Source organism: Chryseobacterium sp. AG844 (assembly GCF_003182335.1).
Classification (GTDB): Bacteria; Bacteroidota; Bacteroidia; order Flavobacteriales; family Weeksellaceae; genus Chryseobacterium; species Chryseobacterium cupriresistens.
Genome location: NZ_QGTV01000028.1, coordinates 1 through 57,671, shown reverse-complemented (window position 1 = coordinate 57,671; position 57,671 = coordinate 1). Strand labels below are relative to the sequence as shown.

Genomic DNA, 57,671 nt, shown 5'->3' with positions numbered 1-57,671 from the left:
AGATAATAAGCCGCTTTATCGAAAACTTTTTCAGATTTGGCAGGCTCAAAATCTGTGAATACCTTTTTGAACAACTGTCTTTTTCCATTGTCCTGATTAGAATTGAAAAGAAGAATTTCTTTTTTATCATCAGCGAAAACAGCTGGATCATCCTGGTATCCATATCGGTCGGTAACCAGTTCAATTCTGTCAAGAGTGTCATCAGGATTAACCTTCAATTCCTTGATTACCGGCTCTTTTTCTTCCTTTTTATCCTTGTCTTCCTCTTTCTTATCCTTCTTGTCTTTTTCTTTATCTGAAGATTTTTCCTCCTTCTTTTCTTCAGTGAAGAGATTGTCGAATTTTTCAGACTTAAATGGCTCGTCAAACCAATCCAAAGCCATACGGTAAATGTTGGATTTCTGCATGCCTAAAGGATAAGACGGATTGGTCCTGTCGCTGGCGAAATAAATATATTTTCCGTTTGGAGACCACACAGGATCTTCTTCAGAAACGCCGGTATTGGTAAGGTTTAAAGTCTGTCCTTTTTTGATGTGATAGATGAAAATATCGAGCTCGAAGTTTCTTTTTGCCGAGAATAATACATATTCGTTATTAGGGGAGAAAGAAGGCCTTGAGTTTTGGAATGCCCAAATCTCGTCTTTTACAATAGTTGTAGATGTAAAACTTTTTAAATCCAATAATCGTACTTCATCTCTTCCGCTTAAATAAACAGCTTTTGAAAGATCACTATTGAGTGTGATGCTGCGGTTATTTCTTGAATCTTCCGTTAATTGCTTCGGCTTGCCTTTTCCATCGGCCGGAATAGTAAACCAGTTCTGATAGCCGTTATAAGTCTGGTTGTAAAGAAGAGTACGGTTATCTTTCAGCCATTTCACTTCCATGGCGCGTTCTTTTCCATCAGAGACCTGCTGGGCAAATTTTCCTTCAATATCAGAAACGAATATGATTCCACGGCTTATGAATGCCATTTTTTTTCCGTCCGGAGATACGTCATAATAGGAAATATTATTTTCCACATTGAAATTCTGAGCTTTTTCCAGGGTTTTGTTGGTATTCAGGCTGATGTTGAGAGGAGTTGTGTTTTTTGAGGCGACATCATAAGTATAAAGCTGGTAATCCTTTTCAAAAATAACTTTAGATCCGTCTGCTGAGACAAAAGGCTTTTTAATAGAAGTATCAAATTGCGTTAAAGCAGTTTTTTTACCATTTTCGATTTTATAAAGATTGTATTCTCCATTATTCTCATCAGAAATAAAATAGATAATACCATTTTTATCTACACTTGGGTTGAAATCTTTCCCTTCATAGTTGGTGTACTGTTTGAAAGAATTGTTTTTTGGGTTGTACCCCAGAATATCAGGATTATTTTCTCCTTTATAACGCTTACGCTGTACCTGATGGGCGCTTTCCGAAGAACTTGTGAAAAGATATTCTCCTGAAGGAGTTTCGACAAGACCATTGGTGTTGTTAAAATAATTGTTGAAAAGCTTTTGTGGGGTTTTTCCCTCAATTGTAGTTTTAAAGCTGCCGAAATTATTATTTCTGTTGGAAGTAAAATAAATCGTTTTGCTGTCCCACGCCCAGCTTTCCATTTCATCCCTTCCGGTATGGAAGGTTAACTGCTTGATGGTTCCACCTCCTGCAGGCATTACATACACATCATAATTTCCATATTGATTAGAACTGAATGCAAGCCATTTTCCATCCGGGGAAAGACGGGGATTGATCTCTTCTCCATCCAGGGCGGTAATTCTTGAAGCATTTCCTCCATTAGAGTCTGCTTTCCAGATATCGCCGTCATATGCAAAATAAGCTGTTTTTCCATCCGGACTTAATGAGGGACCTGATAAAAAATAAGACTTTTCCTGTGCCGAAATCCCTGCAATAGAAAATGCTGTTAATAACGAAATAATAGTTTTCTTCATGGTAGAATGGGGTATTTATGCAATACGATATATTGATTTTATTATTCTTTGTTGTTGCAGAGAAATACTCATCTGAAGAAAATTTTCTCAGTTTGAATAACTCTTCCAATAATAGTCGAATTATTACGGAAATAGTTACATGAAACATCTGGAAAACTGAATAATATTCGTTGAAACAGAAAGTAAGTTGCACATGGTTATTGTATAGTACAGTTGTACAATTCGTCAGATTAAGGCATAAAAAAAGACTCACATTTCTGTAAGTCTTTTTTGCTCCTCCTGCTGGGCTCGAACCAGCGACCCTCTGATTAACAGTCAGATGCTCTAACCAACTGAGCTAAGGAGGAATGTCCTTTGTTTTAAGTGGTGCAAATATAGGACGAATATTTATACCCTACAAATATTTTTAAGAAAAATTTAAAAAAAATTATAATTTACCCATAAATACTTTGAAGATGTCGCTTCCAAAGATCAGTAACATCAAACCTAACAGGAAGATAACTCCGATCATCTGGGCGTTTTCCAAAACTTTCTGAGGAACAGGTTTTCCTACAATAATTTCATATAAAGTAAATAAAACGTGCCCACCATCAAGTCCAGGAATAGGAATAAGGTTCAGGAATGCCAGCCATACAGAGAACATCGCTGTAAAGCTCCAGAAAGCCACCCAGTTGATTTTAACGCTTCCATCCGCATCTTTATCCACAGGCATATTTTTTACAATAGCAATAGGCCCTCCGACGTTCTTATACCCCTGAACTTTAGAATTGAACATGATTTTGAACTGCTTTACCTGAGTCGTTAATGCTTCAATAGTTCTTGTGAATCCTCTTGGAATAGCTTCTCCGAAAGAATACTTTTTATTCGTTACAATATCTTTTGCTATGCTTTTGGTATCGATGGCGATCCCCAGTTTTCCGTTTTTGTCCACAGAAACAGCAGGTAATGTCTCTACAGCTCCGTTTCTTTCAACATCCACAGAAACTGTTTTTCCTTTATTTTCACTTAAAAGAGTGCTTACTTCATCAAAGAATGCCGCTTTCTTACCGTTGATTCCTACAATTTTATCACCTTTTGCCAGTCCGGATGCCTGGGAAGAAGGAGTAGCCAACGAATCAATAACCATAGATACCCTTGGAGAGATGTATAGTTTTGCTTCTTTCTGCTTAAGAACATCTGCAACACCGTCTGCATTGACAGGGAAAGTAACTTCCTGTCCGTTTCTGTTTACGGTAACATGATCTCCCAAAAGAATATTGATGGAAGTATTTTCAAGTCTTTCTGCCGGTTTTCCGTCTACACTAATGATTTTGTCACCATTCTGGAAACCCATTTTCTTTCCTGCAGAAGTGGCTTCAATACCATTTTTAAATTTTGTAATATCTGTATAAGTTTCTCCGTTGAAGAATGATAAACAGCTGTAGATTAACCACGCAAGAAAAAAGTTAACGGTAACTCCCCCCAGCATAATGATAAGCCTCTGCCACGCTGGTTTTGATCTGAACTCCCAAGGTTCTGCCGGTTTTTTCATCTGGGCAGTATCCATACTTTCGTCCACCATTCCTGCAATCTTCACGTATCCTCCAAAAGGAAGCCAGCCGATTCCGTATTTTGTTTGTTCAGGGTGTTTTCTCCAGTCGTTGTCCGGAAGTTTTGATATGTCGATAGGAACTTCTTCCTTCTTTCCGTTAACCTCTATTACTTCAGAATCCGGCAGATTCTTGGATAAAAATTTATACTGCCATTTTCCGTTGATTTTCTTCATGGAGAATATGGAGAAGTAAGGATCAAAAAACAGGAAAAACTTCTCTGCTCTGGTCTTGAACCATATTGCCGGTAAAAAATGCCCAAGCTCATGAAGAAGCACAAGTATAGAGATGCTCAGAATGAACTGAAAAAGTTTGATTGCTATTTCCATTAATAAATTTTAGATTTTAATTTGCAAAGGTAACAATTATCAAAACTATGCCAAATAAAAAAGCTCCCCGAAACGAGAAGCTTTGTCATATTTAAAGACGATTTGATTATAAATTGAAAGAAACGCCAAGACTGCCATTGTTACCTACTTCTGCAAAAACCCCAATTTTCTCTGTGAAGAAATAACGTGCTCCGATGTGAGCGCCTACTCCAAAGTCTCTTCCAAGCACTCCAAGGTCTACACCTGGGTAAATATCCCATTTTGAAGGAAGATTCAGGGCTTCCTGCAAATGAAAGTTCAGTCTTCCGAAAACAAAAACACGATTATCCTTATCGTTGTCTTTGTAATTGTCAAAATACCCATTGATCCCGGCACCCACTGAAATAAGTTTGTTGAGTCCATAGTCATAAGTTCCCGTTACTCCGGTTCCATATCCCCAGGCGCTCAGCCCCAGTTGTATTTTCTGATCTCCCTTTCCCGTCCAGGCCTGAGCATTAGCCATAGCACCAAAAAAGAAGATCGCCACCATAAAAAACAATTTCTTCATAAATTTTTAATTTTAAGGATAATAATAAAAAATATTTCTATCAAAAATGAAACCGAAAGAATAGCAATAATATAAAAATGGTTGACTTTAATACATTATTAAGAAAAAGTACCCGATTTTTGTATGAAAAACTACTTTTTCAACCATTTAATTCTCCTTTTGTAAAGATAAAAGCTGTATTTTTATACTTCATATTTGAAATAATTAAAAGAATAAAAGATGAAAGTTGCAGGGCTTAATTTAGATATCATCTGGAAAAAAAAAACTGAGAATTTTGCACGTATAGAAAGTGAACTGCTGAATGTGGAGGCAGATCTGTTTCTTCTTCCTGAAATGTTTTCAACAGGTTTCTGTATGGATGCTTCCGAAGTATCAGATAGGAATAATGAATCGCTGGAATTTTTGAAAAAGATCTCAAAAGAGAAAAATGCAGCATTCTGCGGGAGTGCTCCGGTAGAACAAAACGGTAATTTCTACAACAGGATGTATTTTGTGAAGCCGGATGGCGAAATCTCCTTTTATGATAAAAGACACCTGTTCTCTTTTTCCGGAGAAGATAAGGTCTACACACCGGGAAAAGAAAGAGTAATCGTTGAATACAAAGGAATACGTTTCCTGCTTCAGGTATGTTATGATCTTCGTTTTCCTGTTTTTGCCCGCAATAATGATGATTATGATGCCATTTTATATGTTGCCAACTGGCCCGAGAAGAGAGTAGGGGCCTGGGAGCATCTGTTGAAAGCCAGAGCAATTGAAAATTTATCTTTTGTATTTGGTCTCAACAGAATAGGAACTGATGGAAATGATCTGTTGTATCAGGAAAGTTCTCACTGCTTTTTTGGTGACGGAAAAGAAATTTCTCAGAAACAGGGAAATCTCGTATTTGCAGAACTGTATCTGGAGGAATTGAAGGACTTTAGAAAACATTTCCAGTTTTTGAATGACCGTGATTCTTTTTCTATTGAATTTTAGGATTTTCCCACAGGTCTCGCATATCTTCACAGGTTTTAATTTCTATATAAAGAAAAACAAGCGTAATTATCTGTGGATGTGCGATCTGTGGGAATTATAAAAAGCAAAAAACTGTGAAAAATCACAGTTTTAAGCATATTCTTGTAAAAGTTGGGTGAGGGTATTCACATCATGAACACCACTTTCCTTCCATAGCATTTCTCCTTTTTTGAAAATGGCCAGTGTAGGAACCCCGCGCACTCCGTATTGAGCGGCCAATGCGGGATATTGATCTACATCTACCTTTATAATTCTGGCCCCTTCGCCAATGTTTTCCTTTACCGTGTTCAATACCGAAGACTGTACTTTACAGGGCTGGCACCATGTTGCGAAAAAATCTATCAGAACAGGTCTTTCGGAATCTATAATTTCCTGAAATTTTTGTGACATAGTTTTGGTTTTATTAGTTTGCTTTTTTGTTTGTTTCGTCCTGAATCGCTTTTACATTTTTCCAGGTTGTACCATCATAAGCCTCCACACCATTTTTCTTCAGAATTTCCATAGCCTGATCTGCCTGAATTCCTTTATTGCAAAATACAACAACTTTTTTTCCTTTTAAAGTTTCTATGTTGTTTTGAATCTCTGCCAAAGGAATATTGATTGCATTTTTTGCTGTTCCTGCAGCGTACTGCTCCGGAATCCTCACATCTACCAGCGTTACCTCGGAACTGTTGACTACTTCTTTAATGCTGGCAGTAGGAACTGCTGTTGTAGGTGATGTCTTACAGCTACTTAGCATAAAAGCTAACACTAAAATTAATCCGGAAAACTGAATTTTCATGATCTTACAGGGTCTTAGATTGGCATACGAAATCTGTAGTTGGCAGTTTTTCTGTTTTTTTGATCCCGTTAAAACCACCTTCTATTTCAGTGAAATTTCTGATTCCGTGTGAGTTAAGTATACTTGCTGCAATCATGCTTCTGTATCCGCCGGCACAGTGAAGGAAAAAATGTTCAGAATCATCAATAGTACGCGCCCAGTCACTGATGGTATCCAACGGTTTGTTGTATGCATTGTCAATATGCTCTGCAGAATACTCAGTCAGTTTTCTTACATCAATTACGGTAGCATCTGCTGTAAACTGCTCTGCAAATTCAGCCGGAGTAATTCTTTTGATCTCATCCGTTTCCTTGCCTGCATTTTTCCATGCTTCAAAACTTCCCTTAAGATATCCGATCACATTATCAAAGCCTACTCTGCTTAGTCTGGTGATCACTTCCTCTTCAGTACCTTCATCAGTAATTAATAATAAAGGGTGTTTTACATCTACAATAAGCGTTCCTACCCATGGGGCGAAATCTCCTTTCAGTCCTATGTTGATAGAGTTGGGAACAAATCCTTTATGGAAGTCCGCAGCTCCTCTAGTGTCTAAAATTAATGCTCCAGTTTCTTCAGCCAAAGCTTCAAAGTCCTCCGCTTCAACAGGCTGTAGTCCCTTGTTCATTACAACATCAAGGCTTTCATAGCCACCTTTATTTAAAGCGACGTTCATTCCGAAGTATTTCGGTGGAGCTGTTAAACCATCCAGAACTTCTCTGATGAAAGACTCTTTGTCCGGTTGGTTAAGAGCATAATTGGTTTTTTTCTGGTTCCCCAGAATATCAACAGTTTCCTTCTGCATATTCTTTCCACAGGCAGAACCAGCGCCGTGAGCCGGATAAACAGTGATGCTGTCATCCAATGGCATGATTTTGCTCTGAAGACTGTCATATAGAATTCCCGCAAGATCCTCCTGGGTAAGATTAGTCGCCTTTTGGGCAAGATCCGGTCTTCCTACATCTCCCAGAAACAACGTATCACCTGTGAAAATTGCAGTTTCAACACCATTTTCGTCTATTAAAAGGTAAGTACTGCTTTCCATGGTGTGTCCCGGTGTGTGCAGTACCTTTATCTTAACTTTTCCGATCTCAAAAATCTGATTATCTTCAGCAATAATAGCGTCAAATTCCGGAACAGCAGTAGGTCCGTATACAATCGGAGCACCTGTTTTCTTGCTTAAATCCAAATGTCCGGATACGAAATCAGCATGGAAATGAGTTTCAAAAATATATTTTAAAGTGACATTATCTTTTTCCAGACGATCCAGATAAGGTTTTACTTCTCTTAAAGGATCAATAATGACAGCTTCATTCTCTGATACAATATAATAGGCACCCTGAGCCAGACAGCCCGTATATATTTGTTCAATTTTCATTGGGTCTTTTTTTTAATGAGTTAAAGATACGAAGTATTAGATCAATTCTAAATGAAATGTTAAATTCCATTGATAGTTTCTTTCAATACTTTGTTAAACGTACGTTTGGTATCTGCTGTTTTTTTAGCAAAAAGAATGCCTTACATAATGTCAATTGGCAAATGCTGTTTTATATCATGTCCTGCTTCTGGAACAATGTCTTTAAAGCATTCATTTTACTCTATCTGATAATATATTTTGTACAGAATCTCATTGGTGTTTTCTGTAATGTTCTTCTCTGTTTTGAATTGGAGATATTCCTCTTTATTAGCTTCTCCCTCATCATAACGGATCAGTCTTTTGTACTTGTCATAGAGGTAATCTTTAATTTTTCCGTTGTCTGCTAATCTAATTATTTCACCAAAATATTTTTTAGTGTCTTCGTGCATCGGCCACTTTGTTTCATGAGTTTTATAGAATTCTATCATTTTGTCTATGGCATATACTTCAGACTCGATATTCATATCATTGAAGCCTGTCAGAAGTTCTTTTTTATCTGCATTTTCTCCCAGCCATTTTGTTTTTGCATACACCGAAGCAAGCACAGCATTAGTCATCATGGAATCTCTTTTGATAACAGGAGATAAGATGATATCCGGAGTATGGCTAACAGGAAGAGTTTTTTTAGCAGCGATATCCAATACACCAAAATATGTCTCAGCTTTGTTTTTGAGTTCAGACAGTTGATCATGGGTCATTTCATCGCTTGATCCTCGGATTTTAAAGCCCCATCCTCCACATTCATAAATAGAAAGGAGTGACTTCTTATCAGTATATTTTACACCTTTGAAAAAATCACGTTCACCCATTGAATGATCAAAAATTGAATAGATATAGTTTACTTTTACCTTATCATTGGATATATTTCCAAACATAGGTTTTAAGTCTACACTTTTATTGGAATTCTGATTCAGAACCGTTTCATATATGGAAAATTCATCTCTCAAAAGCTGGTTGTCAACTAATTTTTTAGGATAAATATAGAAGGTCAGGACCGTTTTACTTTTTTTACGGTGTTTTTGTACATAGCTTACCACAATGTGCTTATTCTGTAGATCATAAGATACTATTTCTTCTCTTTGAAAGCCAGACCATAAAACAGGGAAAACGGCTGATGTCGGCAAGTGGGTGTAATCGCCTTTAATCTGTAAATTAACAGGTTCATTTCTTTTCTGAGCAAGAAACAAGGTGGAGTAAAAAGCAAAAATAACGAGTAGAATTTTTTTTAATGAAATCATGTGTGGTATATATGTTGTTCTCAAGGCTAAATTAGAAAATAAATTTAGGGAACTTAGAATATAATTTAATCATTATATTATTTTATTTACTCAAATTTTTCTAAAAAATTCTATATTTATAAGTTAAAAAAGCGATCAAATGGCAGACAAAACACAATTTATTGAAGAATTAAACACGAGATACACTCCAAAAGGAGAGCATATAATATTAGGAAAAGGGATGTTGGATGGAGAAGTTGTTACGGAAGTAAACGTAACCATTCCTCTGAAAACGATTAACCGCCACGGTCTTATTGCAGGAGCTACCGGAACCGGTAAGACAAAAACGTTACAGGTGTTTGCAGAACAGCTTTCTCACGCAGGAATTCCGTCTTTGGTTCTGGATATTAAAGGAGACTTTTCCGGGATTGCAGAAGCAGGACAAATGAATCCTATTATTGAGGAAAGATATGCGAAGACACAGCTTCCTTATAATCCCCAAGGCTTTCCTGTAGAATTGATGAGTATTTCCGGAGGAAAAGGAGTGAAACTGAGAGCTACTGTTACAGAATTTGGGCCTGTTTTATTAAGTAAAATCCTTGAATTGAATGATACCCAGCAAAGTATCATGTCTATAGTCTTCAAATATTGTGATGATAAAGGTCTTCCTTTGATTGATCTTAATGACTTGAAGAAAGTATTGCAGTATGTGACCGATAATGCACAGGGAAAAGCTGAGCTTGCAGCCAATTATGGATCCATTGCATCAGCATCTTTGGGAGCTATTTTAAGATCTATTGTAGCTTTGGAGCAGCAGGGCGCAGCAGGATTTTTCGGTGAATTAAGCTTTGACGTTCATGATTTACTGGAAACAAGGGATGGAAAAGGAGTGGTTAATATTTTAAGAGTCGCAGATATTCAGAATAAACCACAGCTTTTCTCAACGTTTATGCTTTCGCTTTTTGCTGAAATTTATATGACGTTTCCGGAAGAAGGAGACAGTGGGAAACCAAAGCTGGTATTATTCATTGATGAAGCCCATCTGATTTTTGATGAAGCTTCCAAAGCGCTTCTTTCACAGATCGAAACAATGGTGAAACTGATCCGTTCCAAAGGAGTAGGAATTTATTTTATTACCCAGATTCCCGGGGATGTTCCAGAAAATGTTCTTTCCCAATTAGGGCTAAAAATACAGCATGCCCTAAGAGGATTTACGGCAAAAGATAAAAAAGAAATTACCAAAGCGGTAGAAAATTATCCTACCACAGAATATTACGAAGCTTCCAGCCTGATCCAGAATCTGGGAATTGGAGAAGCATTTGTGACAGCACTGGACGAAAAAGGGATACCAACACCATTAGTGCATACTTACCTGATTTCTCCCGAATCGAGAATGGATGTTCTGAGTGAGGCGGAAGTCTCCGATCTTACTTCCAGATCAGCAATGGTAGCAAAATATGAGCAGGCATTAGACAGAGAGTCTGCCTACGAAATGCTGACCACCAGGATGGAACAGGCAGCACAAAACCCCGCACCTGCACAGAAGGCAAAACCCGTAAAAGAAGAACCCGGAATGTTCGAACAGGTTTTACAGAGTAAGGCTGGCCGTACCTTTACCTCTACTTTAATGAGGGAAGGAGCAAAAGCTATTCTCGGAATGTTCGGGCTGGGAGGCAGAAGAAGATAATTTTGAAAGCTAACCTGCTGTGTTTTGATATATTTTTTGTTATTTTAGCAGGTTATCTTTACATAACAGTAAAAAACAGAGCCTTATTTTATTGGGGAATAAAAGCAGGTCTAAATAGTAAACTAGAAAAACAGCAGTTAACACACATTCATGTATTCAATTATAGATATAGAAAGTAATGGTGCAGGTTATAGAAATGAATGCATTATAGATATCGCCATCTACAGATATGACGGTCAGAAAATTACAGATCAGTTTATATCCCTTGTAAACCCCGAAGGTGATATTACTCCTTTTGTACAAAAGTTGACCAGTATTACCCCAAAAATGGTCAAGACTGCTCCGAAATTTCATGAAATTGCCAAAAGAGTGATAGAAATTACTCAGAATACAACTTTGGTAGGTCATAATATTGATTTTGATTACAGAATGCTTCGCCAGTCATTCAAAAGGCTTGGTTATGATTTTAAAATCAATACTTTAGATACAATTCCGTTAGCAAAAAAACTGATTCCTGATGAAGTAAGTTATTCCTTGGGAAAACTGGTAAAATCATTGGGTATTCCATTGACCAACCATCACAGGGCGGAAGGCGATGCAAGAGCTACATTAGAACTTTTCAAACTTCTGATCTCAAAAGATATTGAAAATGAGATTATTCAGAAGCAACACGATGAGTCTAATGCCAAAACGTATATCAACAAGATCAAAGAACTTACGCAGGATCTTCCTAATGACAAAGGCTTTGTGTATTTTCAGGATGAAGCGGGACGTATTATGTTTTCTGATTACGTTCAGGATATCAACAAATTTTCCAAAAAAGTTTTCAATTCGAAATCAAAAAAATGGGAGAAGATCCAGAAAGATGTTGAACAGATTAATTTTGAGCTTACAGGAACAGATATTATTGCCAAACTGATCCTTAATTCCAAAAATATTAAAAAGAAAGAGGTCTTACCTTTCGGATTATATTTCAGGAATAATAAATATGTAGTTGAGAAAAATAAGCTTAATAAAACTGAGAAGCCGGTCTTGAAATTCAGGTCATTTACCCAGGGAACAAAAGCTGTTCAATTTATTGGTTCTCAGGAAGAATTTAAAGATTTTTCTGTCTTGAAACAAAAAATTGAATTCAGAAAAAGAAATGAACTTTGGCTCGGGCCGGGAAGAAAATTAGGAGAAAAACTGTTTTTAATTATAGAAAACGGAAAAGTGGTCTCCTTTGGTTTCTATGAATTGTTTACACAGATTCAGACGCTGAGTAAGCTGGCTAAACTGAAAATTGACCTTCCGCTGTCTTCTACAGATTTGAATAACGAACTGCAGCTGGCACTTCTTCGAGCGGATTTTGAGACATTACCACTGCCGAAGTGATAGAGTGTCTTCATGTTATAAGTTTATTCTGAGGAGAATACAATTCAAATCAATTTTCCTGAAATCAAAAAATAAATAGTATTTTTGCAAAAAATAAATAGTAGCAATGCAAAATTTTAAACAAAATAAAACTGGAAAAAAGGGAACTGTAAAGTTCTCTAAGGTTTGGAATATTTAAAAGAGTTGTCTTGCATAAAAAAATAATCAATGTGGCAGGCTCTTTTTCGAAGAATCTGCCTTTTTTTATGTTAAAATGAAATTATGAATTCAAAAGAATTATTAAAGATTGCCAATGAGTTTGGCACACCGGTGTATGTTTATGATGCTGAATCCATCAAAATTCAATACGAAAAACTTACCTCTTCATTTTTAAAACATACTAAGTTCTTCTACGCAGCGAAGGCCTTGACCAATATCAATATTCTTAAGTATGTCAAGAATTTGGGTGCATCTTTGGATTGTGTATCTATCAACGAAGTTAAGCTGGGATTAAAGGCAGGATTTTCGAAAGAAAAGATATTATTTACACCCAACTGTGTTGACCTTGCTGAAATAGAGGAAGCAATGACTTTTGGAGTTCATATTAACATTGATAACATTTCTATTCTTGAGCAATTCGGGAATAAATACGGAAATACCTATCCGATTTTAGTAAGAATCAATCCGCATATTTTTGCAGGAGGTAACTATAAGATTTCAACTGGGCACATTGACAGTAAATTCGGGATTTCTATTCACCAGGTTCGTCACATCGAAAGAGTGATGAAGAGTACCAACCTTAATGTTGAAGGTCTTCACATGCATACGGGAAGTGAAATAAAAGATCCGGATGTATTCCTTCAGGCTTTGGAGATTATGCTGGAACTTTCTGAGCATTTCCCGAACCTTAAATATCTGGATATGGGAAGCGGATTCAAAATCCCTTACCAGGACAGTGAAGAAGAAACTGATGTGAAAACATTAGGTAAAAAAGTAGAGAAAGTAATTTCTGAATTTTCAAAATCTACAGGAAAAAAATTCGAATTATGGTTTGAGCCTGGAAAATTCTTAGTAGGAAAAAGCGGGTATTTATTAGTGAAAGCTAATGTGATCAAGCAGACAACAGCTACTGTTTTTGTTGGAGTTAATTCCGGATTTAATCACCTGATCCGCCCAATGTTCTATGATTCTTACCATATGATTGAAAACCTGTCCAATCCAAAAGGTGCAGAAAGAATTTATACGGTAGTAGGAAATATCTGCGAAACAGATACGTTCGCATGGGACAGAAAACTGAACGAGGTAAGAGAAGGAGATATTCTTGCTTTCCATAATGCAGGAGCTTACGGTTTTGAAATGAGTTCGAACTTCAATTCAAGATTAAAGCCTGCTGAAGTATTATTCTTAGACGGAAAAGCTCATTTGATCCGTAAAAGAGATGAATTTGAAGATTTGTTGAGAAATCAGATTGAAATAGTAATGTAAAATCCGAAACATATGATATAAGCAGCTGCCTTTTTGGTGGCTGTTTTGTTTTACATGGAAATGAAACCTCACGGGTTTTCAAAACCCGTGAGGTTTCAATAGAATCAAAATTTAAATTACAATTTTTTAACATCGAGTTAGGGATGGAGTCTCAACTTTATTAGTTAAATTTGATAGAGATAGGAAGATTTTCTTCTTCTCAAATACTATTTTCACCAAAAAATAACCACCAAAACAGACCAATTATGGCAAAAAACATAGCAGAGCAGATTGTTGAAATGCTCGAAAATGCCAATGTGAAAAGAATTTATGCAGTAACCGGCGACAGTCTCAATCATCTGAATATTGCCGTTAAAAAAAGCAGTATCCAGTGGATTCATGTAAGACACGAAGAAGTAGGGGCTTATGCCGCAGCGGCAGAGGCTGAGCTTGATGGTTTGGCAGTTTGTGCCGGAAGCTGCGGCCCCGGACACGTTCATTTGATCAATGGAGTGTATGAAGCTCATCGCTCTCATGTTCCTATGCTGGTGATTGCTTCCACCATTCCCAGTGATGAAATGGGCATGGATTACTTTCAGGAAACCAATACAATAAAGCTGTTTGATGACTGCAGCTATTATAATCAAATGATTACAAGACCTGAACAGGTACAGAGAACCGTGCAGACCGCCATTCAGCATGCTATATCCAAAAAAGGAGTTGCGGTCATAGGTCTGCCGGGAGATGTTTCTGAGCTGGATGCGGAAGAAGGCTCTACTTCCACCCAAATCTTTAAAACCAATCCTGTGATAAGACCATCGGATGATGAGCTGAAAAGTTTGTCGGAACTGGTGAATAAAAGCAAAAAAGTAACCCTGTACTGTGGGATAGGTGCTGCTGAAGCACGCGATGAAGTGATCGCTTTGTCAAAGCTGTTAAAGGCACCTGTAGGATATTCATTCCGCGGGAAAATGGCTATTCAGCCCAATAATCCAAATGAAGTGGGACTTACAGGTCTGTTAGGATTTCCTTCAGCCTATCACGCTATGCATGAAGCTGATCTCGTCATTCTTCTGGGGACGGATTTTCCTTATCAGAAATTTATGCCTTTAAAAAATAAAATCGTCCAGATTGATGAAAGTCCTGAAAGATTGGGAAGAAGAGCAAAACTCGAGCTAGGACTTGCCGGAGATGTCAAAGAAACCATCAAAGCATTATTGCCGTTACTTGACGAAAAAACGGATGTTCATTTTCTGAATGAACAGCTGGCGTTTTACGATAAAGTGAAAGAAAACCAGTTGGAGTATGTTAAAGATTCTGGAAAAGAGAATGCAATTCAGCCGGAATATGTGGCCCACACTTTAGACAAACTTGCTAAACATGATGCTATTTTTACCGTAGATACAGGAATGTGCTGCGTTTGGGGAGCAAGATTTATTACAGGAACAGGCGAAAGGAAAATGCTGGGATCGTTTAACCACGGATCAATGGCGAATGCGATGCCAATGGCTATCGGGGCAGCTTTAGCGCATCCTGAGAAACAGGTAATTGCTCTATGTGGAGACGGAGGATTGTCTATGCTTTTAGGGGATATGGCTACTATTTTTCAGTATAAATTACCAATCAAATTAATTGTTTTCAATAACAGAACCCTGGGAATGGTAAAGCTGGAGATGGAAGTTGGCGGAATGCCCGACAATGAGACAGACATGATTAATCCTGATTTTGCCATGATCGCGCATGCCATGGGATATCCGGGAAAAAATGTCCATCTTCCCGAAGATGTGGAAAGCGCTATCAAAGAATGCCTGGATTACAAAGGACCTTATCTTCTGAATATTTTTACGAATCCCAATGCGCTGGCTCTTCCTCCGAAGGTTGAATTTGATCAGATTATGGGAATGACAAAGTCTATGGCTCAGCTTATGCTTGGCGGTAAAATGGATGAGGTTTTTGAAACGGTGAAGACCAATTATAAACATATCAAAGGCCTGCTATAATAAGAAAAGAAATAATCAGACAGTTGTCTGATATTCAGAAACTATATATAAAACTTCATGCTTTGCGTGAAGTTTTTCTTTTTTATACATAAGCTAAATATTTACCTTTGTTTATTATTAGGAAACAAGCATGAGAACTATATTTTTATTTTTGGCTTTATGTGCAATGAATTTTTCACTGGCGCAGGATCAGGAAGAAAGGGATGATTCTTTTATCAGAGAGAGTAATAAAAATCTTTTAAAAATAGATATTAAAGAACCCTTTATGCAGGTTGCTGTAAAATGTAATGATTTTAAACCCGCTGCTTTTGAAGGAGGTGTTGCAGCCTACAAAGATATCCTGAACCGATATATGTATGCGTACCTGAATTCTGATTTCTATGCTTTGACTGGAGATTTTACCTTTACCTTAGTGCTTGATGAAAAGGGAAAAGTAACGGATGTGAAAGGAATGCCTAAGGTGGCTAACAGCGAAGTTTTCTTTGATGATATGCAGTACGTTGTAAGAAGGATAAAGAAAAACTGGATTCCGGCGTCTTGTAACGGGAAGCCAGTAGCCTCACAGATTAAAGTTAAAATGAACTTCTCTTCAATGTCTGCAGATATCGATTAGGATTATTAGTTTTCTTTTTCAAAATTAAAGTAATGGGAGGCTCAATGAGAGAATTCCAACACTTTTTCAATTTATGATTTTGTTAAAATAATAGCGCTGACATTCTGTCACAATATTTTGTATCTTTGCAAACTTATTCGTTCGTAATTTTAAATTACGAACCTTAAATCGATTATCGTGCAGGAAAAATATATAGACGAAACAAAACAGGGCGAAGCTTTTGCTATTGCAGAAAGACCGGAGAACTCTAAAAAACTGTTTTTAGAAAGCTATGGCTGTCAGATGAATTTCTCTGACTCTGAGATTGTTGCATCCATTCTTAATGAACAGGGCTATAATACAACGATGAAAGTTGAAGAAGCCGACCTGATTCTTTTAAATACATGCTCCATCCGCGAAAAAGCGGAACAGACCGTAAGAATGCGTCTTTCTCAGTTCAAAAATCTTAAAAAGGAAAGACCGAATATGACGGTTGGTGTTCTGGGATGTATGGCGGAGAGGCTGAAAACCAAGTTCTTGGAAGAAGAACAGTTGGTGGATCTTGTTGTAGGTCCGGATGCCTACAGAGACTTACCAAACCTTTTGAAAGAAACCGATGATGGGAGAGATGCCATCAACGTTATTCTTTCCAAAGAAGAGACGTATGCCGATATCAATCCTGTCCGTTTAGGAGGAAACGGTGTTACCGCTTTTGTTACCATTACAAGAGGTTGTGATAATATGTGTACATTCTGTGTGGTTCCATTTACCAGAGGAAGAGAAAGAAGCCGTGATCCACACTCTATTATTGAAGAATGTAAAGATCTTGCCAATAACGGATATAAAGAAATTACCCTTTTAGGACAAAACGTAGACTCTTACCTTTGGTATGGAGGAGGTCCTAAAAAAGATTTTGCCAAAGCCTCTGAAATGCAGAAAGCAACAGCCGTAAATTTTGCTCAACTTCTTGATCTAGTGGCTAAAGCTGTTCCTGGATTGAGAATCAGATTCTCTACTTCCAACCCTCAGGATATGAGTCTGGACGTATTCAGAATGATGGCAAAACATGACAACATCTGTAAATATGTACATCTTCCTGTACAAAGCGGAAGTAATAATATGCTGGAAGCAATGAACAGACAGCATACCCGTGAAGAATATCTTGATCTGATCAGAAAAGCGAAGGAAATTGTTCCGGAAGTAGCATTTTCACAGGATATGATCGTAGGATTCTGTAATGAAACAGAAGAAGATCACCAGGATACCTTGAGTCTGATGAGAGAAGTGGAATATGACTACGGTTATATGTTTGCGTACTCAGAAAGGCCGGGAACCCCTGCTCACAAGAAAATGGAAGATAATATTCCGGCTGATGTGAAGCAGAGACGTCTTGCTGAGGTTATTGCCCTTCAGGGAGAGCTTTCAAAACAAAGAATGAAATCGTATGTTGGAAGAGAGCATCAGATTCTGATTGAAGGAATTTCCAAGAAAAATAAAAACCAGTGGAAAGGAAGAAACTCTCAGAATGCCGTATGTGTCTTCGATAAACTGGAAGGACAGAAAATAGGTGACATTGTGAACGTTTTTGTGTATGACAATACGCAAGGCACACTTTTAGGGAGAACAGTTGAATAAAATTAAGTTCAGGGTTCAAAGGAATTTGGCCAGACAAGCGAAAAGATGCTATCCCTGAAAAACTTAAAAGAAAAATATATATTCTGAAAAAATCAACGGGTATATTACCGTAAGATTTTTAGTAAATTGTTACGCAGTTTACAAAATCACTCGAGGGCTGGATGCCGGGAGAGATAAAAGGTTTAAAAGTAGATGATTATCAGGATTTAACCTATAAAATTGAAAATGGAAAAGTTTCAGAGGTATTACCTTAGCTTTTTGTTACTTATCGTTTACACCAATACTATTGCACAGGTCAACTGTAATGCAGTAGAGGGTGAGAACTGCAAAAAAGCGTGTGAGTTATACAACTGGGCTTCAGATTTACAAAGTTTCGCAGAATCTCAGGAAGGTTTTAATAAAGCCGTTGAATTGTGTCCGGATTTTTCCCATGCTTATATGGAAAAAGCCGTTCCATATCTTAAAAACGGAGATTTTGTAACCTGGAAGATTTTAATTGATAAAGCCGTTGCCTTAGATCCCGGGATGCACCCTGGTTACAGAGGCTGGACAAAGTTTCAATTTCTGAGAGGCTATAGAAGTGCAATTCAGGATTTAGAAGGGTTAAAAAAATATAAGCCCGGAGGCTTAGGAAGGTCTCAAAACGGAGACTATAATGCAGATGTAGTAAGAGCGATATCCTACAGTGCTTCAGGACAGAAAGAAAAAGCGGCTGGGATTATAGAAAGGCTTCTGGCTGCCAGAGGTTATGCGAAGGGAATGTTTGATCATTATCAGCTGGGTGTTACCTATCTTGAGCTGGGAAGATATGACAAAGCCCTGGAAAATTTTGAAAAACAAAGCAAAGGGTACGACTTTGCTGAGAATACATACTTTAAAAGTAAAGTTTCTAAGATCAGAAACAAAGATTATTTGGATTTAAACATGTTAGCCCTGCAAACGTATGATGAAGAAAAGACCATGAAAGCTGTCTACACTCATCAATTTAACAAGGTCTACACACAACAGGTTGAAGTGCTGTAGAAGATTAACATTCAATCAATAATCAAAAATTTACTTATGAGCAACGAGCTACAAAACATAAAAAACCGTTTCGGAATTATCGGAAACTTTCCTGCACTCAATCGTGCCCTGGAAAAATCTATCCAGGTTGCACCCACAGATATCTCTGTACTTGTGATTGGAGAAAGTGGGGTGGGAAAAGAATTTATTCCGAAAATCATTCATTCAGAATCCAGAAGGAAACATCAGCCTTATATCGTGGTAAACTGTGGAGCCATTCCGGAAGGAACCATAGACTCTGAGCTATTCGGGCACGAAAAAGGAGCTTTTACAGGAGCTACAGCTACAAGAAAAGGATATTTTGAAGTGGCAGACGGCGGAACCATCTTTTTGGATGAGGTAGGAGAACTTCCCCTGCAGACTCAGGTACGTCTTTTAAGAGTGCTGGAAAGTGGTGAATTTATGAAAGTAGGTTCTTCACAGGTACAGAAAACCAATGTGAGAATTGTGGCCGCTACCAACGTTAATATGATGAAAGCCATCCATGACGGAAGGTTCCGTGAGGATTTGTATTACCGTTTGAATACCGTTCAGATTGATATGCCGCCTTTGAGAGAAAGAAAAGGAGATATCCATTTGTTATTCAGAAAATTTGCAATAGATTTTGCTGAAAAATACAGAATGCCGGAGCTGGAGCTGGAGCAGAGTGCTGTTCACTATATAGAAAGTTATTCTTTCCCGGGGAACGTCCGCCAGCTAAGAAACTTAGTAGAGCAGATGACCGTTGTGGAAAGAAACAGAAATATCACTGCAGAAAAACTTGCTGAGTATATTCCGATGGAAACCCATCTCCCAATGGTCGTAAATACTCAAAGTACTCCCAAGCAAAACGATTTCGGAAGCGAAAGGGAAATTATGTATAAAATCCTGTTCGATATGAGGAACGATATTAATGATTTAAAATCCTTAACTTCGGAACTGATCAAGAACAGAGGTACAGCAGATCTGAGCAATCATGAGAAAAACCTGATCAACAGAATTTACACTTCTGATAGTCAGTCACAAGTGAATTCCGGGTCGATGTTATATTTTGAAAATAATAATGATACACCGGCCGTTCAGACTCCTACGATTATTTCAAACCCTGATGACAGCTATGAAGATATTGAAGATATCGAAATTGAAGAAAACAGACCGGAATCACTTTCTCTTCAGAATAATGAAAAAGATTTGATTATCAAGGCTTTGGAAAAGCATAAGGGACGTAGAAACAGAGCTGCAGATGAACTGGGAATCTCACAAAGAACTTTATACAGAAAAATAAAACAATATAACCTGGAAGATTAGCACAACATAAATAATGAAAGTCAATTTAACACCTAAGCCGATCAATTTTAAACTCGGAGAATATATTAATAAAGGTTTCGAACTTTTAAAGAAAGATTTCGGAAATATTTTTGTAGCATTTTTAGTGTGCTTTATCATGTCGATTATTCCGTTCTGCGGATTATTAGCGATGGGTAATTTATACAAATACCTTCAAAGACTGAACAGAAACCAGCCGGCAAGTCCCGGAGATATCTTTGATTTTAAAGATTTTATGCCTTATTTTATGCTGCAGTTAATTGTTTTCGGAGGTGTTTTACTGCTTTACATTCCTTTATTTGCTGTGCTGGGTATATCAGGTGCATTATCTGAGGGTAATGAGCCTAATCCAATGGTAGCATTTTTTGTGTTTCCCTATATGTTTTTATTGATTGGCGCGATATATTACTTTGTATTAAAAGGTTTTTATATCATACCATTAATCAGTCTTAAAGGCATCAGGGAAGTAAAAGAAGCCTGGGCTATTTCAAAAATAATGACCAAAGGTAATCTATTGTCAATCTTCCTTTTCTCAGTGGTAGTAAGTATTTTGGCTCAGATTGGTATTATTGCCTGCGGGATAGGAATTTTTATTACCTTACCATTCTTATATACAGCAAATTATTTTGCTTATGAAGATGCTATTCAACAAATTGAGTATGATGAAATTACGGAAATCGGATTTAAAGATGGATTTTAAAATTAAAAATATAAGCCTGAAACAATCATTATTCACAGGAATGCTCTTTGCGTTGCTGGGAGTTTTAAATTCATGCTACAGCTTTACGGGATCGTCTCTTACAGATGAGAAAACAGTTCAGATCAATGAATTTCCCAATAATGCACCGCTGGTAAATCCTGCATTATCACAACAGTTTTCTACAGCAATACAAAACAGATTCCTTCAAAGAACAACTTTGAAGGGAACGAAAGAAAACCCGGATATCCTGATTGAAGGAGAAATTACAGACTATTCCATTACGCCTACCACCATCAGTTCCAATACCCAGACCAACCCTTCTGGTGGAGTGATTCAACAGGCACAGAATAAACTTACGATTACGGTAAAGGTACATTATGAAAATAAAATCCATCCGGATGCAAGTTTTGACAGAACGTATTCTGATGAAGCCGCTTTCAACAGTGATGTATCCTTAAGTCAGATCGAAGACCAGCAGGTAAAACTGGTAACAGATAGAATTATTAACAAGATATTTAACGACATTGTAGCGAACTGGTAAGATGAATCCGAGAGTTTTAGAATTAATAAAAAATCCGAAAAATATTCAGTCTGAAGACCTTGGTCTTTTGAAAGAAGAGATTCACGCTTTTCCTTATATTCAGAATATCAGGGCACTTCACCTGTATGGCGTGCATCTGTACGAAAAAGAAAACTATCAGAAAGAGCTTTCTACAACAGCTGCGTATACTACTGATAAGAAAATTCTGTATCAGTTGATTAACGGGAAGATCAAACAAGAGCCCAAACCGGAAATTGTTGAAGAGAAGAAACCTTCTGCAACAATCGAAAAGCCTGCTCAATTAGCTCCAAAGGCAAAATCTTTCCCTATTAAAAGAGAAGAGGATATTTCTTTGGAAAAACCATCGGAAGAAAAGGAAAACACTTGTTTATTACCAACCTCACAGGAAGCGAAGCCTATTTATGTAAAAGGTGAACGAAACAGAATTTTATTTGAAGGAGAGGAAAACTTCCTGGATGAAGTAAATTCTGAGACCATAGATATTGAATCTACCCTTGAATCAGGTACTCTGGTAACACAAAAGACAGATACTGTAGTTGAAGAACCGGTTCAAGAGGAAGCAGCATCAATACTAGCTCAGAGTGATGAAAATGGAGGAGAGAACTTTACACCGGAAACCATCATTCACGAAGAGCAGATTTCTTCAGAAAAAGAGGAAGAAAAGATTGAGGAAGAAGAAAATGTCAGCTTCCATGAAGTAGCCTCTTTGGCGCCGGAAGTACATATTGAAGAGGCAGTAGCAGAAGAACCTGTAAAAGCTGAATCAACAGCACATGAAACGGAAACTGTTTCTGAGGAAGAACCTGTTCAGCAAGAAGAAATACAAGTTGTAGCAGAAGAGAACGCCGGAGAAAACTTTACACCTGAAACCATCATTGATGAAGATCAGATTTCTCTTGAAAAAGAAGAAGAAAATGGTAATGAAGAAGCGCCTTCAGCGGAATTGTCTGGTGCGGAAGTAAGCTTCCATGGAACAGAATCTTTTATGCCGGAAGTTAAAATCCAGGCCAACAACGAGGAGATTTCTGAAATAGCTGAAGTATCTCAATCCAATGTAAATAAACATGAGGAAGAGATGAGACGCCTTATTGAGGAAGTTGAAAAGAAAATGAAGGAGGCTAAGCCTGTTGTTCAGGAAGAAAAAGTCGAGCCGGAAGCTTCTGAAGATCATGAAATTAGCTTCGCTGATACCCAAAGTTTCCATTTCTGGTCAACCAGTGAAGAAAAACCTGAAGAAATAAAAGAAGAACCTGTAAAGGTAGAAATTGTTGAAAACCAACCGTCTGTTGTCGAGGATGTTACATCAGAAATTGCAGAAGAAGAATTACAGGAAACACCTGAAGTGCAGACTGCATGGAAGCCAATGAGTGTGGAATCTCATTTACCCGATTCATTGATCAGTAAAGCAGAAAAAGCATCAACCCCTGAAATTAAAACTCAGGAAACAGAAGTTGCAACTGTTGCAGAGCCGGAAGTGACTACCGTGGAGTCAAAATCAGGTGAGACAAATGAAATTATTGAAGAAACTGCTCAGGAAGAAGCTTTACCAATAGCAGAAAATTCTGAAGTTGAAAAAGATCATTCTGCTCCGGTTGAATCAGCTCAGGAAGAAAAAACGGAAACAGAAATAGTAAAAGAAGATGTTCCTGTAATGAATGTTTCTTTCTTTGGAACCGATATTTCTACCCTTAAGGTTGAAGAAAAGAAACAGGAACCTGTAGAAAAAGTACAGGAGGTTACTATGAAAAATACCACTCAATCATCAATAGACAGTAATGTCCCAGGTTTTATCAATACATGGCAGAGCTGGCTTAAGATTGACAGAACAGAAGAAACCGTAAAGGACAAAGCCGAAATCAAAGAAAAGGCTATAGAAACCTTTATTGAGAACAATCCCAGAATCAGTCAGCTAAAGGAAGAAAGTACCTATGTTGTAAAAGAAAAGAACGATGATATCTCGCATTTGATGACGGAGACATTAGCTAATCTTTATTTTGAACAGAAACTCTATACAAAGGCAATAAAGGCGTTTGAAATATTAATCAAAAAGAGTCCTGAGAAAAAAGAATATTTTGAATCCAAAATTCAGGATATCAAGGACTTCAGAAGTAAAAACTAAAAAAGAAAAAGGTGCTGATAAAAACAGTACCTTTTTATTTTATAATTTCTGAGAAGTACTTTTACTGCTTCTTATTTTTTTCCAGGCCTTTCGTCCGAATACGAGAACAATAATTAATGTAATAATGGCAAGTATTGCGGCGATAACCGGTGCTGCCATCGCAAGAACAGACATTATACCGGCACCTGCCGTCTCCGTTGTGCCGACCATGGAATTTCCCAAACCTCCGGTAGTAGCAGTAGAAGCAGCCCTTATTCCTGCAAATCCGGAGCTGATCGTAGCAGCCGTACCTCCTCCGGCAATCAATGCCAGTGCCCATTGTGGAAAAGTCCCAAGTTCAGCAAACTGACTGGCAAATAATATGGAACCAGCAACAGTTGCCATAGGTATGGAAACAGTATCCAGTAAATGATCAACAAAAGGGATGTAGTAAGCGAGGATCTCAATAACAGTAGCTATTCCTGTTGTAATAAGCGTAGGGAGACCCGCCAGCCATTCAAAATGCTCATTCATCGGAATCCAGTTAAAATAAGAGGCAAGGCTTACAACAAACATAGGGAGGAATACCCGGAAGCCTGTTGCTGCCGCCAGTCCAATACCGATAAAAGCACTGATTATATAAGAAAAATAGGGAACATTGTCTAACATATTAATTTTCAGATTTATTGTTTTCCCTAAAAATACAAAAACTATATGATATTTGGAGCGTTATTGATTTTAGAGTTCCAGATACGGGATGCGGGGTAAGAGGTTTTGAGCTTTACTATTTGTGATTTGCCAGAAAGTAAAAAGCAGATTTTATCTGTGACAATCTGTGCGATCTGTGGGAAATAAAAAGAACTGTAAGAAAATGCCTCACAGTTCTATATTATTTCATGGGAATAGATGATTACTTTTTTTGAGCTTCACAAAGCTTGATAAACTGTGCCTCCACATCCTGGAATTTCGGTGGCATCTCAGAAGAAACCCAAAACAGCATTGCCATAGATTTTTCTCCAAAGGCCTGCCTGAAAAGATCTTTATTCAGGCGGTAACATGCTCTCAGCAGCCTCTTGATGCGATTCCTGTGCACAGCTCTTTTAAAGTATCTTTTTGAAACAGAAACTCCGAATCTTGCAGCTTCTACCGGAAGGTTAGGTTTATCTTTCAGAACAATGATCCTTAGATTTCCACTCGTTCTCCATTTGCCTTTCTCAAAAAGCAAACTGATTTCCGTGTTTTTTTTGAGCTTTTCCGCTCTTGGATATTTGAAGTTCTGCATTAATCTTTCATCTTTTTCACTAAATGATTAATCACTTCAGCGGCTGCATACAATCCGAAAATTGCAGGAATAAAGCTAATGGTGCCATAGAATGATTTTTTGAAATTGCTTCCGTCAGTCATTTTTAAGCTTTCCTCCTTTTGAATTTCATTGGAGAACACACATCTGATTCCTTTATTGATTTTTTCTTTCTTAAGCCTTTTTCTTACCTGCTTTGCAAGGAAACAGTTGTGGGTTTTACTGATATCCCTTACCATCACCATGCTCGGGTCTGTTTTTCCTCCGGCTCCCATAGAACTTACAATCTTGATCTTTCTTCTTCTGGCAGCTTTTATTAAACAGATTTTTGGCGTTACACTGTCAATACAGTCAAGTACATAATCAAACTTTCCGGAATCAAGGATTTCATCCATTCTCTCAGGATTCAGAAACTCATTGATCCTGATTAAATTAAGTTGTGGATTGATATCAAGCAGCCTTTCAGCTACAACCTCTACTTTATGTTTGCCAACAGTAGAATGTAAGGCAGGAAGCTGTCTGTTGATATTTGTAATATCTACGGTGTCTCCATCCACGATGGTCATATTTCCTACGCCGGCCCTGGCAAGAAATTCTGCGGCAAAAGAACCTACTCCTCCTAAGCCTACCACAAGCACATTGGCCTTGATGAGCTTATCCAATCCATCTTCCTTTATCAAAAGTTCAGTCCTTTCCAGCCAGTATTTATCCATTTTTTATTGTATGTAAATTTTCTAAAATTTGTTCATTAAGTTGCTCCAGAGAAATTTCTTTTATTTCCGAAACTTTAAGGTATAATTCTCCGATATTAAAGTCTTCATTGTCAGTTTCTAAAAAGAATTTGTTTAATGGAGTGTTTTTCACAATATCCTGCAAAGATAAATTATACAAAACAGCTTTTCCAAAACTCAGGTAAAAATTATTGGCAAGAAGATCTTCTGCAATTTGACGTTTTTTATTAAAACCATGAATGATCATGGGCTGTTCGGCCTTCTTCCCCAAAGAAATGACCTCATAAAATTTTCTGACACAATGAATGATCAAAGGTTTTTCGACTTCATTGGCCATCTTTATCTGTCTTAAAAAAACTTCTTCCTGGATTTTCTGATCAATAGAAACCAAAGAATCCAAACCACATTCACCGATAGCAAAACAGTTTTGAAACATCGTGTCTTCCATCCATGAAAACTGTTGTTCGAGATGGGTAACATCAATATCCTGGGGATGAATTCCGATAGAATAAGGAGAATCAGGAGGAATTTGTTCTATGTTCAGATTGTAAATTCCGTTTCTGATATATTTCTTATGATGATGAAAATCAAAAAAATCCATATTCAAAAGTAAGCAATTTCAGATTTAATCTAAAATTATTAAACGATCGTTTATAAATGTGTTAAAAATTTCTTAACTTTACTCAAAGTACACTTCATGAAAAAAAAATTTACAGAAAAACAGATTCACATACTGGATATTGCAGAAGAGCTTATCGCGAAGAAAGGATATGAGGGAACTTCTGTAAGAGATATTTGTTCTAAAGCGAATATCAACGTCGCCATGATCTCTTATTACTTCGGTTCTAAAGAGAAAATGATGTCTTATCTCTATCAGTACAGAGTATTGAAAACAAGAGAGAATTTTTCAGAATTTGCGGATACCATCAAGGAAGGTAAACCTGAAATGCAGCTGCGGGAAATGATCAAGTACATCGTTTCTCAGCTTTTCAAGTATAATTATTTCCATGGTTTTGTAACCCAGGAGCTTCGTCATACGGAGAATCTTAAAGATGAACTGCTGGATTTCTATCAGCTATTCGTGAAAAAACTGGATGAAGTCATTAAGAAAGGTGTTGCATCAGGTGTTTTTACTTTTACACCCAAACCTGAAGATATTCTTACCATGATCATCGGATCCACTTTATTTGTCATCAGGAATAAAAATTTCTATGAGCTCTATGTTCCGAGCAAAAATGAGGAAACCTATGCCAAAGAAGCTGAGAAAAAGGTGAGAATGAATCTTTTATTAAGTGTTTTTGCAATTTTGGGATACGCTGCAGACTAAAATTACGTTAAATATTCATAAAAAAAAATCTATTGGCAAAAAAGTTATATTTTTGCAAATTAGTAAATCGGCTGTATAATCCGAAAACTGTTGAATTTTATATATGAAAAAATATATTTTAGGTCTTTTTGCTGTAGCGGTGATTACATCTTGTGTAAGTCAGCAGGAGAGAGCAATGAGAAGTGCTGATAAAGAATTTATCTTAAAGGCAGCTAATGAAAATTTTGCCAAGAAAAAATGGAAAAATGCATTGGCTCTTTACGACAGGCTTGCCAATCTTGTGGCGGGAACAGATGATTTTCCTAACGTAGGTTTCAATACAGCTTATGCCAACTATTACGACAAAAGTTATAAGCTGGCAGGACACCAGTTTAAGAATTTTGCAGTAAGTTTTCCAAAAGACCCGAGAGCAGAAGAAGCAGCATATATGTCTGCTTTATGCTACTATGAAGGTTCTATGGACTATAACCTGGATCAGTCGAGTACAGAATTGGCCATTAATGAGCTTCAGGAATTCCTGAACAATTATCCCAACTCTGAAAGATCTAAGAATATCAGCCAGTTAATTGATGAATTGTCTTATAAGCTGGAATTTAAAGCTTATGAGAATGCAAGACAATACTACAAAATGGGTGAGTATAAAGCAGCAAACGTAGCATTTGATAATGTGCTGGAAGATTTTCCAAGTACAAAGCTTCGTTCAAAAATTTACGATTATATCATGAAAGCACGTTATGAACTGGCGATGAAATCTGTTTATAATCTTAAAGATGAACGTATTGAGAGCGCGCTTACGTATACAAAGCTTGTAGAGAAAGAGCTTCCTAATACAGAATATTCTAAAACTGCAACAGATCTTAGAGAAAAACTGGAAAAAGAAAAACAAAACTTCGCAGTTGTTAAAAAACAAACTGAAGCCAGAATGGCGGCTTTAACGGCAAGACAGAAAAAAGAAGCTGAAAAACTGGCTGATAAGGATAAAGCTGACCAGCAGATCAAAGATCAGATCAGCAATGAAAAGAAAGCAATGCAGTTACAGAGGGACAGTGCAGCACTTAAAACACCTCCGCCGGCAGCGACTTTCAAAATTCAAAGATAATTCGTAAATTTGCCATCTTAAAATAAAAATAATTTTCTCAAAATGAGTGTAAAAGATACAAAAGCAGAAGTAAATACAATTACTTACGATAAAGATAAGATTGAAGATAAAGTAGGTTCAATCTATGAAGCTATTGTTATCATGGGAAAGAGAGCAGAGCAGATCAATGCGGAGATCCGTACGGAACTTCACAACAAACTGGATGAATTTGCCGTTCACAATTCTACATTAGAAGAGGTTTTCGAAAACAGAGAACAAATTGAGATCTCTAAACATTACGAAAAGCTTCCAAAGCCAACTTCAATTGCTATTGAAGAATGGTTAAACGGAGATGTTTATTTCAGAAAAACAGAAGAAAGAAAGTAATCTTCTGTGTTTTAATAAATCAAGGTCATAAAGGAATTCACTTCTTTTATGACCTTTGTTGTTTTTAAAACCTCATTGTGTGGGAAAAAATAAGTACTTTAGTGTTTCCAAAAATTAGAACTTAATGAGTGTTTCCGGTAAAAAAATACTTATCGCTGTCTCCGGAGGAATTGCGGCATATAAAATCCACTTTCTGATCAGGGATTTTGTGAAAAAAGGTGCCGAAGTACAGGTTATTATGACTCCTGATACAGAAAACTTTGTGACGAAACTAAGTCTGTCTACATTATCCAAAAAACCGGTGTATTCGGATTTTTACAGTGATAACGGAACATGGAACAGCCATGTGGAAATGGCTCTGTGGGCGGATGTTATGATTGTTGCCCCATGTACGGCCAGTACGCTGTCTAAAATGGTTCACGGGATGTGTGATAATCTCGTTATTGCAACCTATATGTCTGCAAAATGTCCGGTATTCATTGCGCCTGCAATGGACCTTGATATGTATGCACACCCTTCTACCCAAAAAAATCTGGAGCAGGCGGAAAGCTTCGGACATATTATTATTCCGGCGGAAAACGGAGAGCTTGCCAGTGGACTGATCGGGCAGGGAAGAATGGCAGAGCCGGCAACAATTTTTAATGCTGTTGAACATTATTTTAATTCGGATATCCAATCCCGAAGCCTTGAAGGAAAAACGGTTTTAATTACTGCAGGACCTACCTATGAAGCGATAGATCCTGTAAGATTCATCGGAAACCATTCATCCGGTAAAATGGGATTTTCTCTGGCAGAAGAAGCTTCAAAAAGAGGAGCAAAAGTAATCCTGATTTCAGGGCCAAGCGCGCAAACCCTCAACGATCCTAATGTTGAAGTTCATAAAGTGACTTCAGCAAAAGAGATGCTGGCCAAAGTATTTGAATTTTATGATAGAATAGACATCGGAATTGCCAGTGCTGCAGTAGCAGACTATGCTCCCAAAGAGGTGGCTAAGGAGAAAATCAAGAAAAACGATGAAAACCTGACGATAGAGCTGGTTAAGAATCCCGATATTCTTAAAACAATGGGTGAAAAGAAAACCCATCAGTTTTTGGTAGGATTTGCCTTGGAAACGCAAAATGAAGAAGAAAATGCCAAAGGAAAACTGGAAAAGAAAAACCTGGATATGATTGTTCTGAACTCTCTGCGTGATGAAGGAGCCGGTTTTAAAAATGATACCAATAAAATCAAAATATTTACCAGAACAGAGAAGAAGGAATTCAATCTGAAATCCAAGGATGATGTAGCGAAAGATATTCTCAATTTTGTTGAGACTCAACTTTTAAAATAATTTTAATAAATTTCCGTTCTCAATTTTTAATAGACAATGAAAAAAATTATAAGTTTATTTTTTCTGTTATTTCTATACACCCAAAGTTTTTCTCAGGAGCTGCTGGCAACGGTGCAGGTAAACGCCAATCAACTGGGAGGAAGTAACCAGCAGGCCTATAAAGCATTGGAGAAAAGTCTCAGGGATTTTATCAATAACACCAGCTGGACCGGTAAAAGACTTCAGAATTTTGAAAAAATAAAATGTGCTTTTTCTATTGTTATTTCGGAAAGAGATGTGAATAAATTCAAAGGAACGATTGTTATTCAGGCAGTAAGACCTGTGTACAATACAACCTACGAATCACCATTAATTAATCTTCAGGATCAGAGATTTGCTTTTGAATATATTGAGAATGAGAGTCTTATTTTTAATGAAAGACAGTTCTCCGGCAAGAATCTTACGGATGTGATCAGCTTCTATATTTATGTTGTTTTGGGTCTGGATGCAGATAGCTTCCAGTCTATGGGAGGATCACAATGGTATGCGAAAGCGCAGCAGATTGCACAGAATTCACAAAACAGGAACTATGAAGGCTGGAATACTATCAATGAGCCAAGAAGCCGTTCTATTTTGATCAACGAAATTATGAACCCTAACTGGAATCAGCTACGTTCCACTATTTATACCTATCACAGAGCAGGATTGGATAATCTTTTCAACCAGGATCAGACTGCCGGGAAAAAAGTCATTTTCGATGCACTGATGCAATTAAAAATGTATGAGAATAACTTCCAGCAGGCATTCTTCTTTAATCTGTTCATGGACACCAAAAGCGATGAAATTTTCAATATTTTCAATTCCGGGAATAATGGAGGGCTGATTCTTAATGATCTTAAACAAACAATGATCATCCTCTCACCGAAGAATATAGATAATAAGTGGAATAAATGGAAGGTCTAAAAATTGGTGGATAAATTGAAGATGGACGGTTGATTATTCAAGAGTCAGCAAAAAACATTTTGTTCCTTCACTAACAACCACTGCCTGTTAATTATGCTTTAATTTAATCGGAGAAGAATGGAAAAAAAACTTATTTTTACAGTTCAAACTCAAATTGGATTATAACCCGGATTATCAATGCTTTCGAGAATTTACATTAAAAACTTTGCCCTGATTGATACTCTTGAAGTATCATTGAAGAATGGTTTACAGGTCATTACCGGAGAAACGGGGGCGGGTAAATCGATCATCTTAGGTGCTCTCAGGCTTATTTTAGGTGAAAGAGCAGATGTAAAATCAATTGCCAAAGCTGAAGAAAAAAGTGTGGTGGAAACTGAGTTTTCTCTTAACAATCAGTTTAAGAAATTCTTTATAGAGAACGACCTGGACTACGAACTTCAGACTATTATCCGAAGAGAAATACTTCCTTCAGGGAAATCGCGGGCATTTATCAACGATGTGCCTGTAACGCTGGATATTCTTAGAGAGCTTTCCTCACAACTGATCGATATCCATTCCCAATTTGAAACATCCAATCTTTTTACTTCAGAATACCAGTTTAAAATTATCGACGGGCTTTCTGAAAATAAAAAAATCATTGAAGAGTATCAGCAGGAATTTTCTGAGTTTCAAACGCTGAAATTGTTGTTGAAAAAATTAAAGACCCAACTTTCGGAATCAAATAAAGAAAGCGATTATAAAGAATTTTTGCTCAACGAACTGGAAGAGCTTAAGCTTGATGATGTTGATTTTGAAGATGTTCAGAACCAGCTTTCCATTCAGGAAAATGCGGGAATGATCTCTGAAAATGTAGGCCAGATCTTATCCAGATTTCATCAGGAGGAAATAGGAATTCTGTCATTCTTTAACGAAGCGACCAACAAACTGTCAAAAATTTCCGAAGTTTCTACGAGTTTCGCAGAGCTTGATGAAAGACTGGAAACCACTTTTGTAGAGCTTAAAGACATCATTTCCGAACTGGAACATGAAGCGGAAAGAGTGGAAATTAATCCTGAAAACCTGATCTACCTTACCGATCTTAATAATAAAATCAATGCCTTATTCCTTAAACATAATGTTTCAGATCTTAATGAACTGATTGAGATCAGAAATCAGCTGGCCGGAGACCAGAGAGGAGCTTCGGATCTGGAATTACAGATTGAAGACACAGAAGAAAATATCTCTCAAAAAGAAAAAACACTTCAAAGCCTTGCTGCAAAACTTTCAAAGAACAGACACAAGAATGTTCCTGTTTTCATCAAAAAAGCAGAAGAACTTCTTAAAAAGCTAGGTCTCGAAAAGGCAAAAGTGGATATAGAATTACACGATGCAGATGAATTCAACCCGTTTGGAAAAGAAAATATCCAGCTGTTGTTTCAGGCCAATTCAGGTTTCCCTTTAAAGCCGATCCAAACGGCCATTTCCGGAGGAGAAAGATCAAGAGTAATGCTTGCCGTAAAGAAGATTATTGCAGAAAGCGATGAACTTCCAACCTTGATTCTTGACGAAATAGACACAGGAGTTTCAGGAAAAGTAGCCGAAGAGATCGGAAATCTGATGCGCGAAATGTCTGAAGACATGCAATTGATTGTTATTTCCCATCTTGCACAGGTCGCAGCTAAAGGAAACGATAATTATAAAGTAGTAAAACAAGATATTTCTGGCAGAACACAATCTACTATTATTCCATTAAGCAGTGAAGAAAAACTGAACGAGATTGCCCAGTTGCTTTCCGGAAGCAAAATTACGGAAGCAGCGCTGGCACAGGCTAAAGAATTAATAGGCTAATTCAGCCAGTTATAAACCCGATTTCTCATCAAACTATTAGTATTAGCGATGTCATCCTGAGGCTGTCGAAGGATTTACTATTTCCCTAACTCTTCAATTCTTTTTCAGAGCTTCTATTGCTGCATCTTTTTGCTGGATTTCATTTTTTCAGCATCTCAATGTAACGCATAATTAGCAGGTCGCTACTTCGGTGTTATAATTTTAAAACAAATATGTCCTGTTAACTGTTAGCTTCCAGTGGAGATTAATCTGGTCCCATCGGGATCTGCTGTTAATAAAAAAATGAAGCCCCGTAACCCATAAAGCTCCGGAGGAGCGACCTGTTAATTCATGCCGGAAATATTGCAATTTTCAATGTATTGATACTTTTATCACACAGTCATGTTTCAATACTATATTTTTTTGCCGTGGTGAAAATGGATTTTTAATACGACATGTTCTGTCGCTTCAAGAGAATATTTTTGTATTAAGTTAAAGCAATATTCACATAATCATGTTAAAAAATGTTAAATTTGCCAGGTTTTTATAAACAGGTCCATTATAGCTAAAAAACAATAACTATGAAATTTTTATTCGATTACATCCATTCGGTGTATATTCTTCAATTATTTCTAAATATTTAAAAATCAAATTCGTATGTACAAATTCAAATAGATTTTTATGCATGTGAAATACACTAATTTTTGCATCCAAAGAATATTATATTTGAAATATTCTTTATCCTGTAAAGGGATCTGATTCTCAGGAACGGATAAGGATTAAAAAGAACCGGATCTAACCATGATCTATCATAATAACAATGTTAACTTAAAATAAACACAGGAATGAAAAAAATCTCTCTCAGTGCATTCATTCTATGCACAGCATTGGGCGCATCTGCGCAGGAAGTGGTATGGCAGAAAGACATACAATCCTCTACCCAGGATTTTCTGAGCCAGGTCACGACAACCATTGATCAGCAGTATTTGATCACAGGAAGCTCTATTCAAAGCAATAAGCAACAAACTTTAGGCAGTAAGCAAAATAACGGTTACGATTTTCATTTAGTAAAACTCAACCAGCAGGGACAAGAAGTTTGGGAGAAATATTTCTCAGGACAAAACCATGATTATCTGTCTGCTACAGTGACGACACAGGATGGCGGATTTCTTTTGGCAGGAACTTCTTATTCTGGAAAAGGATTGGATAAAAAAGAGGATTCCAAAGGAGGTTCAGATTTTTGGCTGATCAGAATCAATGAATTTGGTGATGAACTATGGCAAAAAACTCTTGGAAGTTCTTCTGATGAAGAAGCCAGAGCGGTAATTCAAACTACAGACTTAGGATTTTTTGTGGCAGGGAATGTCCAAAACTCATCAAAAGGCTATGGTTCCAAAGATGTTTTAATCACCCGATTAGACAAAGACGGAAAAGAACTTTCCCAATTGATCTTAGGTGGAAAAGGTTTAGACGAAGTAGAGAAGATGATTCCAACTAGAGACGGAGGAGCTTTATTAGGAATTTATTCGAGAAGTTCATCTGTTAAAACGAATAATCAGCAATCAAAGATCAACACTAATACTTCGACTGATGAACCTGCAACCTATAACCTGTTATCTGCAACCTCAAAGCAGAGCGACAATTTCGGTGAAGGCGATTACTGGATTGTAAAGCTCGACAAAAACGGAAAAATAGAATGGGAAAAGAACTTTGGAGGTAAGGGAGATGATCATATCAGAACACTGGCATTAACTTCAAATGGTTTTATTATCGGCGGAGAATCCAGATCAGAAAGATCAGGGAATAAAACTGTTGGATTGGAAGAAGGAACAGACCTTTGGCTGATTTCTTTAAATGAAAGAGGCGATGAACAGTGGCAGAAATCTTACAATTTCAAGAACCGGGATATTCTGATGAGTATGAGCGTTCTTCATTCAGCAGATGATAAATCATCCAAAGGAATTTTATTGGGTGGCTATACGCAGGCAGAAGGAAGAGTAGAAACCGATGACGAAACCTTCTGGATGCTTTATCTTGACCAAGACGGAAATGAACAGTGGAGAAAACATGTGAAAGGTGAATCCAGAAAGAAGGAAGAAAGGCTTTCTGATTTAAAGCTGAACAGAGACGGTTCTATTGTTCTGGCCGGAACCAGTGCAGAGGAGCTAGGTAAAGAAAACTGGAAGATTGTGAAACTGGGAGACAAGCAGGTTGATCAGCTGATTGAAAAATACGACATCAAGATCTATCCAAACCCTGTCTCTGATTATGCTTATGTGGAAATAGGATTCAATGATCTCAAAGAATCAGAGATACTTTTGTATGATATGAGCGGAAGACAGCTTCAGAGTATTAAAACTAAGAACAAAGTGACAAAGATAAATACCGAGGCTTTGGTGCAGGGAGCTTATCTGGTGACGATAAAAACGGATGCCAATAAAACGGCGAATGCGAAACTGATTAAGAAATAAAAACACAGATCATGAAAAAAACATTGCTATTACTGGTATGTACTTTATATTTTACATTATATACCGGACAAAGTGCAAATATTGAAATTACACGGCCAACACCCTCTGCTGCAGGGTTGTCTACTTACACTACAATGCCTGTTTCGATACAGACCGGAATACCGGATATTTCTTATCCGTTAGTTAGCCTTGGAACGGGTAATAAGCCGGTTAGCATCAATTTAGGAATTAGCTATCATGCAGGTAATACCCTCAATGATGAATGGATAAGTGAAGTAGGACGAGGATGGTCGTTTTTTGGAGGAGGTGTTGTCTCCCGGGAGATCGTAGGAGATTTTGACGAATCATTTGATGATAGCAGCTATAGCCATTATATCAAAAATGAATTTAATGATATTTATAATTTCAATACTCCTGAAGAATCGGGAAAATTTAAGATAGTCAGGGATATTGCCAATAATACATTTAGTGTTGTAAAGCTTACCCCCTATACCTCTAAAGTAGAATATCAGCGCACTGCCAATCAGGCCACTCTTATTTTAAATTCCTTTACGATAACAAGTGAAACGGGAACTCAATATGTTTTCAGGGACTATGATATTAACAAGATGACCGTATGGAAATTCGATCGTCCTTCCGGAGCTCAATATGCCGATCAGAAATACAGAAGTGCTTTTTACCTTTCCTCTGTTCTTGACGAAAATGGTCAGGAACTGGTAAAGTATATTTATTTACGGGATCTGAAATATGCTCCCGGTTCAGGAAATCAGATTATCGATGCAGAATCCAATAAACTTAGCCGCATAGAAGTTAAAGGGCGGGGAATTATAGAAATGAACTATGATAGAAATGAAGAATATGCTGAGCACAATGATATATTTGCCATTACCGGTATTGTATTAAAGACTGCAAATAATACTTTTGTTAAGAAATATACGTTCGATTATTCTTATAAGCCTGCAAGCGGGTCTCCGGCACTCCGAAGGTATTTGAATTCCTTCAGCCAGGTAGATCAGAGCGGAGCTGCCATTGAAAAATATGCATTTACTTATGAGAATGTATTCTATCCTGATCAAAATAATCAAATGGTCAATAGTGGTATTTCTGAACTGAAAAGAATTCAGTTACCAACACGCGGAATGATTGAATATAATTTTGGCTTTCCGACGAGGGATACTGAAAGAATAGAAACCCTTCCTATTCCTAAAGTACTTCTTACTGATATTTCATTTACAAGGGCCAATGGGCAAAGAAAATATGCTTTTACCTTAACAGATACTAAAACTCTTGATATAGATGCTACAGGGATCGGGCAGGTAGCGGCTTTTCCATGGGCGCTCCAATTCTGGAAAAAAGAAGGAAGCACCTATGTGATTTCGCATAGTTTAGGAGAACCGATAGATCCTGTCTCTGGTTTTGAATATGTGCAAAGCAGGACATTTGAGCCTGGAGAGTATTATCTTGATTTGTATTGTAATGATATGTCATGTCCCACTACTACATTAAGTGATCCTGCTGTTGTTCAGATATGGCGTGAAGGGGACGGTCCGGCTGCTCAGGTCACTATTAAAGAACGTCAGATGACAGGTCCTGCAAGGATTAAAAATATCAAATATTATAACGCTTCTGCAATTGATGCTGCCAATCCTCCTGCACCGGCGAAAATAGAAGAATACGAATATAATAAGTTCGATGATGCCGGGGTTTCCAGTGGATTTTCGGTGGGAGATACCAGGATTTATAAAAATGTAAAAGTTTCCAGTGGCAATAATATGGGGTATACCAAATATTATTTTAAGGCACCGGATGCTTATCCTCAACAGGGAGATTTCTGGCCTCATTACAATCTTACCCGTGAAGGTCTCCTTGATAAAAAAGAAGTTTATAATGCATCGGATCAAAAAATATCTGAGGATACATATGATTATACAATAGAAGAATTTGACGGGCCACTCTATAATTTGCTCTCATTACAGGTAAAAACATCATGGATCAGGAACAATAAAGTGACCTCTAAAAGTTATTTTGATTCGGGAACAATAGAGATGAAGAATGAGATCTTCAGAAATACCCATAACAATAAACCTAATCTTGAGCGTACTACTTCTTTTGATGGCAGTATTCAGGAGACCGCTTATCAATATGCGCTGGAGAAAAATAATCAGAAGCTGCTAAGCTCCAATATGGTTGGCCTGCCTTTAGAAACAACTTCCGTACTGAAGAAACACGCTGCTGATCCCGGAAAAGTAATGGCAAGAACAGAAACCATGTATGACAATCCGGGAAATAAATACCCCTCTTCAGTCAGATCGTATGATTCTCAGAATCTTTTATCTTCCGAAGTTACTTTCAACAGGTATGATATCAAAGGGAATCTGGAGCAGTATACCATTAAGGGAGGGATTCCTGTTTCGATGATCTGGGGCTATAATAAAACACAGCCTATTGCTAAAGTAGAGGGAGCTGCTTATGATCAGGTCTTTCCGTATTTGGGAGATATTATAGCAAAATCTGATGCGGTTGTTGTCTCAGAACAGGATCTTCAAAATGCTTTGGATGTGTTCAGAAACAATGCCAATCTTAAAGATTATCAGATCACCACTTATGTATATGATTCCCAGGCAAGGATGAAAATGACGACTCCGCCTACGGGAATCCGTGTGGTTTATCAATATGATACGGCAGGAAGGCTTGAAAAAATAGAAGATGAAACCGGGAAGCTGCTGAAGAAATACCAGTACAATACCGGACATTGATCATGAAGTATGAAAACTTTACTATAAGAATTTGTACATCCAATTTTTAACATCTAATATCTTAATTAAGATGAAAAAACTAACACTTATATTCGGTTTCTTGTCCTTAGGCTTCTCAAACGCCCAGACAACGACAACAGAAAACTTTATATCGGCTACAGACTGTATGAATGAAGACTGTAGCAAAAAAACAGAAACGGTACAGTATTTTGACCTTCTGGGAAGACCCAGACAGATCGTGAATGTGAAAGCAACCCCTTTAGGAAGAGATATCGTAACTCCCATTGTCTATGATGACCAGGGAAGAAAGACCAGAAGTTACCTCCCGGTTCCCCAGAGCTCTACATCTAACGGAGGGATGTACTCACAGACTCCGGGAATGGTTTCATTTCCTGTTGCAGATGTAACCAATATCTATTCCGGAGAAAAGATCTATACTGAGACTGTTCTTGAAAACTCTCCGTTACAGAGGGTTTTACAGCAGAAAATGACGGGGAACGACTGGAACGGAAAGGCTGTGCTTTTGGGTTATGATCTCAATACAGCTGCTGACCATGTAAAAAAATACCAGGTAACAGCAGGTTGGGATACTGCGGGAAAACTCTACAGAAATGAATTACAGTATACCGTCGCAGAATATGCAGCCGGACAGCTCGTAAAAAATACTGTTACCGATGAAGATGGTAATAAAGTGGTTGAATTTAAAGACGGCTCCGGGCAGACCGTGCTTTCAAGGAAAATAGTGGATGCTGCCCAAAATGCAGATACCTATTACGTATACAATGATTACAAGCAGCTTGCCTATATTATCCCGCCATTGGCATCAGCCGCAGCTTTGAATTCCGCAGCAGCAGATAATATATGTTATCAGTATAAGTATGACAGCAGAAACCGGCTGGTAGAGAAAAAGCTTCCCGGAAAAGGCTGGGAGTACATGGTCTATGATAACCAGAACAGGCTGGTAGCTTCGCAGGATGCCAACCTTAAGGAAAAAGGGCAGTGGATGTATGTAAAATATGATCAGTTGGGAAGAGTGGCTTTTACCGGAATAGCTTCCGGGGGAGAAAGAAATACGGAGCAGGGACTGGCTGATGGAATCATAAACAATAATGTGAAAATAAGCAGTTCGGTTGTCTTCAACAGACAGGGGATGGATGTTTTTTATGATCCTGCCACTACCTATCCTCATGCTTCCAAATGGGTCGCATTATTATCCGTGAATTATTATGACACCTATCCTGCTTACAGCTTTAATCCTGCTTTTCCCCAGACGATCCAGGGGGCTGCCGTTTTAAAAGATACTCCTGTTAATGGTAAAAGCAGCAAAGGACTTCCCGTGATGGGTTTTGTGAAAAATATTGAAGATGATAACTGGACCAAAAACTATATTTACTATGACCAGAAAGGAAGAACCGTAGGTTCTTACAGTATTAATCACCTTGGGGGATATACCAAAACAGAATCTGAGCTTGATTTTGCAGGAATTGCCCAGCGAACCAAAGTATATCATAAAAGACTGAATACAGATGCGGAAAAAGTAATTACTCAAACCTATTCCTATGATCATCAGAACAGATTATTGGTGCATAAACATAAAGTAGACAATAACCCTGAAGAAATCCTGTCTCAGAATACCTATAACGAGCTTTCTCAGATTACCACCAAAAAAATAGGAGGTACAAATGGAAGCACACCTCTTCAAAGTATAGATTATACGTACAATATCAGGGGATGGCTTACCAAAATCAATGATCCTGCCAATCTGAACGGAAAACTTTTTGGGTATGAGATTAAGTATAATACCCCGGCAAATCCGGCCCAGGCTCCGGCAAAATATAATGGGGGGATTTCGGAAATAGATTGGAAAACATCCAATGATCAGATACTCAGAAGGTATGATTACCAATATGACGCACTCAACCGGATGAAAAAAGGAATTTATTCGGAGCCCGGCTCATCCGTACCACAAAACAATTTCTTTAATGAAGCTTTGAACTATGACCAGAACGGGAATATCACAGCATTGCAGAGGAATGGGAAAAGTACGGCAGGAATGGCGGAAATGATAGACAATCTTAGCTATTCCTATACCGGCAACCGGCTTATTTCCGTTGCGGATGCCTCTTATAACTATAAAGGCTATCCTGATACTTCGGGAAAAACCATTACCTATGATAATAACGGGAATATGACCGCCCATCAGGACAAAGGTATTTTGCAGATTAATTACAATTTCCTGAACCTTCCGGATTATATGATGTTTGATAAGATGTACTATACCCGGGGGCTTTGGCAGAATGAAAACACCTATTATTTTTATAAAGCAGACGGCACAAAGCATAGAAAGGAGCATAGATACAGTGAAAATTCTGTATACAGAAAAAAAACGACGGATTATCTGGATGGGTTCCAGTATGAAGAAGTGCAGAATGTAACGCCGTATACACTGAAATTTGTGCCTACCGCAGAAGGATATTACAGTTTTCAGGATAATAAGTATATTTACAATTACAAAGACCATTTAGGAAATGTACGCTTAAGCTACTTCAGCAATGGGAGTGGAGCAGAAGTTCTTGAAGAAAACAACTACTATCCGTTTGGGATGAAGCATGAAGGGTATAATGTTTTGGCGGGAAATCCTGCCTACAATTATAAGTATAACGGGAAAGAATTACAAAAAGAAACGGGCTGGCTGGATTACGGCTGGCGGCAGTATATGCCGGAAACAGGCAAATGGTACGGCATAGATAAGCTGGCAGAAGCCTATGCTTCTACAAGCACATATGCGTATGTAGCCAATAACCCGGTTTCACAGTTTGATGTAGACGGAAGATGGATGGATGATAATGGACATATCGACACTTCCGGAAACTCTAATCCTTTCAGAGATATGGCTCAATCTCAGATAAGGATGACTCAGTTTATGGGACAAAATCCAGGAGAAGGTGCAGGCGGTGGTGGTTACACTTTTACTGGAACAGATGCAGGTTCCATATTCAATTATTTTGTAAATAGAGGAAACTTCTCCGAACTTAGCATTGGAGATGGTAATTTAACTTGGTGGAAGGGAACACCTACTTTAACCTCTTATAGTGGAACAGATATACATGGAGATATAGATCTCGGCATAGGGTATAACGCTAAATTTAAGGACATTCCATTAGATGCCTATAAAAACTGGGCAGATTGGGGCGCAAGTACTGCTGGAGGAGGATTTAAATATCTTGCTGATCGGAGAACAGCTCTGTATAATAGTGGATATTGGATAGATAATCTTGGACAAATGAGAAGTACAGCATATGCTGGAAGAGCCAGAGGATCTTTAATAGGACTAAGAGGCGATTATGTAAGACATACTGAAATGCTTGGAAAATATGCCAAAAGAGCTGGTTATGTAGGATATGGAATCAGTGCTGCACAAATAGGATACGGGATGTATAAAGATGGTGGAAAGTTTGGTATTAGAGCTCAGGTAGCAACAGCTAACGTAGCAGGAGGAATGGCAGGAGCTGCAGCAGGAGCATGGGTTGGAGCAAAATTATTAACTCCAATTGGAGGAGCTATTGGGTCTGCTTTTGCAGGAGTAGGGGCTGCTCCGGGAGCTGCTATTGGTGGGATAATTGGAAGTGTTGTAGGAGGTATTGTAGGAGGTGTATATGGAGGTGATTATGCAGAACAATGGGCAAGTAGTATATTAAATAAACCTAGTTATTAAGCCAAATAAAATTTGCAAAAGAAATTGAATATTATTACTATTTAGTTTCGTATTATATAGAACTGTAGTACAAATATTATTAAAATAGAAAACCTATGGAAAAAGTTTGGAATTATGTACACTATACAATTTTTAATTTTTACAAGATTATATATAGATTATTATCTTATATAGATCCTTTTAGATTCCTTTATAAAATTCCTGCAATAAAAAATTTTTATTCTAAAAGAGGAATTGAAGATATGAACCAATTTACTGACGATGTTATTTTTAATGATAAAGTATCAGGATTGCATAGCATTTGGGCTAGTATTCAAATGGGAGGTTTAATAATTCTTATAGAATATGGATTATTTAATATTTTTCAGGCAATATTAGGGAAATCGTTAATACAAATCTTTTGGGAGCCAGGAAGTTCATATAAATGGATATTTGTAATAGGGCTGTTAGTTATGCCTTGGATTATTAACGAGAGATTACTGTTTAAGAATAATAAATATTTAAAATACTTTGATGAATTTGATAGAGAGCCTAAAAAAATAAGATATAAACATGCTTGGATTAGTTTAGGAATTATTGTAGGAATTATCACGTTCTTTGTCTTAAGTTTTATTCCATTGTCAAAAGTATATTAATTAGATAATGTTCCAAACAGGTTGGTAATAAATTAGAGTATTGAAAATCAATACTCTAATTTTAAAAACATCACAGGCGCTCTTGAAAGTACAGATACCAACAATTATTATCCTTTTGGGCTGAACCATATTTCAAATTCGTTCAGTAATTCAGGTTTCGGAAGTTTCTACAGCTATAAATATAATGGTAAAGAACTTCAGGAAACAGGATTATTTGATTATGGCTGGAGACAATATATGCCGGATTTGGGAAGATGGAATGGTATGGATCAGTTGTCTGAAATATATGCTTCCACCAGTCCTTTTGCGTATGTAGTCAACAACCCGGTTTCAATGCGTGATCCTGACGGCAGATGGATGGATGCCAATGGGCATATCGATACTTCCGGAAACTCTAATCCTTTCAGAGATATGGCTCAGTCTCGAATGAGGATGAATGAATTTCTAGGGCGACATTCAGGAGAAGGCGGAGCTGGGGGCTATCTGGCTTTTGGACAGACTCAGGCATATACAGACTTAATGACTGCTTTTTTTAATAAAGGAGAAGTAGGTATTAGTAATCATGGGGGAGCTTTAAGATGGTGGACTAGTATGCCTGATAGCTACGATGAAGAAGGAAATCTTGTGAAAGGAGTTGGTGTGTTGGGTATTTTGATGTTTAAAAACTATTCTGTAGACAATATTGATTGGAATTATACCGGAAGTACATTTTGGAATGCTGCTAAACTAACGGCAAATATGGCTGATTTTGCATATAGCAGAATGGCTGATTACCATTTTTATGACGGACCATGGATGAAGAGGGGATGGAGAAATGCAAATGGAGTATGGAATGATGCAAGCGTTTTGGCAAGGCAGGCAAATGGGAGGTTTGTGAGAGGTGTTGCCGGAAAAAGAATTGCCGCCGCCAATGCAAAAGCTTTTGCTGGGTCTTTGGGTGGTATAGCTAAAAAAGCTAGTGTAATTGGTTATGCTATGGATGGGTATGAAATAATTAAAGATGGTAAAGTAACTGTTGGAGAAGCTGCTAAAATGAGTATTAATGTAATAGCAGGTTCAATTGGTCCTGTGGGATGGGCATGGATGGCAGCAGATATAGGAGTTGCTTTATTTAATAATGGAACAGGTTTAAATGATATAATTGCATCGGAAATTGATAGCGCAACAGGAGGTGCAGCGATAAATATAAATCCTTTTTAAAAAATGGAAAGAATAAAAAAAAAAATCAGATATATATATTGGTTAGGGGCTAATGTACAATATAGATATTTTGGAGAAAGGGGAGATAATGGCATCTACATAATAACAATGTTAATAATAACAGTTTTACTAAATATTTTTGCTTTTTTTAGAGTGTTATTTTATGGACATGTGAGTCTAGGTGATACAACAGTAATTGAAAAATTAGCAGTTGTAGTAATTGTCCTCTTAATTTATCATATAATTAGTAAATCTTTTATAGGTATTCCTATCAAAGATAATGAAGAATTTAAGCACGTTTCCAAAAATAAAAGAATTTTTCATACAGTACTTTTATATGTTTTTTGGGCTTTTTTATTTTATGTATTTCTAGTTATCATGAGTCCAACTTTTCATCCAAGGCAGCTAAAATTTTGGTAATATCCAAATGTGTTGATAATAAATTAGAGTATTGAAAACCAATACTCTAATTTTAAAATATAATGAGGAAGAGCTTTAGGAAATAGGCATGTAAAGCTACGGTTGGCGGCAGTATATGCCGGAAACAGGCAAATGGTACGGTATAGATCAGCTGGCAGAAGCCTATACTTCTACAAGCACATATGCGTATGTTGGCAATAACCCGGTTTCACAGTTTGATGTAGACGGCAGATGGATGGATGCCAATGGGCATATCGACACTTCCGGAAACTCTAATCCTTTCAGAGATATGGCTCAGTCTCAAATGAGGATGACTCAGTTTATGGGGCGAAACCCCGGAGAAGGCGGAGCTGGGGGCTATCTGGCTTTTGGAAATACACAAGCATATACAGACTTAATGACTGCTTTTTTTAATAAAGGAGAAGTGGGTATTAGTAATCATGGGGGAGCTTTAAGATGGTGGACTAGTATACCTGATAGCTACGATGAAGAAGGAAATCTTGTGAAAGGAGTTGGTGCGTTGGGTATGTTGAAGTTTAAAGGAGATAATAATGACTCTATTGGGGATTATTAAATAATGCAAGTACTGCTCAATCTTATGCAACAAATGGAATTGGGCTCACCTTAGGAACTACTGCTCAGGTATCAAATGACCTTGTAAACGCTGGTAAGATGATAAAAACATCTAATATTTTCAAAACTTACAATTTATATAGGAGTAATGGTTATTTGAATGGAAACAAATACATTTCCGGTGTAAAATTTATGAAAAATGTAAAAGCTATTAATGCTGTAAATAATTCTAAATTGGTAAAAGGAGTTGCAAGATTGGGATTGTTAATTTCATTTGAACAATTCAGAGAATCCCACCATCCAGGTTATATATCGAGGGGAATCTCAAGTTTTTTATCGGGTTTTGTTCCTTATGTAGGCCCTGCTATATCCTTGGGTATCGATAATACTGATGTAAATTACTGGAATATATGGACATGGGGTGCTATGAATAGGGGGAGCAATCATTATGATTATTTAAATATTGAAGACTAATATGAAAAATTTTACGACTAAAATTAAAAATGCTTATTTGTATGCTTACTATGAGTGTTATCTGCAAACACATATTTATTATAAAACACATAAGAATAAAAATTTTTATTCTTCTATGACTTTAGGTTTTGTACTTTTTTTCTTATTGGTTTTTCCCTCTGTTATTTTTTTTGGGAATAAATTTGAAATTGGGAAATGGATGTATCTTATATTGATAGGAATTGCTTATGCTCACTTATATTTTGATTCTTGGTTAATAGGCGAAGACGATTTGACAGAAAAGATTAATGCCTTTTATGCAAATAAAGATACAGTAAAAGAATCAAGAAAGATTTCATTAATTTTTGTATTCCTATGTATTATGTTTTGGGTATTTGCAGTAAAATATGATTACTATTAATTGTGGTAATGTTCCAAATGTATTAATGATAAATTAGAGTATTGGGGTAATGTTCCAAATATGTTGGTAATAAATTAGAGTATTGGTTTTCAATACTCTAATTTTAAAAATACTAGTAAAAATGTAAAGTTGAGATAATATTGGGGATAGCCAGAGCAGAAGAAAAGAGAAAATAGGCTATTTAAAATATTGAAGATCATATCAGGTGTTTCAGATGTGTTGGTGTTTAATCCGAAAGTTTCTACAGCTATAAATACAACGGGAAGGAACTTCAGGAAACGGGCTGGCTGGATTACGGCTGGCGACAGTATATGCCTGATCTGGGAAAATGGAACGGGATAGACCAGCTGGCAGAAAGCTATCTTTCTACCAGTCCCTATGCTTATGTTGCGAACAATCCGGTTTCACAATTTGATGTAGACGGAAGGTGGATGGATGATAATGGACATATCGATACTTCCGGAAATGCAAATCCTTTCAGAGATATGGCTCAGTCTCAGATGAGGATGACTCAGTTTATGGGACAAAATCCAGGAGAAGGTGCAGGCGGAGGTTACACTTTTACTGGAACAGATGCAGGTTCCATATTCAATTATTTTGTAAATAGAGGAAACTTCTCCGAACTTAGCATTGGAGATGGTAATTTAACTTGGTGGAAGGGAACACCTACTTTAACCTCTTATAGTGGAACAGATATACATGGAGATATAGATCTCGGCATAGGGTATAACGCTAAATTTAAGGACATTCCATTAGATGCCTATAAAAACTGGGCAGATTGGGGCGCAAGTACTGCTGGAGGAGGATTTAAATATCTTGCTGATCGAAGAACAGCTCTGTATAATAGTGGATATTGGATTGATAATCTTGGACAAATGAGAAGTACAACCTATGCAGGAAGAGCCAGAGGATCGTTGATAGGACTTAGAAGTGATTATGTGCGAACCACTACAATGCTTGGAAAATATGCCAAAAGAGCAGGTTATGTAGGATATGGGATCAGTGCTGCACAAATAGGATATGGAATGTATAAAGATGATTGGAAGTTTGGTGTTAGAGCTCAGATAGCAACAGCGAATGTGGCTGGAGGAATGGCTGGAGCAGCAGCAGGAGCTTGGGCATTAGGTAAACTTGGCGGAGCTATAGGAACTCTTGTTGGGCCTGAGGGTACAATTATTGGTGCAGCAGTTGGTGGTATTGTAGGTGGTATTGTAGGAGGAGTTTGGGGAGGTGATATTGCAGAAGGTTGGGCAAGTAATGTCTTGAATAAAGCTGATTATTAAATATAATAAATAATGAATACAATTGAAATAAAAAGCAGTAAAACAAAATTAATATTATTAGTATCAGGCTCACTGATATTTATGATATTAGGTATCTTTTTAGCCGTTAGTCCTCACAAGTTTGCTTCTTTTATATTTAGAAGTGTAACATTCATACGTATGGTAGGAATTGTAGCAATATTGTTCTTTGGATTATGCTTGATAATTTTAATAAAAAGCTTGCTCACAAAGAAATTTAATCTAATAATAAACGAAAAAGGAATTATTGATAATTCTAGCTATGTAAGTGTAGGTTCAATTTTTTGGAGTGATATTAACTCAATAAAAAAAATTGATGTTATGTCAACAAAATTTTTACTTATTAATGTAAAAGACCCCAATAAATACTTAAATAAAGAAAGTGGTATAAAGAGAAAAATATTAGAGAGAACATATAAAACATATGGTACGCCTATTTCGATTTCTTCCAATACACTATCTTATAATTTTGATGAGCTCGAAAAAGCAATTTCCAAATTTTATAATGAATATAAGAGTGCTCCGAAGTAAAAATAAAATAGTAGAAATACATGGAAAAAACTTGGAACTATATTCACTACTTTATTTATTTATTTGAAGTTAAAACTTCCCAAATAATAACTTATCCTATTACACTAATTTTTGATTTGATTTATAAAGTTCCTTTTATAGCTAATACGCTCAAAAAGAAAAATAGTTCACCACAAGAAATAAGACTAGCTAGTAAAAATGCAATAAACAACCGTGTATATGGACAAAATATAACTATTTCAGGGATTCAAATGGGAGGTTTAATAATTCTTATAGAATATGGTTTGTTCAATATTTTTCAGGCAATAATAGGGAAATCATTAATACAACTCTTTTGGGAGCCAGGAAGTCCATATAAATGGATATTTGTAATAGGGCTGTTAGTTATGCCTTGGATTATTAACGAGAGATTACTGTTTAAGAATAATAAATATCTAAAATACTTTGATGAATTTGATAGAGAGCCTAAAAAAATAAGATATAAACATGCTTGGATTAGTTTAGGAATTATTGTAGGAATTATCACGTTCTTTGTCTTAAGTTTTATTCCATTGTCAAAAGTATATTAATTAGATAATGTTCCAAACAGGTTGGTAATAAATTAGAGTATTGGTTTTCGGTACTCTAATTTTAAATATAACGGCAAAGAACTTCAGGAAACAGGATTGTTTGATTACGGCTGGAGGCAGTATATGCCGGATCTGGGAAGATGGAACGGGATAGACCAGCTGGCGGAATCTTATCAAATGGCAAGCCCATACGCCTATGTTCTTAATAATCCCATTTCTTTTCTGGATCCGGATGGCAGAGATGTAAAACCAACTTCAGGCGGTTATGAGTTTTCAGGCAGTGACTTGCAAAATGTAATGACGTATCTGCAGCAAAATGGCAGCCCGCGAAAACTAATGAGCGCATTATCTGCATGGGAAGAAGGAAATAGCGGAGGCGGAGATTTTTGGGGATATTTTGGTTCATGGAATGCTTTCGGAGCTGCAGGTGGGGACGTTGGAGGTAGTCTCTACGCATCTACATGGGGAGACGGAGCCATGGGAGCTACTGTATATGATATACAGGAGATTGTTTTTACCAAAACGAAATTAGCTGATGTACAGTCTGAATGGTTTAAGAAGCAACAGTTAGAAGCAGCATGGAGACAGCCAGGGCGAGCTCAGATGATAGGAGGGTTAGGTGACTTCTTAGGTATCTTTGACATTGGAGGCCAGGTAATAAGTACATGGAAGCCTGAAAACAGGTATCTTGCAATGGGTGCCGGAATATTGGCAGCTGTATCATTGAGAAAGCCAGGATTGGCAACTGCTGAAATGCAGGCAGAAAAAAACCTTGCATTAGGCTTAGGTGATGATTTGTTCAATTTTGCAGAAAAGAACTCATTCCATACCTATAGAGATTTTTCCACAGGATTTAATAAAAGTAAAATATTAGATGCTATGAAAAGTTACGATAAAATACATTTTAATACAACAGGATTTGGGAAAATTAAATTTTCTAAATTCGACCCTAAAGCACCTCTTACATTCAGAAATTATACAAACTGGGAAATGCATACTATTATGAATGACGCTTCATTATTACAGAAAACAATATTTTATAATAAAGCGGCAGATGGTACTTATAAAATATTAGATAGTTATTCACCATTTTATTAAATATAATCTAAAGTCATGATATATAACTCAAATAGAAAGTTTAAAATGTGGGCTTATATTGTAAGTCATTCATCATTATTATTACGTAGTGAGATGAAATTTCCTGATCAGGATAATTATACTGAAGATCAATCTTATAATATTGATTTCGAGTTCTGGGCAGTAAATTATATTAATATTCCAACGATTCTTAATAATATTATAATTAAAGAAATTACAGAAAAAGATTTTCCAATGGAAATCGATAAAAACTTATTGAAATATAATATGAAGATTTTCGAACTAGAATCGGAGGAAAAGAAATATTATATAATTGCTGGAGGACTTTTAATAGGTAAAAACCAGTGGGTAAATCAAGACAGAATTCATGATTCTAATTTAAATTTGGAACATGATGAAGTTATTCTAATTACGAATTAAAAAATTAACGAAATATTCCAAATGTATTGATATTAAATTAGAGTATTGGTTTTCAATACTCTAATTTTAAAATATAACACTAAAGAACTTCAGGAAACATGCATGTTTGATTATGAGCAAGAATGTACATACAGGCTACTCTCAATGCTATTTCCACCAATGCTCTTAACAATGAAAGTAGTATTACCATTCCTTTTACACAGAACGGGCTGGATGTTTATTATACCAAGAATGCTTTCCCTACGGGAAGCGTGACACTTCTTAGTGTTAACTATTATGATCAGTATCCGTATGGTCCACTTGGTGTTGATGTTGAAGTAGCTCCTTTTGTAAAGCCATCTAAGGTAAACCTGGGACAAGCAGCAGGAGGTAATCATGGTGGTGGATATGTAGAGTTTACAGTCCCTAAATCGGGTATTACGCCTACTCCTTATATTGGTGGTGTGGGAAATTCTGGAAGAATTATAGTAGAAGGACGTATGCAATTGGATATAAGAACTTTGAACCCAAAATATGTTAAGCGTTGGTGGCCTTTTTAATGAGAATATGAAAAAAATAAAATTAGAATATAACTTGTGTGTATTTTTATTTGCTTATTTAAATCAAGCTGATTTATCATTACACAGAGCGGGATGGACAAGCATCAAAGAATTGAAAAATTTTTACCTAAATCAGGTAAATCCTAAAGATGTAGTGAATTTTTTAATATTAAATGCTGATATAGATATTAATAAGTTAGAATATTTTTACGGGATAAAAGAATATGGTTTTAGAAAAATTATCCTTTCTCGAATATATTTCTTACTTGGATTTTCTCCTGTTTTTCTTAAGGATGAAATTTATTATATATGCCAAAAGTTAGTGAATTTTGCAGAAATGCTTGAAAAAGATACTGAGGTTCATCCTTTAGAAATGGAAAAATTAAGATTAGAATTATCAAAATTCTCATTAGGAATATTAAGATATAAAATATCTTATAAAGACTATAGTAAAGCATTAAAAATTGAACATTACATGCAGCATGATGGACTCAAGGATATTAAAATAAAGGAGTTTATAAAAAAACTTCCCGATCCATCTGGATTATAATGTATTGGTAATGTTCCAAACATGTGGTAAAAGGAACTCTATATTTACCAATACAAAGACCATTTGGGAAATGTAAGGTTTCTTACGGAAGAAACAGCGCAGGGCTTTTGAGATTACAGATGCTAACGATTATTATCCTTTTGGGCTAAACCATATCTCAGGGGCATTTGGTACTTCTAATTTTGGAAGTTTTTACAGTTACAAATACAATGGCAAAGAACTTCAGGAAACAGGATTGTTTGATTATGGCTGGAGACAGTATCTGCCTGATCTTGGAAGATGGAACGGAATAGACCAGCTGTCAGAAAGCTATCTCTCTACCAGTCCCTATGCGTATGTAGCCAACAACCCGGTTTCACAATTTGATGTAGACGGAAGATGGTTTAATGAGGACGGAACTATTGATACTTCAGGAAGAACGCCCGGGTTTACCAGCGGAAGGCAGATGTATAGCCAGTTTCTGGGACAAAGACCTGGAGATGGTGGAGGAAATAGTGCAATGAGCGACCCCACTCCTAAAAGCAGTACAGGTCCCGGAGTTATAGAAAGATTTATAAGTTGGCTGTTTGGAGGAAATAAAAAAAGATCTAATAGATTAACTGTAGGGACACCTGAAAGATTGCCAGATGGTCATACTAGACTATTTGGGTTAATTAAAAATGCTAATGGACAAAGCCCCTTAGAAGCCTATAGGGAAAGCCAAAGTAATAGTCTTTATAATCCGGGAGAAACAAGCTTAGACAGATCTTTCAGATTAATTAGCAGTTCTCACATTGAAATAATGCAAGATTTTGGTGGCGGTGGCTATAATATGTTTGGAGGATATGGTAGAATTACAAAAGCTGCAAATGCATTAGCGGCAACAGAAGAAACTGGAAATAGTATATCTAAAATACTTTCTTCTACAGATGAGTTTGATCCATTAGTTACTTTATTTAGAGGTACAACTGGCTCTGAAAGCGGAAGTTCATTATTATTCTTAACTGATGATGCCGCAGTTGCTTCAACTTACATAAAAAATGGGGGTCAATTGATGCAATATGAAATTAGTAATTCAGGAATATATCAATTAAGATATACTGGCCAACTTGATGTCTATAAAGGAATTAATCAAGGTTCAAATGTAATTTCTACTGAATATAAATTTATAGGAAAAGATGTAGTTAATGCTGTTAATAAATTAGCAAAACCTTATCCTTAAACTTAAAATAATATGAGTAATAAAAAATTTTGTTGTGAAAGACTAGAAGGTGCATATAGTGTACAGAACGGATTTGGTCTTAATTTTAGAATTGTGAAATTTTCTGAACCATTATACAGTAAATTAAAGCTTATTAACCCAAACATGTTGGATAAAGGATTTGTTATGACATCAGGTTATATTCATACAATTAATGATGAAAGAACAATGAGTTTATTCATAAATAACTGTCCTTTCTGTGGTCAAAAATTAAGTGATTTTTACAAATCGGATGATTATGTACAAGAAATCATAAATGATTGATCATGTTACACCAAACTAGTGGCAGCGTTTAACTCGCGCCCATACAAAGTGGAGTCATTTTACAAAAAAGCTTAAAATAATTTAAATTATGAATGATAAATCATTAATATATATTTCTATTTTTAAAAGAAAAGGTGGGGAAGGCTTAAATACAAAAGTAATTAATAATAACAATAAAAATTGTTATATACATTTATTAAATGAGCTTAGAGAAAATGAAAAACCTCTTATAGTTTATTATAAAAATACTTTGAATTATTTTATACTCACTAATTTTAGAATTATAAATTGTTATTCTGGAAATCAGTGTATTATAAATTTAAATGATATTATTGAAGTTCAGCTTGCATTAAAAGAAGAATTTAATGATAGGGTAATGGATAAGGAAAAATTTACTCGTCTAAAAATAAAGACTAAAAGTAATGATTACTTTATATTAAACCTTGAAGAAGGAAAACCATACCAAGGTTTATATCAAGTTTTGCATTTTATAGTAATGAATAATTAAAAATGGGTAATGTGCCAAACGTGTTGGTAATAAATTAGAGTATTGGTTTTTCAATACTCTAATTTTAAAAATATTATTAAAAATGGTGATTGATCCGGATGGGAATGATATTTCTTATTCAGGGGAAGCTGCACAACAGGCTTTTAAAGCCTATGTAGCAACAATGTCTACAAGTACTGAAACTTCGGGAGGTAATATTTTTACTGGGTTTGGCTCTAACCCTTTTGATGATCACTTCAATCAGTTTGGACAGTTTTTATACACGGACAATAAAAGAACAAATAATATTGTTATTGATTTTCAGAATCCCATTACAGGAAAATTAAATACAGCTCCGTGGCTTTCAGTGGAATTAAAGGATTATATATTTAATAAAGATAATGCATTTGTTTTAGCAAATATAGCTAATCATTATGCTGAAGAGGCTGGTATTAATTTATTGAGCCTTAAAGGAAATAGTATGTCTGTGGGAATTGCAGATTATCATTTTGACGCTGGGAAAATGGTTGGTAAAATTTTCCGTTTTAACGGAGGTGAATATAATCCAGATGCTTTAATGCAGGCAAATAAGGGATCTAAAACAGTCTCTTTGATGGTTGGCAATGGAAAAGCTCATCCATATTATAATGATAAAAACAATATGATTTCTGCATTAAGTCATGAGGGCGGAAAAATAAGTCACTTAACAGTAAATCCTGATGATATTAATATATCTAAACTAGATTTAGCAAAAGAACATATTAAAATTTATGAATATCAAATGGCTTCTCCTCTTTTTAAGAAAACGACACCTGAATTTCAAAAATTAATGAAAAAAAATTATAACGATGATAAATGGTATTATAACACGTACAGGGCAAAGTAAATTTAAAATTTATGTATTTCTATTGATTATCTTATTTATATCATGTAAGAAACCTATGTTAAAGAATGATAATGTTGTTTGTTCTTTCCAAAATTTAGTATGTGATTATTCAAAAGATAGTATAAGGATAAAAAATGTAGAAACTTTTTTACTTTTTGGGAATCCAACAAATGATACCCTTAAAATTTCTCTTAAAGATTTTCAAACAAACTATCGACATATTTATGAAAAAGATACATTTAAGATAAATTTTGAAGCATTAACTCCAATTTCTATTCCACCACATGATTCCCTAGGGTTACCTTGTGTGTCAACAATTGACAGGAATTTTGATAAAAAAAATACAATCTTTGAAAAAGGTTTTTCAGTTATTAATGTTAGATCCCAAAAAGGAGTTTCTCATGCGCCGGGCTATAGATTAAAACAGGTACATGAGTTTCAATTATATCAAAAATGGGGAAAAAGAAATGATAATATAAGTTTATGAAATAGTAAATCTTTGGATTAATGCTACCATCATCAACCAATCTCTGAAAGTAGCAAAAGAGATGAAGGGATATGAATTATTTTATAATAATTTCACTGTCGTTACCGGAGTATTTTATTATTTGGATTATAATAATTGTAAAGAACTCCAGGAAACCGGGATGTATGATTACGGCGCCAGGATGCTGATGCCTGATCTGGGAAGATGGGGTGCCATGGATGCCATGTCTGAGAAATACAGTGCATGGAGTCCTTATAACTATGCCATCAACAATCCTGTGATGGTGATTGATCCGGATGGGAATGATGTTATAAATACGGGGGCTGGGATGACTGCTATAGGTGCTGATGCACAGTTTGCTTTTAAAGCGTATGTAGCAACAATGTCTACAAGTACTGAATCTTCAGGAGGTAATATTTTTACGGGGTTTGGTGGAGCTCTTGGAGAAGATCCAAAACCTGGTTTCTGGGGAAGAGTAAGCAATTGGTGGGATCGTTTGTTTGGTAGGAATAGAAATAAAGTAGAAGTTGGGCAAGTGGAGAGGGTCTCAATGAGCTATGGACAAACAGCATTGTTTGGACTTATTAGAAATGCTAATGTAAATGCCAATGATGAAAGTCCATTAGAGCGATATAGAACATGGAGAGATAATCCTCTCTATCATGAAGGAGAAAGCTGGCTGGATAGATTCGCCAGAAATGTCAACAGTAGCCACATGGAAATTCTTCAAGATGAAGGAAGCGGTGGGGGATTGATGTTTGGTGGTTATGGAAAGACTATAGCTACTGCTGAAAAGGTTTCTATGACGTCAAGAATTGCTGCTGAAGCAGAAGCAAATGGTATTTTAAGTACTCAAAGAGGAATTAATCCTGCAAAAGTTGCCGAATATTTTGAACAAATGTCAAATGGTACTTACAAACCTACAGGAGGTGCGGGATATATCTATGAAGGGAAATATATCTTAACAGATGGGAATCATAGAATGAATGCGGCTATTCAGCATGGAATAGAAAGTGGTAATTTTAAATATGTTGAGGAAATAATCAATAAGGGAAATTTTATAAGAAGAAATCCTTTGATAGATAATTATAAAGTTTATAAACTACCTGTAAAATAAAAAATAATGTATAAACAAATAATGCTTTTCAATAAAAATATCAATTTGGAAATTGGAAATGTATATGTAATTTTTAATAATTACTTATTACAAGAAGACAAATTAGATCAATCAGAAAAAATCTTTTACATTAATTTACCTTTTTATAATTCTATTAAAATTCCAGAATATATAAATGATAAGGATTTATCTATTGAGAAATACAAAAAATTAATTAAAAAATACAATTTAGAATTTATTAAACCTCAAGAAATTATTGATGTATTTAATCAGTTAGTTTATGCAATTATCAATGAGATTGAAAGCCGTAATATTTTTATAATTGGGACAATGGGAATATCTTTTGAAAATATAAAGTTAATCCTTAAAGAGTTAATAAATATTGCGAAAATACATGAAAAAATATTCGTTTTTGTACAAAATGAATCAAAAAACCTTAATATTATAGAAAAAGTTGATCTCTTGAAATTAAATGATTTTGAAACTTGGTATGTAAATAAGTTAGAAAACAATGATGATAATGCATTTGTATTTAGGCAAAGAAGGTAATGAAAAAGTATATACATTTCCTGTGAAACCCACAAGATAATGAACAGAATATCTATAATAAATTCAAAGGAGTTACAAACCTTAAAGGATATGAATGAGTATGTTTTCGTTAATTTCGCTTATGATAATGCTCTAAAAATAAGTTATTTTTACGATGAAATTAGGAAGAATGAGAGAGTTAAATTAATTAATTTATTTAAGCAATTAACAGGTATTGAAATTAGAGTAGATGATACCTTAGGTAAATTACATATAATTTTACTAAAATTATTAATTGATGGAAAAAAAGATAATATCGTTATTAGCAATGTTGGGTTCCATATGATATCATTTGAGTTTTTGATTGATAATTTGAAAAAAATCTTTGAACATCTAAAAGAATTAGTAAATAAAAATGTAATCATAGTTGACTGTAATCTTAATAATCCTGAGGATATTAAATATTTAGAACAATATTTCAAAGCTTAAACCTCGATGGTTCGATTTTTAGCTCTTTACTGTAAAAAATGAAAGAATTAATTTATTCAAAAATAAAAGAATATGATCCTCAATTAGAAGATTTTGAAATTTCATATTCAAATCACCCTTTAATTCTTAATGATTTAGTTTCCTTGTACAAAGAAAGAAATAAGATGGCTAAAAGTGAAAGCATAAAAGAATTAACATCTGAGATTTTAAATAATCTTCTTTTAATTAAAGACGATCATTGAATATGTAAAATTTGTTGTTGTAAGATATTATATTATGAGTAGGCTGTTTGTTTTTGCAGAAGACTATTCAAAAGTTTTTTTGATTTTACATCTTCAGCTAATTGAATATTATAGAAATGAACAGTGCCATCAAAATAAATTTAATATCTAGTTATGAAGCTAATAATAAGAATAACAAAAATAGTAGTAGGATTTTTCTCTTATCTGTTTTTAAGTATTTTCTATCAAAAATCTTTTGGCCAAGAACCTTTTAATAATGCTTTTTCAATGGGCTTACCAAGATTTTACTTTGAGTTTTATTCAAGTGATTGTCAAAAGCTTAATGGAAGTAGTATTGGACAATTCATAATTAATGTAGCTATTTATACAAGTATAGTTCTATTATATTATAAATTTATTTTTAAAAAGAAAGTCAGATAAGTGTACTGGTAATAAATTAGAGTATTGGTTTTCAATACTCTAATTTTAATGATATTGTGGACAGTTGGTATTGTATGTCCCAAAGCAGGTGAGAGCGTCTCGATCATGTCCTCTGCTAAGAATAATTGCAAGACAATGGTTTTTATTCTACCATTCTATAGATTTACACCATAGAGATGCCATATCTGAGAAATACAGCGCGTGGAGCCCTTATAACTATGCCATCAACAATCCTGTGATGGTGATTGATCCGGATGGGAATGATATACAAACCTATACAGGGGATGCAGCAGTAGCATTTGGAAGGGCTTTGCAAATGAATATGTCTACAAGTACCGAATCTTCAGGAGGTAATATTTTTACGGGGTTTGGTGGAACTCTTGGAAAAGATCCAAAACCTGGTTTCTGGGGAAGAGTAAGCAATTGGTGGGATCGTTTGTTTGGCAGAAATAAAGGGGCTGATATTTTAACGCTTACAAGAGGAGCTGAGGTTTCCAGGGCAGTTGAAGTTGGAGAACCAATATGAATTGCTGAATTTTTCTCAGCTATAGAGGTAACGTCAGTAGCCGTAGGAGCAGCAACTTTAGGAGCCGTGTTAACACCTGTCATGATGAAAGATCCTGCATATGATTGGACTAGAGATTTAGATTTATCTGGAGAAATTTCCAAGGGTGATAATAATAGAAATGGTATATTATTATATAGAGGGGTTTCATCTTTTGCACACACTAAAACACAAACTATGATGTACAATGAGGCATTATTTGGAATTGCTATTCCTAATGGATTTAGGTCTGGTGAAACAGCACATTGGAATATGGATGATCATGCTGGAAGTGATAATTATTCTGTTTTTACATCTTGGACAACAAATAAAGAAACTGCAAGATATTTTGCTAAGGGAGTTAGCGGAAAATCAGAAGGTGTGATATTATCAAAAAGATTTAAAATTGGAGTTAATGCTATTCCTAATGTTTCAGAGACAGGAAAAAGAATGCAAGAAAACGAATGGTTAATTTTTGGACCAGTAATAAGAGCTAATGTAGAACATATAAAGCCATAAAATGAAAACAGAAGAAGAGATTTTTAATTTAATAAAAAAAAGTATCAATATAAAGGGAGAATTTAAGAATTATCATATAAGATTGAGTAATGGAAGATTTGATAGGGAGAATATGATTGGAGTATATAGTATAAGAGAGGGGATAGCTATCAATCAAAAAAACTATAAGCTTGCAGAACAAATACATCAATTACTTATTGGACTAAAAAATGATTCTGGAATTATATTAAAGGGTGTAACTATTCAAGGTGAAAATTATTCTGGAATGTATTATCTAAGTGCCAACTATGAAAAAGTGATTGGGTATTTAGAAAGTGAATTTGATGAAAATGGTAACTTAATAAATTGAATCGATTGATGGTAATAATCTTCCCTAAGCTGGCATGATTGTCTCGCTCGTGTCTTAAATAAATTAAAGCCATTGCTTTTGCAGTGGCTTTATAGTCTTTTTTTATCAAGAAACAGCACAGGCGCTCCTGAAATTATCGATACCAACAATTACTATCCCTTCGGGCTGAACCATATCTCCGGACCGTTCAGTACTTCAGGTTTTAGAAGTTTTTACAGCTACAGATACAACGG

At 36.1% G+C, this 57,671-nt stretch carries 58 protein-coding genes, 1 tRNA gene and 1 pseudogene (1 of these 60 running past the window's edge); 48 read left to right on the top strand and 12 right to left on the bottom strand.

The features are described from left to right. From DEU40_RS20385 to DEU40_RS20370, 4 genes are all read right to left on the bottom strand, one after another. Positions 1-1,928, bottom strand: the 5' portion of a protein-coding gene (locus DEU40_RS20385) for a S41 family peptidase (protein WP_110011550.1). 1,243 nt of this gene lie to the left of the window's left edge; 1,928 of the gene's 3,171 nt are visible here — the first part of the coding sequence; its start codon is at positions 1,926-1,928; its stop codon lies beyond the left edge, outside the window. Between the two features lie 273 nt (positions 1,929-2,201). Then, positions 2,202-2,275 (bottom strand) — tRNA-Asn (locus DEU40_RS20380). Positions 2,276-2,355: 80 nt separating this feature from the next. After that, entirely contained in the window at positions 2,356-3,846 is a 1,491-nt protein-coding gene (gene rseP, locus DEU40_RS20375) for an RIP metalloprotease RseP (protein WP_110011549.1), read from the bottom strand. 106 nt (positions 3,847-3,952) lie between these two features. Continuing rightward, positions 3,953-4,393, bottom strand: a complete 441-nt coding sequence (locus DEU40_RS20370; RefSeq protein ID WP_110011548.1) for a DUF6646 family protein — start codon at positions 4,391-4,393, stop codon at positions 3,953-3,955. Between the two features lie 219 nt (positions 4,394-4,612). Here DEU40_RS20370 and DEU40_RS20365 point away from each other — a divergent pair, with 219 nt between their 5' ends. Then, positions 4,613-5,365, top strand: a complete 753-nt coding sequence (locus DEU40_RS20365; protein ID WP_110011547.1) for a nitrilase-related carbon-nitrogen hydrolase — start codon at positions 4,613-4,615, stop codon at positions 5,363-5,365. A 129-nt stretch (positions 5,366-5,494) separates the two neighbouring features. Here DEU40_RS20365 and DEU40_RS20360 read toward each other — a convergent pair whose 3' ends face one another. The 4 genes from DEU40_RS20360 to DEU40_RS20345 all read right to left on the bottom strand — a co-directional run bounded on the left by DEU40_RS20360 (position 5,495) and on the right by DEU40_RS20345 (position 8,876). Beyond that, positions 5,495-5,794, bottom strand: coding sequence for a thioredoxin family protein (locus DEU40_RS20360; protein ID WP_034692844.1), 300 nt, complete (start codon positions 5,792-5,794; stop codon positions 5,495-5,497). 13 nt (positions 5,795-5,807) lie between these two features. Further along, positions 5,808-6,185, bottom strand: coding sequence for a rhodanese-like domain-containing protein (locus tag DEU40_RS20355; protein WP_110011546.1), 378 nt, complete (start codon positions 6,183-6,185; stop codon positions 5,808-5,810). A gap of 4 nt (positions 6,186-6,189) precedes the next feature. Then, positions 6,190-7,599, bottom strand: coding sequence for an MBL fold metallo-hydrolase (locus DEU40_RS20350; protein ID WP_110011545.1), 1,410 nt, complete (start codon positions 7,597-7,599; stop codon positions 6,190-6,192). Positions 7,600-7,814: 215 nt separating this feature from the next. Next, entirely contained in the window at positions 7,815-8,876 is a 1,062-nt protein-coding gene (locus DEU40_RS20345) for a hypothetical protein (protein WP_110011544.1), read from the bottom strand. Positions 8,877-9,015: 139 nt separating this feature from the next. Between DEU40_RS20345 and DEU40_RS20340 the strand changes: the two genes are divergently transcribed. The 11 genes from DEU40_RS20340 (at position 9,016) to DEU40_RS20290 (ending at position 23,334) form a co-directional block, all read left to right on the top strand. Next, positions 9,016-10,542, top strand: coding sequence for a helicase HerA-like domain-containing protein (locus DEU40_RS20340; RefSeq protein ID WP_110011543.1), 1,527 nt, complete (start codon positions 9,016-9,018; stop codon positions 10,540-10,542). A gap of 150 nt (positions 10,543-10,692) precedes the next feature. Then, positions 10,693-11,916 (top strand): PolC-type DNA polymerase III, encoded by a 1,224-nt coding sequence (locus DEU40_RS20335; protein WP_110011542.1) that lies wholly within the window; start codon positions 10,693-10,695, stop codon positions 11,914-11,916. Between the two features lie 261 nt (positions 11,917-12,177). Next, positions 12,178-13,380, top strand: coding sequence for a diaminopimelate decarboxylase (lysA, locus tag DEU40_RS20330; RefSeq protein ID WP_170872057.1), 1,203 nt, complete (start codon positions 12,178-12,180; stop codon positions 13,378-13,380). A gap of 245 nt (positions 13,381-13,625) precedes the next feature. Continuing rightward, a complete protein-coding gene (locus DEU40_RS20325; RefSeq protein ID WP_110011541.1) occupies positions 13,626-15,359 on the top strand; it encodes a thiamine pyrophosphate-dependent enzyme in 1,734 nt (577 codons plus the stop codon). 130 nt (positions 15,360-15,489) lie between these two features. Continuing rightward, on the top strand, positions 15,490-15,972 hold the full coding sequence (locus DEU40_RS20320; RefSeq protein ID WP_228406576.1) for a hypothetical protein: 483 nt from the start codon (positions 15,490-15,492) through the stop codon (positions 15,970-15,972). A gap of 177 nt (positions 15,973-16,149) precedes the next feature. After that, on the top strand, positions 16,150-17,586 hold the full coding sequence (gene miaB / locus DEU40_RS20315; RefSeq protein WP_110011540.1) for a tRNA (N6-isopentenyl adenosine(37)-C2)-methylthiotransferase MiaB: 1,437 nt from the start codon (positions 16,150-16,152) through the stop codon (positions 17,584-17,586). Positions 17,587-17,811: 225 nt separating this feature from the next. Further along, entirely contained in the window at positions 17,812-18,609 is a 798-nt protein-coding gene (locus DEU40_RS20310) for a tetratricopeptide repeat protein (RefSeq protein ID WP_110011539.1), read from the top strand. 36 nt (positions 18,610-18,645) lie between these two features. Further along, positions 18,646-19,935, top strand: coding sequence for a sigma-54 interaction domain-containing protein (locus DEU40_RS20305; RefSeq protein WP_110011538.1), 1,290 nt, complete (start codon positions 18,646-18,648; stop codon positions 19,933-19,935). A gap of 13 nt (positions 19,936-19,948) precedes the next feature. Then, positions 19,949-20,653 carry a hypothetical protein gene (locus tag DEU40_RS20300; RefSeq protein ID WP_110011537.1) on the top strand — a complete coding sequence of 235 codons (705 nt, stop codon included), beginning with the start codon at positions 19,949-19,951 and terminating at the stop codon, positions 20,651-20,653. After that, positions 20,643-21,194, top strand: coding sequence for an LptE family protein (locus tag DEU40_RS20295; RefSeq protein ID WP_110011536.1), 552 nt, complete (start codon positions 20,643-20,645; stop codon positions 21,192-21,194). The genes DEU40_RS20300 and DEU40_RS20295 overlap by 11 nt, the downstream gene beginning before the upstream one ends. 1 nt (position 21,195) lies before the next feature. Next, the gene (locus tag DEU40_RS20290) at positions 21,196-23,334 is read left to right on the top strand and encodes a hypothetical protein (protein ID WP_110011535.1); all 2,139 of its coding nucleotides are present in this window, start codon (positions 21,196-21,198) and stop codon (positions 23,332-23,334) included. A 39-nt stretch (positions 23,335-23,373) separates the two neighbouring features. Here DEU40_RS20290 and DEU40_RS20285 read toward each other — a convergent pair whose 3' ends face one another. From DEU40_RS20285 to DEU40_RS20270, 4 genes are all read right to left on the bottom strand, one after another. After that, a complete protein-coding gene (locus DEU40_RS20285; RefSeq protein ID WP_110011534.1) occupies positions 23,374-23,982 on the bottom strand; it encodes a DUF4126 domain-containing protein in 609 nt (202 codons plus the stop codon). A gap of 241 nt (positions 23,983-24,223) precedes the next feature. Next, the gene (gene rnpA, locus DEU40_RS20280) at positions 24,224-24,595 is read right to left on the bottom strand and encodes a ribonuclease P protein component (RefSeq protein ID WP_110011533.1); all 372 of its coding nucleotides are present in this window, start codon (positions 24,593-24,595) and stop codon (positions 24,224-24,226) included. Then, on the bottom strand, positions 24,595-25,326 hold the full coding sequence (locus DEU40_RS20275) for a ThiF family adenylyltransferase (RefSeq protein ID WP_110011532.1): 732 nt from the start codon (positions 25,324-25,326) through the stop codon (positions 24,595-24,597). The genes rnpA and DEU40_RS20275 overlap by 1 nt, the downstream gene beginning before the upstream one ends. Further along, positions 25,319-25,945 (bottom strand): TatD family hydrolase, encoded by a 627-nt coding sequence (locus DEU40_RS20270; RefSeq protein WP_110011531.1) that lies wholly within the window; start codon positions 25,943-25,945, stop codon positions 25,319-25,321. Before DEU40_RS20270 ends, DEU40_RS20275 begins: the two co-directional genes overlap by 8 nt. Before the next feature lie 96 nt (positions 25,946-26,041). On the opposite strand from DEU40_RS20270, the gene DEU40_RS20265 reads away from it, so the two are divergent. The 36 genes and pseudogenes from DEU40_RS20265 to DEU40_RS20095 all read left to right on the top strand — a co-directional run bounded on the left by DEU40_RS20265 (position 26,042) and on the right by DEU40_RS20095 (position 57,438). Further along, positions 26,042-26,671, top strand: a complete 630-nt coding sequence (locus DEU40_RS20265; protein ID WP_034692722.1) for a TetR/AcrR family transcriptional regulator — start codon at positions 26,042-26,044, stop codon at positions 26,669-26,671. Between the two features lie 103 nt (positions 26,672-26,774). After that, positions 26,775-27,770 carry an outer membrane protein assembly factor BamD gene (locus tag DEU40_RS20260; protein WP_110011530.1) on the top strand — a complete coding sequence of 332 codons (996 nt, stop codon included), beginning with the start codon at positions 26,775-26,777 and terminating at the stop codon, positions 27,768-27,770. 42 nt (positions 27,771-27,812) lie between these two features. Continuing rightward, on the top strand, positions 27,813-28,136 hold the full coding sequence (locus DEU40_RS20255; RefSeq protein ID WP_029298198.1) for a DNA-directed RNA polymerase subunit omega: 324 nt from the start codon (positions 27,813-27,815) through the stop codon (positions 28,134-28,136). Positions 28,137-28,260: 124 nt separating this feature from the next. Continuing rightward, a complete protein-coding gene (gene coaBC / locus DEU40_RS20250; protein WP_110011529.1) occupies positions 28,261-29,466 on the top strand; it encodes a bifunctional phosphopantothenoylcysteine decarboxylase/phosphopantothenate--cysteine ligase CoaBC in 1,206 nt (401 codons plus the stop codon). Between the two features lie 36 nt (positions 29,467-29,502). Continuing rightward, positions 29,503-30,408 (top strand): DUF4835 family protein, encoded by a 906-nt coding sequence (locus DEU40_RS20245; RefSeq protein WP_110011528.1) that lies wholly within the window; start codon positions 29,503-29,505, stop codon positions 30,406-30,408. Positions 30,409-30,585: 177 nt separating this feature from the next. Further along, a complete protein-coding gene (locus DEU40_RS20240) occupies positions 30,586-32,235 on the top strand; it encodes a DNA repair protein RecN (protein ID WP_110011527.1) in 1,650 nt (549 codons plus the stop codon). 824 nt (positions 32,236-33,059) lie between these two features. Next, positions 33,060-34,685, top strand: a complete 1,626-nt coding sequence (locus tag DEU40_RS20235; protein WP_110011526.1) for a T9SS type A sorting domain-containing protein — start codon at positions 33,060-33,062, stop codon at positions 34,683-34,685. 11 nt (positions 34,686-34,696) lie between these two features. Beyond that, complete coding sequence (locus DEU40_RS20230) at positions 34,697-37,441, top strand: hypothetical protein (protein ID WP_146207890.1); 2,745 nt, start codon at positions 34,697-34,699, stop codon at positions 37,439-37,441. A gap of 70 nt (positions 37,442-37,511) precedes the next feature. Further along, the gene (locus tag DEU40_RS20225) at positions 37,512-41,156 is read left to right on the top strand and encodes a DUF6443 domain-containing protein (protein WP_110011524.1); all 3,645 of its coding nucleotides are present in this window, start codon (positions 37,512-37,514) and stop codon (positions 41,154-41,156) included. A 95-nt stretch (positions 41,157-41,251) separates the two neighbouring features. Next, on the top strand, positions 41,252-41,791 hold the full coding sequence (locus DEU40_RS20220; RefSeq protein WP_110011523.1) for a hypothetical protein: 540 nt from the start codon (positions 41,252-41,254) through the stop codon (positions 41,789-41,791). 39 nt (positions 41,792-41,830) lie between these two features. Then, complete coding sequence (locus DEU40_RS20215) at positions 41,831-42,991, top strand: RHS repeat-associated core domain-containing protein (protein WP_110011522.1); 1,161 nt, start codon at positions 41,831-41,833, stop codon at positions 42,989-42,991. A gap of 3 nt (positions 42,992-42,994) precedes the next feature. Beyond that, positions 42,995-43,411 (top strand): hypothetical protein, encoded by a 417-nt coding sequence (locus tag DEU40_RS20210; protein ID WP_110011521.1) that lies wholly within the window; start codon positions 42,995-42,997, stop codon positions 43,409-43,411. Positions 43,412-43,520: 109 nt separating this feature from the next. After that, positions 43,521-43,985 (top strand): annotated as a pseudogene (locus DEU40_RS20205) (hypothetical protein); the annotation flags it as partial. A 98-nt stretch (positions 43,986-44,083) separates the two neighbouring features. Further along, entirely contained in the window at positions 44,084-44,458 is a 375-nt protein-coding gene (locus DEU40_RS20200; RefSeq protein ID WP_146207889.1) for a hypothetical protein, read from the top strand. 1 nt (position 44,459) lies between these two features. Continuing rightward, on the top strand, positions 44,460-44,858 hold the full coding sequence (locus tag DEU40_RS20195; protein ID WP_110011518.1) for a hypothetical protein: 399 nt from the start codon (positions 44,460-44,462) through the stop codon (positions 44,856-44,858). Positions 44,859-45,047: 189 nt separating this feature from the next. Further along, positions 45,048-45,200: a hypothetical protein gene (locus DEU40_RS22530; protein WP_181398011.1), complete on the top strand. Its 153-nt coding sequence runs from the start codon at positions 45,048-45,050 to the stop codon at positions 45,198-45,200. Then, positions 45,146-46,141 carry a hypothetical protein gene (locus tag DEU40_RS20190; protein WP_110011517.1) on the top strand — a complete coding sequence of 332 codons (996 nt, stop codon included), beginning with the start codon at positions 45,146-45,148 and terminating at the stop codon, positions 46,139-46,141. The genes DEU40_RS22530 and DEU40_RS20190 overlap by 55 nt, the downstream gene beginning before the upstream one ends. A 12-nt stretch (positions 46,142-46,153) precedes the next feature. Continuing rightward, on the top strand, positions 46,154-46,690 hold the full coding sequence (locus DEU40_RS20185) for an STM3941 family protein (RefSeq protein WP_146207888.1): 537 nt from the start codon (positions 46,154-46,156) through the stop codon (positions 46,688-46,690). 20 nt (positions 46,691-46,710) lie between these two features. Continuing rightward, positions 46,711-47,259 carry a hypothetical protein gene (locus DEU40_RS20180; RefSeq protein ID WP_110011515.1) on the top strand — a complete coding sequence of 183 codons (549 nt, stop codon included), beginning with the start codon at positions 46,711-46,713 and terminating at the stop codon, positions 47,257-47,259. Between the two features lie 39 nt (positions 47,260-47,298). Beyond that, entirely contained in the window at positions 47,299-48,357 is a 1,059-nt protein-coding gene (locus DEU40_RS20175; RefSeq protein ID WP_110011514.1) for an RHS repeat-associated core domain-containing protein, read from the top strand. Between the two features lie 15 nt (positions 48,358-48,372). Beyond that, on the top strand, positions 48,373-48,777 hold the full coding sequence (locus tag DEU40_RS20170) for a hypothetical protein (RefSeq protein ID WP_146207887.1): 405 nt from the start codon (positions 48,373-48,375) through the stop codon (positions 48,775-48,777). Positions 48,778-48,899: 122 nt separating this feature from the next. Then, on the top strand, positions 48,900-49,316 hold the full coding sequence (locus tag DEU40_RS20165) for a hypothetical protein (protein WP_110011512.1): 417 nt from the start codon (positions 48,900-48,902) through the stop codon (positions 49,314-49,316). After that, complete coding sequence (locus tag DEU40_RS20160; RefSeq protein ID WP_110011511.1) at positions 49,291-49,866, top strand: hypothetical protein; 576 nt, start codon at positions 49,291-49,293, stop codon at positions 49,864-49,866. Before DEU40_RS20165 ends, DEU40_RS20160 begins: the two co-directional genes overlap by 26 nt. A gap of 112 nt (positions 49,867-49,978) precedes the next feature. Beyond that, positions 49,979-51,067 (top strand): RHS repeat-associated core domain-containing protein, encoded by a 1,089-nt coding sequence (locus DEU40_RS20155; protein ID WP_228406578.1) that lies wholly within the window; start codon positions 49,979-49,981, stop codon positions 51,065-51,067. A 12-nt stretch (positions 51,068-51,079) separates the two neighbouring features. Then, positions 51,080-51,370, top strand: a complete 291-nt coding sequence (locus tag DEU40_RS20150) for a hypothetical protein (protein ID WP_110011510.1) — start codon at positions 51,080-51,082, stop codon at positions 51,368-51,370. 88 nt (positions 51,371-51,458) lie between these two features. Next, positions 51,459-51,878, top strand: a complete 420-nt coding sequence (locus tag DEU40_RS20145; RefSeq protein ID WP_110011509.1) for a hypothetical protein — start codon at positions 51,459-51,461, stop codon at positions 51,876-51,878. An 82-nt stretch (positions 51,879-51,960) separates the two neighbouring features. Further along, entirely contained in the window at positions 51,961-52,743 is a 783-nt protein-coding gene (locus tag DEU40_RS20140; RefSeq protein ID WP_110011508.1) for a hypothetical protein, read from the top strand. Positions 52,744-52,798: 55 nt separating this feature from the next. Next, a complete protein-coding gene (locus DEU40_RS20135; protein WP_146207885.1) occupies positions 52,799-53,230 on the top strand; it encodes a hypothetical protein in 432 nt (143 codons plus the stop codon). Positions 53,231-53,291: 61 nt separating this feature from the next. After that, positions 53,292-54,347, top strand: coding sequence for an RHS repeat-associated core domain-containing protein (locus DEU40_RS22705; RefSeq protein ID WP_228406575.1), 1,056 nt, complete (start codon positions 53,292-53,294; stop codon positions 54,345-54,347). Positions 54,348-54,353: 6 nt separating this feature from the next. After that, positions 54,354-54,896: a hypothetical protein gene (locus DEU40_RS20125; protein WP_110011506.1), complete on the top strand. Its 543-nt coding sequence runs from the start codon at positions 54,354-54,356 to the stop codon at positions 54,894-54,896. Positions 54,897-54,935: 39 nt separating this feature from the next. Further along, positions 54,936-55,364 carry a hypothetical protein gene (locus tag DEU40_RS20120; protein ID WP_110011505.1) on the top strand — a complete coding sequence of 143 codons (429 nt, stop codon included), beginning with the start codon at positions 54,936-54,938 and terminating at the stop codon, positions 55,362-55,364. A gap of 38 nt (positions 55,365-55,402) precedes the next feature. After that, entirely contained in the window at positions 55,403-55,606 is a 204-nt protein-coding gene (locus DEU40_RS20115; protein ID WP_110011504.1) for a hypothetical protein, read from the top strand. A 153-nt stretch (positions 55,607-55,759) separates the two neighbouring features. Beyond that, entirely contained in the window at positions 55,760-56,026 is a 267-nt protein-coding gene (locus DEU40_RS20110; protein ID WP_110011503.1) for a hypothetical protein, read from the top strand. A gap of 64 nt (positions 56,027-56,090) precedes the next feature. After that, a complete protein-coding gene (locus DEU40_RS20105) occupies positions 56,091-56,552 on the top strand; it encodes a hypothetical protein (RefSeq protein ID WP_181398010.1) in 462 nt (153 codons plus the stop codon). An 81-nt stretch (positions 56,553-56,633) separates the two neighbouring features. Beyond that, positions 56,634-57,089: a hypothetical protein gene (locus tag DEU40_RS20100; protein ID WP_110011501.1), complete on the top strand. Its 456-nt coding sequence runs from the start codon at positions 56,634-56,636 to the stop codon at positions 57,087-57,089. A 1-nt stretch (position 57,090) separates the two neighbouring features. Beyond that, positions 57,091-57,438 carry an enoyl-CoA hydratase gene (locus DEU40_RS20095; RefSeq protein WP_110011500.1) on the top strand — a complete coding sequence of 116 codons (348 nt, stop codon included), beginning with the start codon at positions 57,091-57,093 and terminating at the stop codon, positions 57,436-57,438. Positions 57,439-57,671: the final 233 nt, after the last annotated feature.

Coding starts and splice junctions, on each gene's coding strand:
- DEU40_RS22705 (WP_228406575.1), top strand. CDS start 53,292: ATGAAGGGATATGAATTATTTTATAATAATTTCACTGTCGTTACCGGA.
- DEU40_RS20195 (WP_110011518.1), top strand. CDS start 44,460: ATGAAAAATTTTACGACTAAAATTAAAAATGCTTATTTGTATGCTTAC.
- DEU40_RS20275 (WP_110011532.1), bottom strand. CDS start 25,326: ATGGATAAATACTGGCTGGAAAGGACTGAACTTTTGATAAAGGAAGAT.
- DEU40_RS20300 (WP_110011537.1), top strand. CDS start 19,949: ATGAAAGTCAATTTAACACCTAAGCCGATCAATTTTAAACTCGGAGAA.
- DEU40_RS20285 (WP_110011534.1), bottom strand. CDS start 23,982: ATGTTAGACAATGTTCCCTATTTTTCTTATATAATCAGTGCTTTTATC.
- DEU40_RS20115 (WP_110011504.1), top strand. CDS start 55,403: ATGAAAGAATTAATTTATTCAAAAATAAAAGAATATGATCCTCAATTA.
- DEU40_RS20350 (WP_110011545.1), bottom strand. CDS start 7,599: ATGAAAATTGAACAAATATATACGGGCTGTCTGGCTCAGGGTGCCTAT.
- DEU40_RS20220 (WP_110011523.1), top strand. CDS start 41,252: ATGGAAAAAGTTTGGAATTATGTACACTATACAATTTTTAATTTTTAC.
- DEU40_RS20345 (WP_110011544.1), bottom strand. CDS start 8,876: ATGATTTCATTAAAAAAAATTCTACTCGTTATTTTTGCTTTTTACTCC.
- DEU40_RS20140 (WP_110011508.1), top strand. CDS start 51,961: ATGGTGATTGATCCGGATGGGAATGATATTTCTTATTCAGGGGAAGCT.
- DEU40_RS20245 (WP_110011528.1), top strand. CDS start 29,503: ATGAAAAAAATTATAAGTTTATTTTTTCTGTTATTTCTATACACCCAA.
- DEU40_RS20135 (WP_146207885.1), top strand. CDS start 52,799: ATGTTAAAGAATGATAATGTTGTTTGTTCTTTCCAAAATTTAGTATGT.
- DEU40_RS20200 (WP_146207889.1), top strand. CDS start 44,084: ATGATAAAAACATCTAATATTTTCAAAACTTACAATTTATATAGGAGT.
- DEU40_RS20110 (WP_110011503.1), top strand. CDS start 55,760: ATGAAGCTAATAATAAGAATAACAAAAATAGTAGTAGGATTTTTCTCT.
- DEU40_RS20185 (WP_146207888.1), top strand. CDS start 46,154: ATGAATACAATTGAAATAAAAAGCAGTAAAACAAAATTAATATTATTA.
- DEU40_RS20160 (WP_110011511.1), top strand. CDS start 49,291: ATGTTAAGCGTTGGTGGCCTTTTTAATGAGAATATGAAAAAAATAAAA.
- DEU40_RS20335 (WP_110011542.1), top strand. CDS start 10,693: ATGTATTCAATTATAGATATAGAAAGTAATGGTGCAGGTTATAGAAAT.
- DEU40_RS20360 (WP_034692844.1), bottom strand. CDS start 5,794: ATGTCACAAAAATTTCAGGAAATTATAGATTCCGAAAGACCTGTTCTG.
- lysA (WP_170872057.1), top strand. CDS start 12,178: ATGAATTCAAAAGAATTATTAAAGATTGCCAATGAGTTTGGCACACCG.
- DEU40_RS20180 (WP_110011515.1), top strand. CDS start 46,711: ATGGAAAAAACTTGGAACTATATTCACTACTTTATTTATTTATTTGAA.
- DEU40_RS20095 (WP_110011500.1), top strand. CDS start 57,091: ATGAAAACAGAAGAAGAGATTTTTAATTTAATAAAAAAAAGTATCAAT.
- DEU40_RS20295 (WP_110011536.1), top strand. CDS start 20,643: ATGGATTTTAAAATTAAAAATATAAGCCTGAAACAATCATTATTCACA.
- DEU40_RS20150 (WP_110011510.1), top strand. CDS start 51,080: ATGAGTAATAAAAAATTTTGTTGTGAAAGACTAGAAGGTGCATATAGT.
- DEU40_RS20255 (WP_029298198.1), top strand. CDS start 27,813: ATGAGTGTAAAAGATACAAAAGCAGAAGTAAATACAATTACTTACGAT.
- DEU40_RS20125 (WP_110011506.1), top strand. CDS start 54,354: ATGTATAAACAAATAATGCTTTTCAATAAAAATATCAATTTGGAAATT.
- DEU40_RS20365 (WP_110011547.1), top strand. CDS start 4,613: ATGAAAGTTGCAGGGCTTAATTTAGATATCATCTGGAAAAAAAAAACT.
- DEU40_RS20265 (WP_034692722.1), top strand. CDS start 26,042: ATGAAAAAAAAATTTACAGAAAAACAGATTCACATACTGGATATTGCA.
- DEU40_RS20165 (WP_110011512.1), top strand. CDS start 48,900: ATGTACATACAGGCTACTCTCAATGCTATTTCCACCAATGCTCTTAAC.
- DEU40_RS20145 (WP_110011509.1), top strand. CDS start 51,459: ATGAATGATAAATCATTAATATATATTTCTATTTTTAAAAGAAAAGGT.
- DEU40_RS20210 (WP_110011521.1), top strand. CDS start 42,995: ATGGAAAGAATAAAAAAAAAAATCAGATATATATATTGGTTAGGGGCT.
- rnpA (WP_110011533.1), bottom strand. CDS start 24,595: ATGCAGAACTTCAAATATCCAAGAGCGGAAAAGCTCAAAAAAAACACG.
- DEU40_RS20260 (WP_110011530.1), top strand. CDS start 26,775: ATGAAAAAATATATTTTAGGTCTTTTTGCTGTAGCGGTGATTACATCT.
- DEU40_RS20120 (WP_110011505.1), top strand. CDS start 54,936: ATGAACAGAATATCTATAATAAATTCAAAGGAGTTACAAACCTTAAAG.
- DEU40_RS20230 (WP_146207890.1), top strand. CDS start 34,697: ATGAAAAAAACATTGCTATTACTGGTATGTACTTTATATTTTACATTA.
- DEU40_RS20340 (WP_110011543.1), top strand. CDS start 9,016: ATGGCAGACAAAACACAATTTATTGAAGAATTAAACACGAGATACACT.
- DEU40_RS20355 (WP_110011546.1), bottom strand. CDS start 6,185: ATGAAAATTCAGTTTTCCGGATTAATTTTAGTGTTAGCTTTTATGCTA.
- DEU40_RS20370 (WP_110011548.1), bottom strand. CDS start 4,393: ATGAAGAAATTGTTTTTTATGGTGGCGATCTTCTTTTTTGGTGCTATG.
- coaBC (WP_110011529.1), top strand. CDS start 28,261: ATGAGTGTTTCCGGTAAAAAAATACTTATCGCTGTCTCCGGAGGAATT.
- DEU40_RS20100 (WP_110011501.1), top strand. CDS start 56,634: ATGATGAAAGATCCTGCATATGATTGGACTAGAGATTTAGATTTATCT.
- DEU40_RS20305 (WP_110011538.1), top strand. CDS start 18,646: ATGAGCAACGAGCTACAAAACATAAAAAACCGTTTCGGAATTATCGGA.
- DEU40_RS20170 (WP_146207887.1), top strand. CDS start 48,373: ATGATATATAACTCAAATAGAAAGTTTAAAATGTGGGCTTATATTGTA.
- DEU40_RS20240 (WP_110011527.1), top strand. CDS start 30,586: ATGCTTTCGAGAATTTACATTAAAAACTTTGCCCTGATTGATACTCTT.
- DEU40_RS20325 (WP_110011541.1), top strand. CDS start 13,626: ATGGCAAAAAACATAGCAGAGCAGATTGTTGAAATGCTCGAAAATGCC.
- DEU40_RS20290 (WP_110011535.1), top strand. CDS start 21,196: ATGAATCCGAGAGTTTTAGAATTAATAAAAAATCCGAAAAATATTCAG.
- DEU40_RS20320 (WP_228406576.1), top strand. CDS start 15,490: ATGAGAACTATATTTTTATTTTTGGCTTTATGTGCAATGAATTTTTCA.
- DEU40_RS20225 (WP_110011524.1), top strand. CDS start 37,512: ATGAAAAAACTAACACTTATATTCGGTTTCTTGTCCTTAGGCTTCTCA.
- DEU40_RS20235 (WP_110011526.1), top strand. CDS start 33,060: ATGAAAAAAATCTCTCTCAGTGCATTCATTCTATGCACAGCATTGGGC.
- DEU40_RS20270 (WP_110011531.1), bottom strand. CDS start 25,945: ATGGATTTTTTTGATTTTCATCATCATAAGAAATATATCAGAAACGGA.
- DEU40_RS20310 (WP_110011539.1), top strand. CDS start 17,812: ATGGAAAAGTTTCAGAGGTATTACCTTAGCTTTTTGTTACTTATCGTT.
- rseP (WP_110011549.1), bottom strand. CDS start 3,846: ATGGAAATAGCAATCAAACTTTTTCAGTTCATTCTGAGCATCTCTATA.